This window comes from Actinoplanes sp. NPDC004185 (assembly GCF_053603475.1).
This window is the reverse complement of sequence record NZ_JBSGFR010000053.1, coordinates 1-56,453: the sequence shown is the minus strand read 5'-3', so window position 1 is coordinate 56,453 and position 56,453 is coordinate 1. Positions and strand designations below refer to the sequence as shown.

The following is a 56,453-nucleotide window of genomic DNA, read 5'->3' as shown; positions in this document are numbered from 1 at the left end:
GAGGACCTGGCCGAGATCCGCACGGTCGCGGTGGATCCGGCGTACCGCGGTCTCAAGATCGGCCACCGGCTGGTCGCGGAGCTGCTCGACGTGGCCCGGCAGCTGGGCGTGGCGCGGGTGTTCTGTCTGACCTTCGAGACCCGGTTCTTCGGCTCGTTCGGCTTCACCGAGATCGACGGCGCGCCCGTCCCGCACAGCGTCTACGAGCAGCTGCTGCGCTCGTACGACGAAGGTGTCGCCGAGTTCCTCGACCTGGAACGGGTGAAGCCGAATACCCTCGGTAACACGAGGATGCTCCTCCATCTCTAGGAGAACAGCGTGAGAGTCGCGGCCATCGACTGCGGGACCAACTCCATCCGTCTGCTCATCGCGGACATCGCCGGTGGCCGCCTCACCGACGTGGCCCGGCGGATGGAGATCGTCCGGCTCGGGGAGGGCGTCGACCGCACCGGCCGGCTCGCGCCGGAGGCGATCGAGCGCACCCGCAAGGCCCTGCTCGGGTACGCGACCGAGATCGCCGAGCTGGGGGTGAGCCGGGTCCGGATGTGCGCGACCTCGGCGTCGCGGGACGCGGCGAACGCCGCCGACTTCACCGCGATGGTCCGCGCCACCCTGGGCGTGGACCCCGAGGTGATCAGCGGCGACGAGGAGGCCCGGCTGTCGTTCGCCGGGGCGGTGACCGGGCTGACGGCCGAGCAGCCGTACCTGGTGGTCGACATCGGCGGCGGTTCCACCGAGTTCGTGGTGGGCGGCGACGAGGTCCGGCACGCGCTCTCGATGGACATCGGCTGTGTCCGGATGACCGAGCGGCACCTGCGCAGCGACCCGCCCACCCCGGCGGAGATCGCGGCGGCGGAGCAGGACATCACCAAGGCTGTCGACACCGCCCTGCGGACGGTGTCCGGCCACGGCACGGCGACGATGGTCGGGCTGGCCGGTTCGGTCACCACGGTGGCCGCTCTGGCTCTGCACCTGCCCCGGTACGACGCGGAGCGGATCCACCACGCGCAGGTCCCGTTCGACGACGTGGCGAAGGTGACCCAGGATCTGCTCGGCTCGACGGTGGCCGACCGCCGCGACCTGCCGGTGATGCATCCGGGGCGCGCGGACGTGATCGGTGCCGGGTCCCTGATCCTGCGCGTCATCATGGAGCGGGCCGGCAAGACCTCGGTGATCGCCAGTGAGCACGACATCCTCGACGGCATCGCCTTCTCCCTGGTGGATCCGGCAGCCGAGGAGGAAGCGGTGCCCGCCGCCCACCCGGCGCGCAAGGTCGTCGAGCCCGCCCTCAAGAAGTTCTTCTCGACCCTGCGGTCCGCGACCCACCGCGACTGAGCCGCCCGGCCCCCTTGACCGGCGGTGCGAAAGTGGTCCGGCAGGCCGGTAACGGTGGTCGATTCGTCGGCGACGGTACCGTGCCTTTGACACTACTTCGCAACGCGAAGTAGTGTGCACCGCGTGGATACCACCCAGCTCCTCAAGGGCGTGCTGGACCTGGCCTGCCTCGCCGCCCTGCGCGACGAGGACGGCTACGGCTACGACATCCTGCGCCGGCTCCGGACGGCCGGGCTGACCGAGGTCGGCGACGCGTCCGTCTACGGCACCCTGCGCCGGCTCTTCAACGCCGGCCTGCTCACCACCTACGTCGTGCCCAGCGACGAAGGTCCGCACCGTAAGTACTACGCGCTCAACGCCGCCGGCCGCGCCGAGTTGCAGCGCTCCGGCAAGGTCTGGCACGGTTTCGCATCCACGATGGACGATCTGCTTCGCGAGCGGGAGACGGCGTGATCACCACAGCTCAGGACGAGATCAATCTGTACGTGTTCGCGGTCCGCGCGGCCCTCGGTGACCTGCCCGAGTCCCTGCGCGACGAGTTGCTCGAGGACCTGCCCGAGCACCTCGCCGAGGTGGCGGCCGACGGCGAGGGTTCGCTGACCGACCGCCTGGGCAGCCCCGAGGCGTACGCCGCGGATCTGCGGATGAGCGCCGGCTTCGTCGGAGGTTTCCCCGATCCGCCCGGGCGCACCGACCAGTTCAAGGAGATGCGCGACGTGGCCCTGGCCCGGCTGCGCGTGGCCGACGTGCGGCTCGGCCCGCTGTTCGGCGCCGAACGGGCCAGCGACTTCCTGGTGCAGCTGCGCCCGGCGTGGTGGGTGCTGCGCGGCTATCTGGCGGCCATGGTGCTCGCCTGGATGCTCGACGACAGCGGCCAGCCGATCGGTCTGCTCCCGCGCATCGGTGGCAGCGAGGCCGTCGCCCTGCTGCTGCTCGCGGCCGGGATCCTCGGCTCGATCTGGCTCGGCCGCCGCTCGGTGCGGCTGTCCCACTGGCCCCAGCTGGCGCTCTACGCGGGCTCGGTGGTGTTGGTGCTCGTCGCGCTCGGCGGCTTCCTGAGCGCCGACAGCAGCAGCCGCGGCGCCCCTTACGCGGACGTCAACTACGACAACGCGAACCCGTACGGCAACATCGAGGACCTCTTCGTGTACGACGAGCAGGGCCGCCTGGTGAAGAACGCGCGCATCTTCGACCAGAACGGCGCGCCGCTGCGACTGGGTAACGCGTACTGCTACGACGAGTCGGGCAACTACACCGAGGTCCAGACGGTCACGTACCCGTACTGCGCCGAGCGGGACCCGTTCCGGGCGCCGACCGCCACGGCCAGTGCAGCAGCGGGGGAGGCATCGGGTGCACCCGAGGCGAACGGGCCGGGCCCGGTGCCCCCGATGGAGGCCGGCTCCGGGGTCAGCCCTTCGGTCAGCCCCTCACCCAGCCCTTCGGCCACTTCGCCGAGCGTCTCGCCGTCGCCGAGGTAAAGGCCTGGTAACGGGGTCGCGGCGGCGCGGTCCGGGTCGCTACCTTGTGCTCCGACCGGCCGACCCCCTCGGCCGGATCCCGAGAGGAATCATCGTGAGCAACCCGGTCGCGCCGCCGCCTTCCGCCGGTGACGGCTTCCCGCCGCCCGCCAACCAGGGCTTCGGTAACGCCCCCGCGCAGGGCCAGCCCTACGGTGCGCCGCCGGCGCCGGGTCAGCCTTACAGTGCGCCGCCGGCGCCGGGTCAGCCTTACGGTGCGCCGCCGGCGCCGGGTCAGCCCTACGGTGCCCCGCCGGCCGGTGGCCAGCCCGGCCCCGGTCAGCCCGGGCCCGGCCAGCCCTACGGGGACCCGGCCCAGCAGGGCTTCGGTGGTCCGGCTGCCTTCCCGCCGGAGCCCAAGAAGAAGAGCGCGTTCGGCCGGATCGCGCTGCGCATCGTCGGCGCCATCGTCGTGTTCGTCATCATCGCCGTGGCCCGCGAAGCCTTCTTCGGCGACAAGGCCAAGGACGCCGCCGTCGGTGACTGCGTCGCCTCCTCCAAGGACGTGAAGGTCGACGAGGAGACCGAGGCCGACGCCAAGGTCGTCGACTGCAGCTCGGCCGACGCCGCGTTCACCGTGGTCGGCCGGGTCGACGGCGAGAGCAACACCAGCAGCAAGTCCTGCGAGAAGTTCTTCAAGGAGAACGAGGAGTACTTCGTCTACGGCAGCACCGCCGGCAAGGGCTACCTGCTCTGCCTGCGCCCGAAGGCCTGACCCACCCCGGTACGGCGGGAGCCCCACCCCGGCTGCTCCCGTCGTCCCGCGCAGTGCTGTGCTGGAGCCGTGCCCAGCCGTACCCCTGAAGACGTCGCCCAGCACGCGGCCGCCGCGCCCGACCTGCCCGTCCTCGACGCCGGCGTCGCCGATTGCTTCGCCTGCCCGCGCCTGGTCGCCTGGCGCGAGGAGTCCGCCCGGGTCAAACGGGCCTCGTTCCGTGACCAGACCTACTGGGGCCGCCCGATCCCGGGGTTCGGGCCCGGTGACGCGAGCATCGCCATCCTCGGTCTCGCCCCGGCCGCCCACGGTGGCAACCGCACCGGCCGCATCTTCACCGGTGACCGTTCCGGTGATGTCCTCTTCGCCGCCCTGCACCGGGCCGGCCTGGCCAACCAGCCGACCAGCGTCGCGGCCGACGACGGCCTGGCGGTGCGGCACACCCGGATCTTCGCCGCCGTCCGCTGCGCCCCGCCGGACAACAAGCCGCTCCCGGTCGAGCGGGACACCTGCGCGCCGTGGCTGCACCGCGAGCTCTCTCTGATCCGGCCCACGCTGCGCGTCGTCATCGCGCTCGGCGCCTTCGCCTGGGCGGCGTGGTGGCCCGCGATGACCGCCGTCTATGGCGTCCGACCGCCGGTCCCGCGTCCCGCCTTCGGCCACGGTGCCCAGGTCAGCCAGCCCGGCGTGCCCGAGCTGCTGGGCTGTTACCACGTCTCCCAGCAGAACACGTTCACCGGCCGGCTCACCCCCGCCATGCTCGACGACGTCCTCGGCCGTGCCAAAGACCTGGCGGGCCTGGCATGATGCGGACTCTGCCGATTTTCCGCCGTGCACGGACGACCTAAGGCCGGGAGTGTTGGATCTCGCCGCACTGCGTCGCTGGTGGCCCCTGGCCGCCGTCCTCGCGCTGCTCTTTCTCGCCTCGCTGGCGGCCACCCGTTCGGCCCCGCAGCTGGACAGGTTCGAGCCCGATGCCGCGCCCAGCATCGAGGCCGCACCGCTGTTGCCGCCCTCGCTGGAAGCCCGCGCCGAGCCCTCGCAGGAGCCGTCGAAGGCCGGCGGTGACCTGCCCGACTGGACCGGCACCGTCGCCCTGGTGATCCTCGGCATCGTCGGCGTCATCGTGATCGGCCTGGTCGTCTGGGCGCTGCTGCGCCAGACGCTGAGCCGCCGTGGCAACCGCAAGGGCCGCCGCGAGCCACGCCGGCCCGAGGCGCGCACCGCCGAGGACCTGGTCGCGGCCCTGGACGCCGGTCTGCAGGAGCTCTCCGACACCGACCGGGACCCCCGCCGGGCCGTGATCGCCTGCTGGGTGCGCCTGGAGCAGGCCGCCGCCGCGGCCGGCACGCCCCGGCACGCCGGGGACAGCCCCACCGACCTGGTCGCCCGGCTGCTGGCCGAGCAGCGCCTCGACGCCGACGTGCTGACCCCGTTCGCCGCGGTCTACCGCCAGGCCCGGTACGCCACCCACACCGTCGACGACCAGATGCGCCAGCAGGCCCGCTCCGCCCTCGAACGGCTCCGGGTCGACCTCGGCGCCGGAGTCAGCTCATGAGCCGCGAGCAGGACGGCGGGCTCGAGGACCTCTTCGGCAGCCGGCCGTCCGAGGTCATGCTCCCGGACCCACCCGAGGACGAGGCCGAGAAGCCCCGGTCCCGGATCGGCTGGGTCGTCCGCAACCTCCTGCTCGTCGCGGTGGCCACCGTCGTCACGGTGGCGGCGCTGCGGTCGCGCGGCATCGATGTCTCCCTGCTGTTGATCGTGGCCGCGTTCGTCGCGCTGCGGCTGCTGATGCTGGCCGTGTCCGAAGTGGCCCCGCCGCCGCTGCCCCGGCCGGCGACCCGCCGTGGCGAGGAAGAGGGCGACTACCGATGGGCCGGCACCGATACCCTGCGGGCGGCGGTACGGCGCTGGGAGCAACGGCTGGAGTGGTCGCAGCACGACTTCGAGAGGTTCTCGCGTAACGTCCTGCCCGTGTTCGCCGAGCTCGCCGACGAACGCCTGCGGCTCAAGCACGGGTTCACCCGGGCGTCGGATCCGCGGCGGGCCCGGGAGCTGCTCGGCGAGCCGCTGTGGGAGTTCCTGGACGAGCCGGGCCGGCGCTCGCCGAAGCCCCGTGAGCTGTCCACGTACGTCGAGGCACTAGAGAAGATCTGAGAAGGGTGGTTCGGTGACGGACGCGAGCGTGGAGGCCCTGCCGCCGTACGAGGTCGGCAGGCTGGCCGGCGCTGTCCTGGACTCGGTCGGCAGCGTGGTGGTCGGCAAGCGCGAGTCCCTCGAGCTGGTGCTGGCCGGCATCCTGGCCGGCGGTCACGTGCTGCTGGAGGACCTGCCCGGGCTGGGCAAGACGCTGACCGCCCGCTGTTTCGCCCAGTCGCTCGGGCTGGACTTCCGCCGCCTGCAGTTCACCCCCGACCTGCTGCCCGCGGACGTCACCGGCTCCTTCCTCTACGACCAGCGCAAGGGTGACTTCGCGTTCCGGGCCGGGCCGGTCTTCACCAACATGCTGCTCGCCGACGAGATCAACCGGACGCCGCCGAAGACCCAGGCCGCCCTGCTGGAGGCCATGCAGGAGAAGCAGGTCTCCGTCGAGGGCGTCACCTACCGGCTGGACCCGCCCTTCCACGTGCTGGCCACGGCCAACCCGATCGAGTACGAGGGCACGTACCCGCTGCCCGAGGCCCAGCTCGACCGGTTCATGCTGCGCGTCTCGTTCGGCTACCCCAGCGAGGACGAGGAGTGGGAGGTGCTGCGCCGCCGCATGTCCCGCCGCCAGGAGGAGTCGCAGCTGGCGCCGGTGGTCGACGCACGCCGGCTGATGGCCATGCAGGCCGCGCTGGAGCAGGTCGTGGTCGAGGACTCGATCGGCCGTTACATCGTCGCGCTGACCTCGGCGACCCGCGAGCACGCCTCGGCGCTGGTCGGCTCGTCGCCGCGAGGCTCGCTGGCGCTGCTCCTGCTGGCCCGGGCCCGGGCGGTCATGGCCGGCCGGGACTTCGTGGTGCCCGAGGACGTCAAGGACGTGGCGGTCCCCGCGCTGGCCCACCGGATCACGCTGCGGCCGGAGATGTGGCTGCGCCGGGTCGACCCGTCCTTCGTGGTCCAGGAGGTGCTGCAGGCGGTGCCGGCGCCGGCCAGCGGTGCCCTGCCGACGTACGCGGGCGGGTACACCGGCCAGTGACAGCCTTGGAGCCGCCGTCGTTGCGGGCCGCCGTACCCCCTCAGGTGCCGGCGGCCGACGAGGGGTGGGCGGCGCCCGTCTGGGTGCCCACCCGGGCGCTGGGCCGCACGGTCCTGCTGACCGGGCTGCTGCTGGTCCTCGGCGTGGCGCTGGGCCGGGTCGATCTGGTGCTGCTGGCGGCGCCGTTCGCCGTCGGGGCGGCGATCGGGCTGCGCCGGATGCCGCGTTCCGCGCCCGAGCTCACGGTGGACGCGGACGAGGAGCACATCGTCGAGGGCGGCAGTGTCGGCGCCGGGCTCACCGTGGCCAACCCCGACGTCATCCCGTACGACCTGGTGGTCGTGCGGACCCGGACCTCGCCGTGGCTGGAGCTGCGGGACGCCGACCGGCCGTTCGCGATCACCGTCGCGACCGACGGCTGGACCGCCGTCGAGCTGCCCGGCGAGGCGACCCGCTGGGGCCGGCACGAGGTCGGTCCGGCCGCGGCCCGCGTGGCCGCCTGCGGTGGCCTGCTGGCCTGCCGCCCGGTCGTGACCCCGGCCCGGCGGGTGCGGGTGTATCCGGAGACCGAGCCGTTCGCGGCCACCGAGGCGATGCCGGCGGCGGCCGGCCTGGTCGGCAACCACCGGTCGCGGCGGCCCGGCGAGGGCGGCGAGCTGGCCGGGGTACGGCCGTTCGCCCCCGGCGACCGTCTGCGCCGCATCGACTGGCGCGTCTCCCTGCGCACGCGCGACCTGCACGTGGCCTCCACGCTGTCCGACCGGGACGCCGAGGTGCTGCTCCTGCTGGACGTCCTCGGCGAGGCCGGCGCGTCCGGCGGCGTGAAGGGCCGGGCGTCCGTGCTCGACACGACGGTCCGCGCGGCCGCCGCCATCGCCGAGCACTACCTGCAGCGCGGCGACCGGGTCTCGCTCATGGAGTACGGCTCCTCGGCCCGGAGGCTGCGCGCCGCCACCGGACGCCGGCAATACCTGACGGTCCTCGAGTGGCTGCTGGACGTCCGGGCCGACACCGGCGACCAGGGCCCGCACGAGCACGTGTTCGGCGCCCACCACGTCTCCTCGGACGCGCTGGTCATGGTGCTGACCCCGCTGGTCGACCCGCGCTCGGCCGACATGCTGGCCGGGCTCAGCCAGTCCGGCCGCTTCACCGTCGCGGTCGACACGCTGCCCGGCGGGGTCACGCCGCCCAACCGCAGCCCGTGGACGCCGATCGCCACCAAGCTGTGGCGGATGGAGCGCGAGAACGTGCTGGGCCGGCTGCGCGAGCACGGCGTACCGGTGGTGACCTGGGCCGGGGCCGGCAGCCTGGACCTGGTGCTGCGGGACGTGTCCCGGCTCGCCTCCGCACCGCGGGGGCGCTGACATGCTCGACGGCATCACCCGGCGGATCGAACGCACCCGGACCACGGTGGCCCGGGCGACGGCGCTGCCGCTGCTGGTCCGCGGCGGGATCGCCCTGGTCTTCGTGCTCGCGCTGATGGTGGCGTGGCCGGCCGCGCTGACCGCGAGCCGCTACGTCGTCCTGCTCGGCCTGGTCGGCGTCTATCCGGCCTTCGCCCCGCGCGGCCGCGGCGTGACCGTCGCCGTGCTGGTCGTGGTGGGCGGCTGGATCCTGGACACCACCTGGTACGACGCCCGGGTCGCGCTGTGGCGGGTGCTGAGCATCGCCGCCCTGACCTATCTCGGGCACACGCTGGCCGCGCTGGCGGCGGTGCTGCCGTACGACGCGATCGTCAACGTGGACGTGGTCGCCGGCTGGCTGGCCCGGGCTCTGCTGGTCGTGCTGATCTCGGCCGTGCTCACCGTGATCACGCTGGGCCTGACCGCGGAGCTGGCCGGGGGCGCGTTCGTGGTCGCGACGCTGGTCGGGCTGGCCGCGGCGGTGGGCATCACGCTGCTGCTGGGCCGGTTGCTGCGCCGCCCGTGACGGCTCTTGCACGGTAAGTTTGCAGCGAAATGAAACCGAAACGTGTGCGTTACGGCACTTGACTAACGGGGTTGTGCTTGGTCACAGAACCGCGCACGGCGGCGCCCCGATGCGGATGATGGAGGGGTGAAACCGCAGCGGATCGTCGTCGTCGGGGCAGGTCACGTGGGGCTGTACGCCGCTCTGCGCCTGTCGAGGAAGCTCAACTCGGTGCAGGCTGAGGTGATCGTCATCGATCCGCAGCCGCACATGACGTACCAGCCGTTCCTGCCGGAGGCCGCAGCCGGCAACATCTCGCCGCGCCACTCGGTCGTGCCGCTGCGCCGCGAGCTCAAGCGCTGCCACATCGTCTCGGGTGAGGTCACCAAGGTCGAGCACGCCCGCAAGACGGTCACCGTGCGGCCGATCGACGGGCCGGTCAAGGAGATCTCGTACGACCACATCATCGTGGCCCCCGGTTCCGTCTCGCGCACCCTGCCGATCCCCGGCCTGCGCGAGCGCGGCATCGGCTTCAAGACCATCGGTGAGGCCATCTACCTGCGCAACCACATCCTGGACCGGCTGGACATCGCGGCCACCACCCCGGACCCGGAGATGCGCAAGGCGTCGCTCAACTTCGTCTTCGTCGGCGGTGGTTACGCCGGCGTGGAGGCGCTCGCCGAGATGGAGGACGTCGTCCGCGACGGCCTGAAGTACTACCCCGAGCTGGAGCAGGACGAGGTCCGCTTCGTCCTGGTCGAGGCGTCGAACCGGATCCTGCCCGAGGTCGGCCCGGAGATGGGCGCGTACGCGGCCCGCCAGCTGCAGAAGCGCGGCATCGACATCCGGCTCGAGACCCGGATGGAGTCGTGCGTCGACGGCGAGGTGCGGCTCTCCGACGGGGAGACCTTCCGGGCCGAGACGATCGTCTGGACCGCCGGCGTCAAGCCGTCGCCGATGCTCGACCACACCGACCTGCCCCGCGGCCCGCGCGGTCACCTCACCTGCAACACGATGCTGCAGGTCGTCGACGGCGACAAGGTGCTCGACGGCGCCTGGTCGGCCGGCGACTGCGCGCAGGTCCCCGACCTGACCAACCCGGGCGCCTGGTGCTCGCCGAGCGCACAGCACGCGGTGCGGCAGGCCTCCCGGCTGGCCGACAACATCCGCGCGGTGATCATCGGCGCCCAGCCCAAGGACTACAAGCACAAGTACGCGGGCAGCGTCGCCAGCCTCGGTCTCTACAAGGGCGTGGCCAAGATCTATGGCGTCAAGCTCAAGGGCTTCCCGGCCTGGATGATGCACCGCACGTACCACATGAGCCGGATCCCGTCGTTCAACCGCAAGGTGCGCGTGCTGGCCGACTGGACGCTGGCCTTCGTGCTCAAGCGGGAGGTCATCTCGCTGGGCCAGTTGCACGCCCCGCGTGAGGAGTTCACCCACGTCACCCCGCCGCTGAGCGACGACCGCAGCGCCGAGCCGGTGGGCGCCGGGTCCCGCTGAGCGTGGTTTGTGCCCGTCCCGGCGTTCTGCGGGGCGGGCCGGACCGGCTACGGTGAGCAGCAACGCATCGGCCCGGGTGGTGGAACGGCAGACACGGCCGCCTTAAAAGCGGCTGCCCAAAAGGCGTGCGGGTTCGAGACCCGCCCCGGGCACGGTTTTCAGCCTGCTCACAGCTTGGCCGGGCGCCATCCAGCTGGTATTGCGCTTACCCTTGAACAGCACGCCCCTACGTGCCTCAACCTCAAGGGAGGCTGGACACAGTGAAGACTTCCAACCCGGTGCTCTCGCGCCTCGGCCAGGCGGCCGAGCGGGAGCGGACCGCCGGGTACAACCCGGCCGGACCGTACGGCCCGGCCGCCGGTCAGCCGGGTTACGGTCAGCCGTACCCCAGCGCACCGGGATATCCGGCTTCGCCGCCGGCTGTGCGACCCATGACGATCGACGACGTCGTCGTCAAGACCGTGACGCTGCTCGGCATCACCGGTGTCTCCGCTGTCGCGGCGTGGAACCTGATCCCGGATTCGCTGCTCGGCGCCGCCTGGATCGGTGCCGCGGTGGTCGGTCTGGTGCTCGGCCTGGTCATCTCGTTCTCCCGGATGGCCAACCCGGCCCTGGTCGTGGCGTACGCGGTCATCGAGGGCGCGTTCGTCGGCCTGGTCAGCAAGTTCTACCAGGAGATCGCGGGCTACCAGGGCATCGTCCTGCAAGCGGTGATCGCCACCTTCGGCGTGTTCTTCCTGATGGCGTTCCTCTACCGGGCCCGGGTCATCCGGGCCACGCCGAAGTTCGTCCGCGGCATGATCGCCGTGATGGCCGGTCTGTTCGCCGTCATGCTGATCAACTTCGTGCTCTCGCTGTTCGACGTCACCACCGGGCTGCGCAGCAACGGTGCCCTGGGCATCGGCTTCAGCATCATCTGCATCGTCGTCGCCTCGCTGAGCTTCATCCTCAGCTTCAACGAGGTCGAGGAGGGCGTGCGGATGGGTCTGCCGCAGCGCTACTCCTGGACCGCGGCGTTCGGCATCCTGGTCAGCCTCATCTGGTTGTACCTGGAGGTTCTGCGCCTGCTGAGCTTCCTGCAGGGCGACGATTAGCCGTCCGCACCCCACCGTCACACCCGGCAGCGCCCGGTCCGCCTCCCCGCGGACCGGGCGCTGCCCTCTTTGCCGATAGGGTCGCCGGGTGGGCGCAGCAGACTTCGAGACCGCCGTACAACGGCTCATCACGCAGGTCGGCCACTGGGAGGCGGCCCGCTGGAACGCCCCGGCGCCCGGCGGCGGCAGCACCCGCGCCGAGGCGGTCCGCACGCTCGTCCAGCGCCTGGCCGACGCCGCCGCCGACGCCGAGCAGCGCCGGCACCGCCCGGTTCCCCGCCTGGCCGACACGGTCCTGCCCGACCAGCTCCGCGTCATGGCCGACGACCTGCTCGCCGCCGACCCGCCGGACGACGTTCTCACCGGCGCCACCGCGGCCGTGACCGAGGTGCGCAGCGCCCTCTGAAATCCGTGCACGGACCTGGCAGGGTGAGGGTGGCCGTTCATGAGCCGCCAGGCGACTGGCCGCCCTCGCCCGGTCTCGGCGGGAGCGACGGTCAGTGCCAGGCAACCAGGCACGACAGGAATCTGCTCTTGCTCGGATCTTGAAAGGCCACATACGAACCGCCGAGCCCGACCGCCCCCTACGGCAGCCGGACCCGGCGGAAAATAAGGGATCGACCTCAGCCGAGGCGTTCGAGCACCATCGCCATGCCCTGGCCGCCGCCGACGCACATCGTCTCCAGGCCGATGCTCTTGTCGTGCCAGTCCAGGGAGTTCAGGAGGGTGCCGGTGATCCGGGCGCCCGTCATGCCGAACGGGTGACCCACCGCGATCGCCCCGCCGTTGACGTTCAGCTTCTCCAGCGGGATGCCGAGCTCGCGGTACGACGGGATGACCTGCGCCGCGAAGGCCTCGTTGATCTCCACCAGGTCGACGTCGTCGATGGTCATCCCGGCCCGCTTGAGCGCCTGCCGGGACGCCTCGACCGGGCCCAGGCCCATGATCTCCGGCGACAGGGCGGTGACGCCGGTCGACACGATCCGAGCCAGCGGCGTGATGCCCAGCTCGCGGGCCTTCGTGTCGCTCATGACGACCACGGCGGCCGCGCCGTCGTTGAGCGGGCAGCAGTTGCCGGCGGTGATCCGGCCGTCGGGGCGGAACACCGGCTTGAGGCCGGCGACGGCCTCCATGGTGACGCCGGGGCGGGGACCGTCGTCGGTCGAGACCACCTTGCCGTCGGGGGTGGTGACCGGGGTGATCTCGCGCTGCCAGAAGCCGTTCGCGATGGCCTTCTCGGCCAGGTTCTGGCTGCGGACCCCGAACTCGTCCATGTCCTGGCGGCTGACGTCGTACGCCTGGGCCAGGTTCTCCGCGGTGTAGCCCATGCCCAGGTAGATGTCGGGCAGGTTGCCGTCCTCGCGCGGGTCGTGCCACACGCCGCCGTTCTTGGCCGTCTCGGTCGTGCGGACCCGGGCCTCGGCGAACTTCGGGTTCTCCCAGCCGCCGCCGACCAGCGCCTGGGCCTCCGGCGGCAGGCCGTCGGAGTTGCCCCGGCCGAAGCGGGACACCGTCTCGACGCCGGCCGACAGGAAGATGTCACCCTCGCCGGCCTTGATGGCGTGGAAGGCCATCCGGGTGGTCTGCAGCGAGGAGGAGCAGTAGCGGGTCACGGTGGCGCCGGGCAGGCCGTCCAGGCCCAGCAGGGTGGCGACCACGCGGGCCATGTTGAAGCCCTGCTCGCCACCGGGCAGGCCGCAGCCCAGGTAGAGGTCCTCGATGAGGGTGCGGTCGAGCTGGGGCACCTTGCTCAGCGCGGCGTCGATGATGGTCGCGGCGAGGTCGTCTGGGCGCAGATCCTTCAGCGAGCCCTTGACGGCGCGGCCGATGGGGGAGCGGGCGGTGGCGACAATGACAGCTTCCGGCATGCAGCCAACGTTAACCCGCCGGTAACTTGACGCGGAAGCATCACTTCGTCACACCAGAATGTCGGTTATTCCTGGATCGAGCGCCGACCGGCCGCCTGGGCCGCGTCGAGCACCGCCGGGTAGAGCGCGTGCGCCCACACCCGGTAGCCGTCCGCCGAGGGATGGAAGCCGTCGTAGCAGAGCGTGCCCGCGTCGGCCCGGAACACCGCGCCGGTCTCCTCGGCGAGGTCGACCACGACACCGCCGGCCTCGGTCACCGCAGCCGCCTGGGCCCGTGCCACGCGGCGGCCCACCCACCCGGTGAGCTGCCGCAACGGCGGGGCGATCGACCGGACGGCGCCCAGATCGGGACAGGTGCCGACGACGACCTGGACGCCGGTCGCGCGCAGCCGCCGGACGGCGTCACCGAGGTGCGCGGCCGACTCCTCCGCGCTGCGCAGACCGGTCGCGTCCTGGGCGCCGATCAGCACCACGGCCACGTCCGGACGGTCACCGAGCAGCGCCCGGGCGACCTGGGTGGCCAGGTCGGTCGAACGGGAACCGGCCACGCCGACGCTGGACAGCAGCACGTGCCGCTGGCCGGTCTCCGGGGTGCCCTCGGCCAGCAGCCGGGCCAGCTGGCCGCCGACGGTCTCGGAGAGCCACTCCACGCCGACCCCGATGGCGGCCGAGTCGCCGAGCAGGACCAGTCGCAGCGCGGGAGCGGCGGACGGGCCCATCGACGTGCGCAGGGCCAGGCCCATGGTGGGCTTCGCGTACCGCCGGGTGCGGGCCGCGATGGCCTCGCCCGCGAGCAGGGCGACGCTGCCGACAGCCCCGGCGAACAACGTGGTCGCCGTCGCTCTGCTGATCCGTCCCGCCAGGCCCGTCATGTCGCCTCCCTGCCGCAGTACAACTCCGTCAGTCGACGGCTGATTGATGATCCGCTGGGGTCCAGCCTACGGCTCCGGCGGCCGACCGGCCGGACACGCCGGGAACGGGACCCGCCCCGAACGACGCCGCCGCGCGGTGCCCGAACCACAGCCGGGGCTCGCCGAACCACGGGTGCCGGCGCAGCTGGGCCCAGCGGCCGGCCGGTCCGCGCTCGCGACCGTCAACCTTGGCCGGGCCGACCTCGGTGCCGGCCGCGCGGGCCGCCTCCTGGGCCGCCTCGGGCAGGCTGCGCACGCCGTCGGTGCCGGTGGCCGGGGCCCGGTCGTCCTCGCCGAGCATCGCCATGAGCGTGGGCATCATGACCGCCGCCGCGCGGGCGTAACCCTCGGCCGACGGGTGGAAGCGGTCCGAACTGAACATCCGCACCGGGTCGGCCTCGAAGGCCGGGCCCAGCAGGTCGCCGATGGACACCGTGCGGCCGCCGGCCTCGACCACGGCGACGGTCTGGGCCGCGGCGAGCTGCCGGCTCCACTTGCGGGCGAGCCAGCGCAGCGGTGGCTTGATCGGCTGGATCGCGCCGATGTCCGGGCAGGTGCCGACGACCACTTTGCAGCCGACCGAACGCAGCCGCCGCACGGCGTCGGCGAGGTGGCGCACGGCCGCGGTGCGGGCCGAGGCGTGCGTGACGTCGTTGGCGCCGACCAGGATGACGGCCACCTCGGGCTCGTACTCCAGCGCGGCGTCCACCTGGTACTGCAGACCGGAGGACATCGAGCCGACCACGGCGAGGCGGTGCAGGCGTACGGGCCGGCGCAGGCGCCGCGAGACGCCGGTGGCGAGCAGGGCTCCGGGGGTCTCCCGGGGACGGTGCACGCCGTACCCGGCCGCGGAGGAGTCACCGAGGATGACCATGCTCAGCGGCTTGCCGGGGAATTTGGGGCCGTACACCCCGTCACCGCGAGGCGGCGGTGCCTCGGCCATCGGGATGATCCGGCGGGCGTCGGCGGCCTGGCGCAGCAGCACGCCCGCCGAGAGGACGGTCAAGCCGGCCGCAGCGCCGGTCACACCGCCCGCGATCTGGCCCGCGAGCCGGAGCCGCTGCCACTCCTCCGCTGTCAAACTGCGCACCTGTCGCACGCTCTCCCTCGCTCTCGCTCGGCGGGAACCTGCCCGTCAGCCGAGGGTGGAGACCCGGCTGCCGGCGATGGTGGGGACTTCGAGGCTAACTCGCCTGTGCGACAACTGTCTGAACCCCGCGCCGAGCGGGCACATATAGCGCGTTGCCGTCATGCTGAGGACAGCGAAAGGGGACGACATGGCCAGAACTCTGCGCCGGACCGCCGCGTTCACGGCGCTCGCGAAGGCGCTGATGGCAGGGGCCCGTGGCGGCCCGTCGATCGGCCAGCGGCTGGCTGCGCTGCCTCGGATGATCAAGGCGACCGCCAAGGGTGAGTACGACGGCGGCCTGCGGGTGGCCCTGATGACCGCCGCCACGCTGTACGTGGTCTCACCGATCGACGCGGTGCCGGAAGCGGCCCTGCTGGTCTTCGGCCTGGCCGACGACGCCGTGATGATCACGTGGCTGGCGGGTTCGGTGCTCAGCGAGACCGAGCGCTTCCTGCAGTGGGAGAAGGAGCGTGCCGCGGTCCTGCCGGGTTCCGTGGTGGGCTGAGCCGTAGGCTGGCCAGATCCAGGTCAGCACCGGAGAAGGGCACAGCGACGTGCGGTACTACGACAATGTCGTCGACATCATCGGGGACACCCCCCTGGTACGGCTGCGCAGCGTCACCGACGGCATAGCGGCGACCGTCCTTGCCAAGGTCGAATACTTCAACCCCGGCGGCTCCGTGAAGGACCGCATCGCCCTGCGCATGGTGGAGGACGCCGAGAAGGCCGGCCTGCTCCGCGAGGGTGGCACCATCGTCGAGCCGACCAGCGGAAACACGGGCGTGGGCCTGGCCCTGGTGGCCCAGCTCCGCGGCTACCGGTGTGTCTTCGTCTGCCCCGACAAGGTCAGCGAGGACAAGCAGAACGTGCTGCGGGCGTACGGGGCCGAGGTGGTGGTCTGCCCGACCGCCGTGGCCCCGGAGGACCCGCGCTCCTACTACAACGTCTCCGACCGGCTGGCCCGGGAGATCCCCGGCGCGTGGAAGCCGGACCAGTACAGCAACCCGGCCAACCCGCGCTCGCACTACGAGGAGACCGGCCCGGAGCTGTGGAAGCAGACCGACGGCCGGATCACCCACTTCGTGGCGGGCGTCGGCACCGGCGGCACGATCACCGGCGTCGGCAAGTACCTCAAGGAGCAGGGCCCGGTGCGCATCATCGGCGCCGACCCGGAAGGCTCGGTCTACTCCGGTGGCAGCGGCCGGCCCTACCTGGTCGAGGGCGTCGGCGAGGACTTCTGGCCCGAGACCTACGACCGGGGCGTCTGCGACGAGATCATCGAGGTCTCCGACTCGGACTCGTTCGAGATGACCCGCCGCCTGGCCCGCGAGGAGGGCCTGCTGGTCGGCGGCAGCTGCGGCATGGCCGTGGTCGCGGCCCTGAACGTGGCCCGCCGGGCGGCCCCGGAGGACGTGATCGTGGTCCTGCTCCCGGACGGCGGCCGCGGCTACCTCTCCAAGATCTTCAACGACACCTGGATGGCCCGCTACGGCTTCCTGACCACGGGCGGCGACGAGGCCACGGTGGCGGCGGCGCTCGGCTCGAAGAGTGGCGAGATGCCGCCGCTGATCCACGTGCACCCGACCGAGACGGTCCGCGACGCGATCGACTACATGCGCGAGTACGGCGTCAGCCAGCTCCCGGTCCTCAAGGCCGAGCCGCCGGTCGTGACGGGCGAGGTGGCCGGATCGATCGCGGAGAAGTCGCTGCTGGACGCGCTGTTCACCGGGCAGGCGCACCTGCACGACACCATCGAGCGGCACATGGCCGACCCGCTGCCGATGATCGGCGGCGGTCAGCCGGTGAGCGAGGCGGTGACCCTGCTCGAGCACGCGGACGCGGCGATGGTCCTGGTCGACGGCAAGCCGGCCGGGGTGCTGACCCGCCAGGATCTGCTGGCGCACCTCTCCTGAGGTTCCCCGATGCCGTCCGGCCCGCACAGGGGTCGGACGGCATCTTCGCGTGGTCACGCCGCAGCGGTTGCCCGGCCCACCGGGAATCGCACACCGGTGAGGTCTTCCGAGACGGCCCAGAGGCGCTGCTGCACGGTCACGTCGTAGGACTCGGGGCTGGAGGTGACCAGCTCCGGGTGGCCGCGCCCCTCGACCAGGCCGTCGGGGCCGTAGTACTGCCCGCCGAGGACGGACGGGTCGGTGGCGGCCCGCAGGGTGGGCAGCGCCCCCGCGGCCGCGGGCTGGCTGATGAGCGGGGCGAGCCAGGTGACCGGTCGGCGCAGGGCCGGCGGCATGTTGCGGACCAGCTCGGTGTTGGAGACGCCGGGGTGGGCGGCCACCGCGGCGCTGGTGCCGTGCGCGGCGAGCCGGCGCTGCAACTCGTAGGTGAACATCAGGTTGGCCAGCTTGGACTGGCCGTAGGCGCCGATCCGGCTGTAGGAACGCTCCCACTGCAGGTCGTCGAAGTGGATGGCGGCACGGATGCGGTGGCCCACGCTGCTGACCGTGACCACCCGCGAGCCGGGCACGGGCAGCAGCAGGTCGAGCAGCAGCCCGGTGAGCGCGAAGTGACCCAGGTGGTTGGTGCCGAACTGGAGCTCGAAACCGTCGCGGGTGGTCTGCCGCGGGGTGTACATCACGCCGGCGTTGTTGATCAGCAGGTCGATCCGCGGCTGGGTGGCACGCAGGCCGGCGGCCGCGGCCCGCACCGATTCCAGCGAGCTCAGATCCAGTTCCTGTACGGAGACGTCACCGTTGATCCGGGCGGCGGCCCGCTTGCCCTTCTCCGTGTCCCGCACGGCCAGCACCACCGACGCCCCGCGCTCGGCGAGCCGCCGGGCGGTCTCGAGGCCCAGCCCGGTGTTGGCTCCGGTGATCACGGCGACCCGGCCGTCCTGGCGCGGGATCTGCTGCTCGGTCCAGTTCATCTCTGCTCCCCAATGTACCGCCGGTAAGTTATGCCTGAATGTTAATGTACCGCCGGTACAGTGTCAAGAGACCGCCGGTACCTAAGCTAGGATCGGCGTCATGACGTTCCAGCGGGCGCGCAGCGACGAGCAGCGTGCGGTCCGGCGCCGGGCGATCATGGAGACGACCTCGGCGATGCTCGACGAGATGCCGGTGGCCCAGGTGACCCTGAACGAGCTGAGCCGGCGGGTCGGCCTGGCCAAGACCGCGGTGCTGCGCTATTTCGAGAGCCGCGAGGCCGTGCTGCTCGACCTGATGGACGACCGGACGGCGACCTGGCTGGCCGAGCTGGAGCCGGAGCTGGCCCGCGGGATCGACCCGGACCGGTCCGCGGTGGAACGGGCGGAGCAGGCGGCCGACGTGCTCAGCCGGTCGCTCGCCGCCCAGACGGTGCTCTGTGATCTTTTCGGCGCGCAGGGCGGGGTGCTCGAGCACAACGTCTCGGTGGAGGTGATCCGCCGGCACAAGCGGGCCTCGCTGGGCAATCTCGCGGTGATGGCCGGCCTGGTCCGGCGGCACCTGCCCGAGATCGGCGACCGGGCCGAGATGTTCTGCCTGAACCTCCTGATCGTGGGGGGTGCGCTGTCCGCCTACACCTCACCGCCGCCGAGCCTTCTGGCCGTCTACGAGTCCGAGCCGGCGCTCGCGGTCCACCACATCGATATGCAAACGGCCCTGCGGCTCGCGGTCATCACCTCGCTGGTGGGCATGCTGCCGCGCCCCTGAGCCCGGAGCGCGGCAGCACCCGTTCAGGTCAGGAGAGCTCGGCGGGGACGGTGACCACGTCCACGAAGGCGTTCTTCCGCAGGACGGTGATGGGCAGGTTCTTCCCGATCGCCGGGCCCAGCATCAGGCGTTGCAGGGCCTGGACCGTCTGCACCGCTTCGCCGCCCGCCGTGATCAGGATGTCGCCGAGGTAGACGCCCGCCGTGCCGGCCGGGCTGCCCGGGACCACCTCGACCACGCGCAGGCCCAGCTTCTGGCCCAGGCGCTCCGCGATCGGCGGGGGCAGCGGCACCGGCACGCCCGCGACGCCGAGCCAGGCGCGGCGGACCCGGCCCGTGGTCACCAGCTCGCCGATGATCTGGCGGGTGGTCTTGTTGATCGGTACGGCCAGGCCGAGGCCGTAGCCCGCGACCGCCGTGTTGACGCCGACCACCGTGCCGGTGGAGTCGGCCAGGGCGCCGCCGGAGTTGCCCGGGTTGAGCGCCGCGTCGGTCTGGATGACGTTGTCGATGATGCGGACCCGGCGGCCGTCGCGGGCCGGCAGGGAGCGGCCCAGTCCCGAGACCACGCCGGCGGTGACCGAGCCGGCCAGGCCCATCGGGTTGCCGACCGCCACGACCAGCTGGCCGATCCGCAGCCGGTCGGCGTCGCCGAGCGGGGCGGCCGGCGCGCCCGGGTTGTGCACGCGGACGACGGCCAGGTCGGACAGCGCGTCGGCGCCGACCACGTCGAACTTGGTCTCGGTGCCCTCGGCGAAGGCGGCGGTGCCGCCGGACGCGCCGGCGACCACGTGGGCATTGGTGAGCAGGAATCCGTCGTCGGTGAAGGTGACCGCCGAGCCCGCGCCGGCCCCGCGCGGGGTACGGACGGACAGCGCCGCGACCGACGGCAGCAGTTGGGCGGCGACGCCGGTCACGACACGGCTGTAGGCATCGAGCGCGCCCGTTTCGACACCCGTGTGTTCGGTATCCATGCAGTCCAGAACACCGGCCCGGCGGCCATCGATGCCGGTACGGCGTCCGCCCACGGCGAAAAGTGCCAGTCACTGATAGTTGCGAAGGTCGCACAGACAGTCCGACCGGATGTCCCTTGCCGGGGGTTGTATGAGTGACGAAGGAGCTGAACGAGCCGGACGGAGGGGTGGGGATGGTCATCGTCGACGAGGCTGTACCGGCCGACATCGTGGACCGCCTGCTCTGGCAGGACGCCCAGCAGATGCTGCGGCGGCACGCCGAGGCCGGCCACGACGGCAACTGTGTCTGGTGCGGCTGGCGCTGGCCCTGCGCGCCGCGCCGGCTCGGCGAACGCGCCGACCTCGCGTCCCGTCGGCCGTGGCGGGAAGCCTGGACCCTGCGGCACGACCTCAACAGCGTGCGCGCGATGCCCGGCATCCGCACCGGGCTGGACGGCAACATGGCCCGGCGCGAGACGCCGAAGATCGACGAACTGAACAGAGGCTATTTCGACTGAACGGCCCCCGGCCAGAACCTCGACGTCACCCGGGACCTTGACCGTCCCCCGGCAAGAACCGACCTGCATCGGCCCGGACGACGTCGATCCGCGGTGATGCCCCCGTGCCCCGCCAGCACGCCGGCGTCCCGCACCCGGACCCGCCCATGAACCGCCGCGACCGGCACGCCTCCGCCGGTCGGCGCCTCCGGCCAGGCGTCAACGCGGTTCGGGCGGGCGCGGTTGGCGGGAGTGCGTGACCACAGGTTCCCCCGCATTCACTCGGTCACGCGCTCCCGCCCGCCCTCCTCCACCCGCCGTCCGTAACGCACCTGGAGGACCGGCTCCCCGCCGACCGCCTCGGTGCGGGTCGTGCCGTCCGGGACCCAGCCGCCGCGCTCGTAGAAGCGCCGGGCCCGCTCGTTCGCCGCGAGGACCCAGAGCACGGCCCGGTCACCCAGCGCGGCCAGCGCCGGCAGGGCGTCGGCCATCAGCGCCCGGCCGACCCCGGTGCCCACGTACGCCGGATCGGCGTGGATCGCGTACAGCTCCGCGACGCCGTCCTCCTCGCTCGGTCCCACGTACGTGAAGCCCGCGAGGACCGGACCGTCGACTGCGACGGTCAGCCGATGGGTGTCCTGCTCCCACTTCCACCGCTCCGCCCACCACTCGCCCAGCACCTCGGGGGAGCCGTGGGCCAGCGCGCCGGGGGAGAGGATGCCCTCGTACGCGGACGCGCGGGAGTGGAAGTGCAGGGCGCCGATCGCCCGCAGGTCGTCGTCAGCGGCGGGACGCAGATGCACGCTCATCGGACGAACCTAGCCGGGGCGGCACCGGCACCCGCAGCAGATCCTCGGCGAGCACGATGTCGCCGTCGAACTCCGCGCGGGCCTCGTCGAGAAAGCGGGTGCTGTCCGCGTACCGCTGGGAGAAGTGGGTGAGCACCAGCGTGCGTACCCCCGACTGCCGGGCCACCGACCCGGCCTGACCCGCGGTCAGGTGGCCGACCTGGGCGGCCATCGCGGCATCTTCGGCGAGGAAGGTCGACTCGATGACCAGCATGTCGGCGCCCTCGGCGAGGTGGAAGACGTTGTCGCACAGGCCGGTGTCCATCACGAAGGCGAAGCGCTGCCCGGGCCGGGGCGCGCTGACCTGCTCCAGCGTCACCCGGCCGAGACGGCCGGTGCGCTGCAGCTCGCCGACGGCCGGCCCGGCGATGCCGTGCGCGGCCAGCAGCGACGGCACCATCCGGTGGCTGTCGGGCTCGGCCAGGCGGTAGCCGTAGGTCTCGATCGAGTGGCGCAACGGCAGCGCGGTGAGCGCGCCGGCCGAGGTCTCGACCCGGAAACCGTCGGCCACCGGTACGGGCTGAAGGTCGGCGACGTCGTAGAAGCTGGTGGCGTGCCGGAGCCGGTCGAAGAATTCCTGGCCGCCGGCCGGGTAGTGCACCTGGACCGGGTGCGGGACCTTGTCGAGCGAGACACGCTGGATGATCCCGGGCAGGCCGAGCGCGTGGTCGCCGTGGAAGTGGGTGATGCAGATGCGCCGCAGCGGGGTCACGGCGAGCCCGGCCATCAGCATCTGGCGCTGGGTGCCCTCACCGGGATCGAAGAGGATGACCTCGTCGTCCCAGCGCAGCAGGTAGCCGTTGTGGTTGCGGTGCCGGGTGGGCACCTGGCTCGCGGTGCCGAGCACGGTCAGCTGGCGCATGATCACCTTCGGACATGAAGCGACCCCCGGGGACTTCCGCGCCGTGGCACGGTCCGGTCGGACAAGGCCGGATCCCCGGGGGCCGGGTGGCTGCCTGGTATTCGCCGCACCGCTGCCACACGGTCTCGACGTTCAAACGAAGCTGTCAAGGACAGCGGCTAGCGGACAGCCACCTCACGAGTCCCGTTGCTATACAACTTCGGACCACCTCCTCTCACGTGTACGGCCACGTTAACCACCTCACGGCCCCGGCGACAACGCTTTTAAGGTCACTACAGTCGCGGGAATACCTGCGGCGACACCTCGGTGCCCTCGACGAACTGCGAGGCGGGCCCGACGATCTGCGGATCAGGGGTGCCGACGATGCTGGTGTCCTTGTTGTCGTAGTCGAAGCGGTTCAGCACGAAGCGGATGGCCTCCAGCCGGGCGCGCTTCTTGTCGTTGCTCTTGACCACGGTCCACGGGGCGTCGGCGGTGTCCGTGTAGAAGAACATCGCCTCCTTGGCCTCGGTGTACTCGCCCCACTTGTCCAGCGACTCGAGGTCCATCTTCGAGAGCTTCCACTGGCGTACCGGGTCGACCTGCCGGATCGCGAAGCGGGTGCGCTGCTCACCCTGCGAGACCGAGAACCAGAACTTGATCAGGTTGATCTTCGAGCGGACCAGCATCCGTTCCAGGTCCGGGGCCTGCCGCATGAACTCCAGGTACTCGGCGCGGGTGCAGAAGCCCATGACCCGTTCGACGCCGGCCCGGTTGTACCAGGACCGGTCGAAGAGCACGATCTCGCCGTTGGCGGGCAGGTGCTTGATGTAGCGCTGGAAGTACCACTGGTTGCTCTCGCGCTCGTTCGGCTTCTCCAGCGCCACCACCGAGGCGCCGCGCGGGTTCAGGTGCTCCATGAAGCGCTTGATCGTGCCGCCCTTGCCGGCGGCGTCGCGGCCCTCGAAGAGGATCACCATCCGCTCGCCGGTGCGCTTGCACCAGTTCTGCAGCTTCAGCAGCTCGATCTGCAGCAGCCGCTTGTCATGGTCGTATTCGGCCCGCGGCATCCGGATGTCGTACGGGTAGTCCTCGCGCCAGGTGTCCACGGGACTGCCGTCGGCGTTGAGCAGCACCGGGTCGTCGTCATCGTCGTCGGCGACCCGGTAACCGCCCAGCTCGGTGATCGGACCCGTGTACGGGTCGGTGGTGAGCTCGTCGTCGAACTGGCGATCCTCGTGGCCGCCGTTGTCGTCCTGCTCCTGCTCGTGGTCCTGGTCCGCCTGCATGACACGGTTCATACCCACCAGGGCCGACCTGACAACTGGCGGACCGTGACGGGAAGGCGGACGGCACGTTAACGGTCAGCCGAGCCAGCTCCGCAACCGCTTCACCCGGGACGCCGCGACGACCGGCGGCAGCTCGTCGCGGGTCTGCACGCCGACCTGCTCCTGGCGCGCCCACAGCACGCCGTACCCGAATCCGTCCGGCGCGGTGCGCGCCACCTCGCGCAGCACCTCCTGCGCGACCACCGAGTCCTGGTGGGCGCCGAGCACGTCCTGGAGCCCGGTCAGAGCCTTCACCAGTCGCTTGCCCGGCTTGCCGGCGCTGGGAGCGAAGATCTCCACCGCGTACCGGGCCCGCTTGTAGGCCTTGCGGGCCTCGTGCAGCTCGGCGTCGACGCCGTCGGCCATCGCATCGTCCAGCAGCCGGTCGGCCTTGAGTAGCGCCTTGCGGGCCCGGCGCAGCGCGCCCGCGTCGTCCGGCTCGGGGTCGTCGACGAGCGCGTCCATGGCGTCGAGCATGGCGAGGTAGCGGTCGCTGTCCAGCGCCTCGGTCAGCACCGCACGACCCCGCTCGACCTGGGCGTCGAGATGAGCGCGGATGCCGTCGGCCACCTCCGGGAAGCCGGCCGTGTCGGCGAGCAGCTTGCCCTCGAGGACCTGGCCGTCGCGCACGTCACCGAGGCAGTCGGCCAGCCACTTGAGCTCGTCGCTGAGCGAAGCGGCCCGCTGCGGATCGAACGAGACCTTGAACGTCTTCAGGGTGCTGCGCAGACGCCGGGTCGCCACCCGCATCTTGTGCACGGCCTCCGGGTCGCCCGCGCGTACCCCCTGGTCCTGCTCCTCGACGGCCTCGCGCTGCTCCCGCGCGTACCGGAGCACGGGGTTGATCTTGCGGCGCCGGCGACGCGGCTCGGCGAGCCGGTCGCCGAGCGCCCGGGCCAGCTTCGACGGCCCTGCGGCCGGGGTGGCGCCGGCCGCCCGCAGCAGGCCCTCGACGGCGTCGAGCACCTCCGGCCCGCCGTCGACCAGCTCGACCTCGAGCTCCTGCCAGTTCTGCTCGGTGCCGCCGGTCTCGGCGCCGACCCGGTCCTGGGCGACCAGCGCGAGGGTACGGCCCTGCTCGTCGCGCAGCGGCGTCTCGACCCGATGGGTACGCAGCCGCGCCACCGGTCCCAGCGGCCGGGTCCGCACGATCGTGCGCACCTTCGCGACCAGCTCGGCGGGCACGTCGTCGCCGTCGGTCAGCGGCAGCCGATGCTCGGTGCGGCTCGACCCGTCGGCCGGCGTCTTGAGATGCCACCCCGCGTCCCCGCCCCCGGTCCGCCGGCGCAGGGTGCGCTTGTGGCGCGCCAGCCGCAGATCGTCGGTGTCGAAGTAGGTCGCGTCCAGCTCGTGCACCTCGGCCTCGCCGAGCTCCCGCACCCCGCCGGCACCGATGAGAGGCGGCAACTCGAAACCGGCGGGGACGTCGTACTTGCGTTCGTTCTCGGTTGCCGTCTCCATCTGACCAATATGCCTGCCGGCCGGCGACTCAGCCATCTCAGCCGGCGACTCAGCTGGCTCACAGCAGGCCGGGGCAGCATGGAAAGCCGGTCTTCAACCTGGAGGTGCCGTGAACGAGCCGGAACGACGCAAGATCTCCCTGGCCGGCCTGGGACTGATCGGGGCGGGTGCGGTGCTCGGGCTCGCCCTGGCCGGTCCGGGAACGAGCCAGGACGAGTCGGCCGCGCAGGGACCGGGGGCGACCGCTCCGGCGGAGCCGCCGAAGCCGCCGCCGGCCGACCGCTGAGCGCCGGTCACTCCCAGCGCATTCGGTGGTGCGGCACAGCGGTTTCCCAGAAATCCGCCGCACACTCGACTCAGGCCCCTGATGGATCCGGCGCTCGTCCCCCGTGCGAGCGCCGGGTCCGTCAGGCCTGCGAGAGCGCCGCTCCGACCGCCGCCCCGGTCGGGGTGGCGCTTTTCTCATACATGGGCTTCCCCGTGGCTGCGGAGGTATTGGGCCCGGGAGTAGTAGGCCGCGGCGGCACCGAAGTACATCGTCGCGAGCGAGACGTGGAAACTGTTGTCGGTCAGCGCGTTCTTGGCGTTGGCGGTCTCGGACCAGCGGATCTCGGCGTCGGAGGCACTGATCCCGCGCCGCGCACAGCGAACGCGATTGAGCTCCTTGCCGATCCGCCACGTCTCGAGCGCGGTCTCGGCCTGCCGCATCATCGCCCGGGCCTTGTCGGCCAGCGACTCGGCCAGCGTCCAGGCGACCCGCTCCTCCTCATTGTGAAACCTGGGCATGGTGAACCTCCCGAGGTCTACCTCCTGAATTGTCTTCTTGTTCAGTGTGTGAGGAGGGGTAGGAGGCTGTCGATCTTTTACACCCGTAGGGAGGACGGCATCAGTGCAGCGTGGGGCGGTAGATGAACTCCTGGACGCGGCCGTCGAGCGTACGGGTCTCCAGCAGCTCGAGGTCGAAATCCTCGGCGCCGGCGAAGATCGGCCCGATTCCGGTCCGGCCGGTGATGACCGGGAAAAGCGTCACCTGTACGCGGTCGACGAGACCGGCGGCCATCAGCGCGCGGTTCAGCGAAAGGCTGCCGTGCGAACGCAGCGGCACGTCGGACTGCTCCTTGAGCCGGGCGACGACATCGACGGCGTCTTCCTGCTCGACGGTCGCGTCGGGCCAGTCGAGGGGTCCGTCGAGGGTGGTCGAGACGACGGTGGCCGGCAGGTTCCGCATGCGGGTGACCCAGGGGTCGCGGACTGTCTCCTCGGTGTTCTCGGCCAGCATGCTGGTGAAGATCCGGTAGGTGTTGGCGCCGAAGACCATGCGCTGGTCGGCGTCGTAGAGGGCGAGACGGCGGTCCAGGAGCTCGGGGCCCTGCTTGCCCCAGTAGCCGGTCCAGTCCCCGCCGGCGGCGCCGAAGCCGTCGAGGCTGGAGAAGACGTCGAAGGTGTAGGTCGCGGTCATGGGACTCTCCTTGCAAGTGATCGGGTGGGTGCTCTCACTTCCGCTACGAACGCCACGGCCGCGATTCGACAAGCTCCGCTGAATCTTTTCTACTGTCGCGATGATTCTCGCCTCGCCGCCCCGGCCTCGGAGCCAGCGGCTGATCATCGGCGCCGCGCTCGCCCTGCTGCTGCTGGCCGGTGGCATCACCGGAGTCACCTACTACTACGACAGCGTGCCGCTGGTGGAGAACGAGGTCCCGTATCCGGTGGCGCACCTGTCTCCTGCGGTGGCCAACGCTTTCGTCGCCGCTGTCGACCCCGATTTCTACGACTCCGGCGACTCGCTGATCACCCGGCGGTACGCGCAGATCGCGTCCGGTCCCGGTGAGCAGTCCGGGCTGCGAATCCGGGTCATCGCCGACAAGGCCGAGGCCGGCTACACCAAGACCGAGATACTGGACCGCTACCTCAACCGGGCCGATTACGGCCGTGGTGCGGTGGGCCTGGACGCCGCCGCGCGGACGTACTTCCGGAAGCCGGCCCCGCAGCTGTCCGTGGCCGAGGCCGCGGTGCTCGCGGTGCAGCTGGACCCTGACCGGCCTGCGCCGAAGGCCGGCTGGGAGCAGGTGCTGGACACCATGGTGGAGCGCGGCTGGTTGAGCCCGGCCGAACGGAACGGGCTCACCTTCCCGGGCTGAGATACGTGCTCGTCGCCAGGAAATGCCTGCGTCGGGATGTCGCATTCAGCAATGATCGGGCGATGGGCAGATCGAAGGCACGGGCAAGAGCCTTGGTGGCTTTCCGGCTCGATCGGGCACTGCGCGAGCGCCGGCTGGTACGACTGCGGCGCCGGATCGACCGGGCGGACAAGCTCGAGGGGTACGTCGTGATGCTCGCGGACTCGTGGCTGTTGATGGCCGTCGTGGATGACGGCATCCGGCTCAACGGCTTCGCGGCGCTGCGATCCGCCGATGTCGTCGCCGTCAAGCCGCGTCCGACCGATGGATTCGTCGGCAAGGCGCTCGCACTGCAGGGCACCTGGCCACCCGTCGCGCCGACAAACGTGGATCTGACTGGTATCCGAAAGCTCATCGTGTCGGTTGCCGAGCACTTCTCGCTGGTCACTCTGCACCTGGAGAAATCCATCCCGGACGCGTGTTTCATCGGCCGTCTCGCCGCTGTTCGCAAGCGCACCGTCGGCATCCGGGAGGTGAGCCCGCAGGCAACGTGGGATCGGGAACCCACGAAGTGGCCACTACGGAAGATCACCAGGATCGACTTCGGCGGCGCGTACGAGAACGCCTTGTACGCCGTGGCCGGCGATCCGCCGCAATGCCATGAGCTGCACAGGTCTTCGGGCGTGTCTGATGCCGAGCGAACCGTGGCGGACCCAAGGGTGGGTGGGTCGACGGCCGACGGGATGGCAGGCAGATGAATCGAGGTGCCCTCAGGCGAGAGGACACCTCGATGCGAACAACTAAGCGGTCTTAGCCACACCGATCGGGCAGGTCATCCCGTTCGGGCCGTGGTTGCAGTAGCCGCCCGGGTTCTTCGCGTCCGACAGATACTGCTGGTGGTAGTACCGTCCGCTAGGTGACTATTGATGCGGTGCCGGTCATCTCGTACGCGCGGATCAGCAGCGATGGCGAGCGTGACGAACATGGTGTCAGCAACCAGCACAAGGTCAACCGACGGACCGCCCAGCGCCTGGGGTGGCTGGTCGTAGCCGAGCTGACCGACAACGACCGGTCGGCGAGTAAGGCGGGCGTCATCCGTGAGGCCTTCGAGGAGATGCTCAAGGCCGTCGCTGTTGGCCGCCTGGCCGACGGTACGCAGACGCGCGGCGTCGTGGTGCTCAACGAGGACCGGCTGGCCCGGAGAGCCGGTGACTACGAGCGGTTCGTGGAAGCCCTGACCGCCGACGATGGCCGAGTGTTTGCCGACGAGCGCGGCCCCAAGGACCTGTACGCCGAGGATGTCGAAGGGCTCGGGTTGGTGGGTGTGGCGTTCTCCAAGATCGAGTCCCGGAAGGCGCGCCGGCGGCTACGGCGGTTCCACCGGGACCGTGCCGAGAGCGGCCAGCCTGCTGGAGGAACGCGACCGTTTGGATGGGCTGCTGACCGTCGCAGCCTGGATCCCGTCGAAGCGCCGCTTGTGGCCAAGGCTGCGAAGGAGTTCGCCGCCGGTAGGTCGCTCAACTCCATCGTGCGGGAGTGGGTCGCTGCGGACGTGCGGACATCCCTCGGGAACCAGTGGACCTCGCGCTCGCTGAAGGTCACGTTGGCCAACCCGCGCCTGTGCGGGTGGCGGCTGCTGCACGGCGAGATCGTGACTGATGACAGCGGGCAGCCCGTCCAGGGCGCATGGGAGCCGATCATCGACCCGGCTACCTGGCAAGCCGTCAGCGCCATCATGGGCAACCGCAAGGGGAGGAGCGTGAACCCGGACGGCTCAACGGGCAACGTGCTCGCGGCCGACTTCTCTGAGCATCGCTATCTGCTCAGCGGCATCCTCCGGTGCGGCAAGCCGAAGCCGGATGGGACGCTCTGCAATTGCCCACTGCGCGCGCGGCGGTGGCACCGGAATCCGAATGTCTACCACTACCTCTGCCAGCCGAAGGCGCAAGGCGGATGTTCGGGAATCGGCCGGCAGGGAGCCAAAGTCGACGAGTACGTCTCCGAGATGGTGCTCGCGAAGCTTGAGGAGCGCGAGATGCGTTCGGCGGGTGGCGATGGTGGCCAGACATGGGCCGGGGCTGATGAGCTGAAGAACAGTCAAGAGCAGCTTGACGAATTGGGCCGCGTCTGGCGTGCAGGCGGGATATCGAACGAGTTCTTCTTCTCCAATGTGCGTCAGGTGGAAGAGAAGATCGCCCGGCTGCGCGCTGAGCAAGGCCGGTACGCCGTACAGATCGAGCGTCGGAAGCTCGACGTGGAAGACCTACGCCGCCGCTGGTACACGCCGGAGGGCGATGGCGGCCTGGACGTCATGCGCAAGCGGGCGTACATCCACGAGGCCCTGCACGCCATCATCGTGCACCCGAACGGGCGGGGGCGATCTGCCTTCAACCCTGACCTGCTGGAACCTATCTGGCGCGAGGACTGACCTAGCCGTTGTACCTGTTACGTAGCGCGAGATTTGTGACCTGCGCCACGATGATCGATATTTGTCATTGGTTGTCACTAGACCTCAGTGGACGCCAGCGGACGTCAATGGACGCCAGCGGTGTCCTACGGTCAAAGCGAGACGTTGTTACTGCGAGTTGTATTCCGGGCTAGCGGTGAACAAATCGCGTTGAAGCCATGATTCACAGCGTTACTCTCGATCGCAGAGCCGCGAGCATCGCCTCATCTGAATACGGAAGCAACGCGCCCTCTGCCTTGACTAGCTAACCTGTATCGGCCGCTTAAGCGACGAGAGGACCGCCGCCGTGGGACACCCGGACCCACGGCCCATATGGCGGTAGGCAGACGCATCAGGCCAATCACTTTCTCGATTCCAAGAATCACACTTCCGTAGCATCCGTCGCCATCATTTCCGCACTGTTTGCTGGTGTGGCGATGTCGCGCGCTCTTTTCCTGGAATCGAGGAAGGAGCCGCCACAAGTTGGCAACGGTCAGCGCGAGGGAGTGGGGACGCCGGCAAGCCGCCGCGTCACCCGTGTGGTCAGACGAGAAGTGGCAGCGCATCGGCGCGATCCTCGGCGTGGACCTCACGCAGCCGCGGACCAGCGCGGAGGACGAACGGCCAACCGATGAGCGCGATGGTCCGGCCCTGGGCAGGGCCGCATGAGCGGGCTCGAAGATCTCCCCGAGGACATCCGGGCGATGGCGACCCGCATGTCGATGCCGGACTTCGCGGAGTGGCAGAAGCAGGTCCGGTCAACGGGCGCGTGCGCGAACCCGACCCGGATGCGGGGGCATCGCACTGTCATCGATGCTGCGACGGGCGAGGTGTTGGATCACTACAGCACCGATGACGAGCCGATGGGATATCGGCTGGTTCGTTGCGGGAACCGGCGGGCAGCCGTGTGCCCGTCATGTTCGCAACTCCACCGTGATGACACGTACCAGGTCGCCAGCGCTGGTCTGGCGGGTGGCAAGGGGATTCCGGAGACGGTTGCCGAGCATCCGGCCATCTTCGCCACCCTTACCGCGCCATCCTTCGGAGCTGTTCATGCGAAGCACAAGAACGCGGGCCGGGACGGCAAGCCGCTGCGATGCCGGGTCCGCCGCGACGCTGAGACGTGCCCGCACGGCGTCGTCATGTCGTGCAAAGACCGCCATGGCGAGGGCGATCCCCGAGCTGGCGACGCTCTCTGCCGGGAGTGTTACGACTACGCCGGTGCGGTGCTGTTCAACGCATACGCCGGTGAGCTGTGGAAGCGGTTGACGATCTACCTGCGGCGCGAGGTCGCAGCCACGGTTGGGCTGAGCCGGAGTGCCTTGAGCAAGGTGGCCAAGGTGTCGTTCTTCAAGGTTGCCGAGTACCAAGCCCGGGGGGTCATCCACTTCCATAGCGTGATTCGGGTCGACGGGCCGGATGGTCCCGAGACGTCGCCTCCGGTATGGGCGACCATCGACCTGTTGGAAGAGTGCTTACGTCGAGCGGTTGCAGCCGTCTCCATCGACGTGCCTGAGCCGGCCAACCCGAACCGGGCGGTTCGAGCGATGCGCTTCGGCACCCAGGTCGATACACAGGCCATCGCGGAGGTCGTTGGCGGCATCACCAGTCGCAACGTCGCCCGCTACATCGCTAAGTACGTGACCAAGGGCGGCGAGATCACCGGCCTGCCACCGCGACGGATCAAGAGCTTGGACACCTTGGACCATCTGCACCTGCCTGCACACACGGAGCGCATGGTGCGTGCCTGCTTCGTTCTAGATGCCGTGCCCGCGTATGGAGACGTGCCGTTCCGCCGCTGGGCACACATGCTCGGCTACAGAGGCCATGCCGCGACCAAGAGTCGCAGCTACTCGGTCACCTACGGCGAGCTGCGCAATGAGCGAAAGGCTCACCAAGAGGCCGAGCGTCGGCAGGCAGAGGGACTGCCCGCATACGATGAACGAGAGGTCTTGGTTAACGCCAAGTGGCGGTTCTCTGGTGCAGGGCTCGCGCGCGGTGAGCAGAAGATCGTTGACGGCATCCGTGCCGGGCAACAGCTCATGCGCCGTATCGGACCAGATTGATCGTCAGTCCGTGGTTACGAGTTTCAATACAGGGTCAAGGCGGCCCGCTTCGCAGGCCGCTCGCGCCGCCCAGCAGGGCCGGGCCGGAGGCCCGCCGCTCGGGGACCCCGCGCCCGGCCGCTTCGCTGGGCGCACCCCGGCGGTTCCAGCCCGGCGGCAGGCGCGACACACAAAGAAGCCCCGGGCCGCCGAAGTAGCCGGCAGTTCCGGGGGCTCTTTGATTCCGCGGTCAGACGCGATGCCTCCGGCGGGGACTCTGACCTCTGGGATGAGGGGCACCATCCCGACAACCTTCGTCCAGGCGAAGCCGAGCAGACAGGGCCTGCCTGGTCAAGGTCGGTCAGACGTAGGGTGCTCCACCTTGCCCAGGCAGGCCCTGTCCGCACCACGATGTGTGGACGAAGGCCGACGGGATGGCGTTGGGCTATCAAGTCTCGCGGGTAGTGGAAGGCGGCTGAGCTGCGCGATAGCTAAACGTCCGTACTTAGCTCTGAGACAGGCTCGGCTGTCAATAGCTTGTACGTTCGTCTTTCTTTGCCGGTAGCAAGCTTCCAAGTGATGGTGGTCTCGACTTCCGCCACAACGCGCCGCCCAAGAAGGGGCCCTAAAGTCACGCCTACATCCGGCTCGACGCCCATCTTGATTTGCGTAATGTCGTCATCAAGGGTGACGCGAATTTTGTCCGCTCCATCGCTCACTGTCCGCAGACGTCCAAGTATGGTCTCTTGAATCGACCGTGTCTTGTTACGCTCTACGGCATAGCGGATTGCAGCCGCTCCTCGTCGACCGAGGACAGCCTGCGCGCGCCGGCCCCCGGTGGACCTCAGCCCCAGGTCTACGTCAATCCCGTTGTTGATGGCCTGCTCCGCGAGGGCATCTAGCTTAGATGCCACCTGCACGCCGAATCTTTGCATCTGTTCGACTAGTTGGCTTGGATCGTCGGGATCGTCTTCCTGAGCCGTTTCTAAGACCCTCAGGAGGGAACGCAGCGCCTCGTCGACAAAGCCATCTGAAGCGGTCTGAACCAAGCCGTCTTGAGCGAGGGGCGGTGGAGCGGACCCTTCCAGAAAGAAGACGACCGAGCCCGCCCCGATATTCGAATTCATCTTGAGCTCGGTCAATTTCTTAATGCCTATCGGTTTCCCGTCGGGTCCGGCGCTCGGCCTCGCGTCAGTAAGGCGGCGCATTGCGCTACCGACAGCCGTGACGGCACCTTGAAAGGAGTCAAGGAGCTGCATCGCGGTATGCACCGCGATGGTATGGCCATGTACCCCGTCCCCGAAGAGCCTCACGCGGACTTCTGGACGTTGTGGTGGAAGTTCGCCATGCTCGATGGCCCAGCGGGCTTCACCTGTTAGGCGAGCGAAATCTACAGACTGCTCGGCCGGTTCAGGTGCGGTCTCCAAGATGCGGCTTCGCACCAAGGACAGATCGATGGCCTCAGGGGGAGCAGCTTCGCCGAAGTCAGACGTAGTCACTGATACTTACCTCCAGGTAGCCGCGGCAAGGATGAGCGTCCTGCGACACCGACGGGCTTCCCTTGGGAGAGAACCTCCGCCTGCTCCACCAATCGTCCCAATAGCCCCTATCTGACACATATTCGTCATATTCGACGAGGTGTCCACGTTTGTCCAGGTAGGGAGCCCAGGGGATAATGTATGAGTCAACCAAAAGGCCATGGGCGGCCACAACCCTACCCGTGGCGGGATCTATCACACGACGAGCGAAAGCCTCGACTATCTGACGCTCCGTTACTGATCGAGAAAGGCGATCCTGCTCATTAATGACGAATACGACATCGATGTCTCTAGGATTGACCTTGTCTGACGTAAAGGACCCGCTGATCCAGGCGGCATGCACCCGTACGGCGCTTGTAAGTAACGCCAAGGCGTTCGTCCAGTGGTGTTGCCAAAGGGGAGCTCGACTAATAGAAGCCGCGTAGGCCGGGTCAGAGACGAAGGCGGCTTCCGCTTCGGCCGGAGTGCACTGATACCGTCCAGAAGGTAGAAAACCGTTCACTAAAGCTGGGATCGGCACAAAACCCCTCTCACGGCTCGTTGAGGCTCGGCAATCTACCGCGCCTTAGCGTAACGTGACCTCAGTATCACCGCTCGCTGCGGAGCGGGGGCGCCACCCGCTGTGGGTCATCCCCCTGTGGTACATCCCCCTGTGGTACCCGGCGTGGACGAGAGGCCGGGCATGAGTGGTGGTCGCAGCCCGTTCAGTGCCTGACTGAACGGCGACCATGTGACGACCGTGGCTCTTCCGATGGTGCCGCCCCTGGATCAATGGATCGCTTAGCTACGCGCACCAGCTCAAGGACTCCAAGCTGACCGTCGAGGCGTGACTGACTGAGCTCGTTGCGTCCGTACGGCAGGGAAGTAGCAACGAACCCACCGCAAACGTCCGAGTCAGGGGGTGTCCAGGTGCTGGCCTGCGAATCAGCCTGCATCCAGCAGCGTCGCCGCTGATCCGTAGGTTCAGGTTTCCCGACGGTCAAGGGTTCTGACGGACGGAATCTTGACGCTTCACGGAGAGTCATATGATCGATACTCTTCGTTCTCATGGCGACACGGAGCAAATCAAAGTCCAAGCTCTGGCGGTTCTGGGGTTACGGCGTGCTCGCCGTACTGCTCCTCTCGCTCGGCAGCAACGCTTTCGGTCCAGTCCTCTACGCGGTGCTGGTCGGGCTTCTGATCTTCTTCGTCCTCTTCCAAGCGCCGGTCTACTGCGGTGCGATCAACCGGAGACGCGGCGCCGATGTGGAGTTTTGTCGGAACAACTCTGCCGGCCTCCTGCTGGGCTGCCACCTCCGGCAGCACAAGTGGTCGAAGTTTGGGCAGGAGTGGTGGTCTCTTGGCTGGCGGCAGAAGACGAAGGGCATTTGGACGGGTGCTGCGGCAAAGTTGGCCACCGTCAGCGGTGTCGTCGGCACGGTGACTGGGATCATCGGCGTCATCAAGTAGGGGCGGTAACGCAGCCCCTATGAAGTTCTCAAGGTCCATGTCGGCGGGCCGATGTAGGCAGCAGCGAACGGATGCAACGTGCCCGCTACGTGCCCGATGTGGCGGGCAACGGGTAGGGGTGGCGGTCAACGGCGGTCAACCACGAATGTCGTTGAGCTGGGAAGACAGCAGGTAGGTGACTCGCAACCTCCAGTTGATCTAGGATTCCTAAACTGCGTTTCCGCATGTACTGCGGGGTGGGTTGCAGACCGCTCGGGTGGTGTGCGGCAGAGTGGACAGACGAAAGCCCGGAGCATCACGGTTGCTCCGGGCTTTCACCTCGACCACGGGTCGGATCTTCCGGCCTCGCTGTCAGCGTCTCCCAAGCGCCAACCGAGGAGACCTATGGCCAACCTCCCACAGCTAGCGTTGGGTAGTCAAGGGCTAGTCATTGGTGCTCTACTCGGAAGTGCCAACCGAGGAGATCACCTGTGCCACCGCGTTACCGATACGAAGAGATCGCTGACGACCTCCAGCAGCGCATCAAAGCTGGCGAGTTCCCGCCCGGCTCTCGTCTGCCCAGCCGCCGCGAGCTGATCGCCCACTACGAGGTAACCGAGCCCGTGATCGACCGCGCCATGCAGATCCTCCGTATCAAGGAGATCACCGAAACGCTGCCCGGCGTCGGTGTCTTCGTTCGCGACGATCCCAGCGCATAGTCCCGGTCTGCTGAGCCGGTCGCGCCCGGCCTGCTGGCGGCGCAAGCGCCGGCATCGGCCGACGCGCCGGCTACATCGAGCATTGACGAGACCGGCTGACAACCGCGCGAGTGCAAACAAAGATCTCGGACCTCTGGGATGAGGTATGCCATCCCGCCGTCCGTCGCCCCGGGCGAAGCCGAGCAGACCGCCGCCGGGCCGCCATCCTTCGTAGTTATCTACCGCCGGGCGAGCCGTGGCGGCCCCAGCGGCGGCCCGCTCCCCGGTGGGTGGGTCGACGGCCGACGGGATGGCAAGCAGATGAACCGAGGTGCCCTCAGCTGAGCGAGGACACCCCGATGCGAACAACTAAGCGGTCTTAGCAACACCGATCGGGCAGGTCATCCCATTCGGCCCGTGGTTGCAGTACCCGTTCGGGTTTTTGTCACTTGAAAGGTACTGCTGGTGGTAATCCTCGGCGTAGTAGTAAACCCCCAGTGGAGCGATCTCAGTAGTGATCTGCCCCCTTCCAGCCGCACTCACCACCGGCTGGAACGCCTCCACCGAAGCCATCGCCACCACAGCCTGCTCAGCCGTGGTCGTGTAGACAGCCGACCGGTACTGCGTCCCCACATCGTTCCCCTGGCGCATGCCCTGCGTAGGGTCGTGGTTCTCCCAGAACGCCTTCAGCAGCTGCTCATAGCTGATCTTCGCCGGGTCGTAGACCACCTGCACGACCTCGGCATGCCCGGTACGCCCCGAGCACGTCTCCTCATACGTCGGGTTCAGGGTCGTCCCACCCGCATAACCGACCGAGGTCGAGTACACCCCGGGCAGCCGCCAGAAGATGCGCTCGGCTCCCCAGAAGCAGCCCATGCCGAACACGGCCGTCTCGAATCCGTCCGGCCAGGGGCCCTTCAGCGGGGTTCCGAGCACCGTGTGCTTCTCAGCCACCGGCATCTCGGCATCGCGGCCGGACGTGACACCAGGCAGGTCGAGCTTCTTGTACCGCAGGAACACGGTCACTCCTCTCATCCGCCCTCTACAACGCCGTGTCGAGCGCGTTCCTTACCCGGTCCGCATACGACTGCGCCTCGTCGTCGGAGGCGTACTTGGTCCGCGGCCAGAAGAAGCCGCGGAGCCCGTCGCCCTTCGTCCGAGGTACGACGTGTGTGTGCAGATGGGGCACGGACTGTGACACCACGTTGTTGATCGCCACGAACGTGCCCTGGGCGCCGAGGGCCGACGGCACCGCCGCAGCCACCCGCTGCACGAGGGCGAAGTAGCCCGGCAACAACGAGGCCGGCAGCTCCGTCAGCTGGGAGACGTGCGGGCGCGGCACCACCAGGACGTGGCCCTTGAAGACCGGCCGGATGTCGAGGAAACCGACCCCGTCCTCGGTGTCCACCACCCGGAACGCGGGAACCGTACCCGCCACGATCGAACAGAACAGGCAGTCGGGCATCAGCGCAGACTAGCCTTGCCGTTCATGACGGGTAACACGTACGGCTTCGACACTCTGGCCATCCACGCCGGGCAGGACCCGGATCCGCGCACCGGGGCGGTGGTGCCGCCTATCTATCAGACGAGCACCTACGCGCAGGATGCCGTCGGCGCCCCGCGGCTGGGTTACGAGTACAGCCGCTCGGGCAACCCGACCCGCGACGCCCTGCAGGAGTGCCTCGCCGCGATCGAGGGCGGCCGGCGTGGTCTCGCCTTCGCCAGCGGGCTCGCCGCCGAGGACACCCTGCTGCGCACGGTCTGCCGTCCCGGCGACCACGTGGTGATCCCGGACGACGCGTACGGCGGCACCTACCGGCTCTTCGCCAAGGTCGCGGAGAACTGGGGCCTGGACTGGACCGCCGTGCCGCTCAACGATCTCGACGCGGTCCGCGCGGCGTTCCGGCCCGGGCACACCCGGCTCATCTGGGCCGAGACGCCGACCAATCCGCTGCTGAACATCGCCGACGTCACCGCCCTCGGCGCGCTGGCCCACGAGTACGACGCGATGCTCGCCGTCGACAACACGTTCGCCTCTCCTTACCTGCAGCAACCGCTGGCGCTCGGGGCCGACGTCGTCATCCACTCGACGACCAAGTATCTCGGCGGGCACTCCGACGTCGTGGGTGGCGCTCTGGTCACCGCCGGTGACGAGCTCGGTGAGCAGCTCGCTTTCCACCAGAACGCCATGGGTGCGGTCAACGGGCCGTTCGACGCCTGGCTGACGCTGCGGGGCATCAAGACCCTCGGCGTACGCATGGACCGGCACTGTGACAATGCCGAGCGCATCGTCTCCTACCTGCAGGACCACGAGGCCGTCGGCCAGGTGCTCTACCCGGGGCTGGAGTCGCATCCCGGACACGAGACCGCCGCCAAGCAGATGTCGCGCTTCGGCGGCATGGTGTCGTTCCGTGCGGCCGGCGGCCCTGAGCAGGCGATCACCATCTGCAACCGGACCAAACTGTTCGTCCTGGCCGAGTCGCTGGGCGGCGTCGAGTCGCTGATCGAGCACCCGGGACAGATGACACACCTGTCCGCCGCGGGCTCACCGCTTGAAGTCCCCGCCGATCTCGTGCGACTGTCTGTCGGCATCGAAACCGTTGACGATCTGCTCGCGGATCTGGAGCAGGCGCTCGGCTAGGGCTTAGACAGACGGAGACGGGCCATGGAGAACCTGGCGACCACGTGGGTGGGTGCCACGGCGAAGCAGATCTCGCGTGCGGTGCGGCGCGGCGACACGACAGCCACCCAGGTCGTGGCCGATCACCTGGAGCAGATCGCGATCTCCGATCCGGCGATCGCGGCGTTCCGCGTGGTCCGGGCCGGTGAGGCGATCGCCGAGGCCGAGAAGGTCGACGACCAGGAGGACCTGGCCAACCTGCCGCTGGCCGGCGTGCCGGTCGCGGTGAAGGAGAACACGCCCGTCGCCGGCCTGCCGACCTGGCACGGCTCGGCGGCGGCGCGGTCTGCTGTGGCCGAGGACGACCACGAGGTGGTCCGGCGGCTGCGCGGGGCCGGCGCGGTGGTGGTCGGCGTGACCCGGATGCCCGAGATGGGGCTGTGGGGCACGACCGACGGCGCCGAGGAGCCGACCCGCAACCCGTGGGCGCTGGAGCGTACCCCGGGGGGTTCGTCGGGCGGCTCGGCCGCGGCCGTCGCCGCCGGCCTGGTGCCCATCGCCCAGGGCAACGACGGTCTCGGCTCGGTGCGCATCCCGGCCGCCTGCTGCGGCCTGGTCGGGCTCAAGCCCGGCCGCGACGTCATCCCCTGCGACCTGGGGATCGACGGCTGGTTCGGGCTCACCGAGAACGGCGTTCTGGCGACCACGGTCGCGGACGCCACGCTGGGCTTCAGCGTCATGGCGGGCCGCGCCCCGGCCAAGCTGGTCCAGCCGGACAAGCTGCGGGTCGGCGTCTCGCTGCGCTCCCCGGTCGCCGGGGTACGCCCGGACGAGCCCAACCGCGAGGCAGTGGCGACGGCGTCCAAGCTGCTCGTCGGAGTGGGCCACGACACGGTCACGGCCGACCCGCCGTATTCGACCGCGGTCGGCCTGGCCGGGCTGCTGACCTGGTTCGCCTGCGCCTACCGGGAGGCCGACGCCGCCGGGCTCGACGTCCGGGCCCTGCAGCCGCGCACCCGCCGGCACGTCGCGCTCGGCAAGTTCGTGTGGCGGCGCGGCTGGGTCAAGCAGCAGCAGCGGGACGCGTGGCGGGAGAAGAGCATCCAGTTCTTCGCCGACAGCGGCATCGACGTGCTGCTCACGCCCGCCCTGGCGACGGCGCCGCCGCCCGCCGACGGGCACGCCGCCGGCAGCTGGCGGCGCAACATGCAGGTCAACATGGCGTACGCGCCGTACGCCGCGCCGTGGAACATCGCCGGGCTGCCCGCAATCGTGGTGCCGGTCGGCCTGCGCCCGGACGGCCTGCCGATCGCCGTACAGCTCGTCGGACCGCCCGACTCGGAGCTGCTGCTGCTGGCCATCGCCGGGCAGCTCGAGGTGGCCAACCCCTGGCCTCGTCACGCCTTCGTCTGAGCCGGGTGGCACGATTCGACTCATGACCGATCTGCTGGAGCTCGCCGACATCGAGGCCGCCCGAGCCCTGCTCACCGGGGTCGTCAAGACCACCCCGCTGGAGCACTCGATGCCGCTCACCCGCTCGCTGGGCGTGCCGACGTGGCTCAAGTGCGAGAACCAGCAGCGTGCGGGGTCGTACAAGGTGCGGGGGGCGTACACCCGGATCTCCCGGCTCTCCGACGCCGAGCGCGCCCGCGGCGTGGTCGCCGCGAGCGCGGGCAACCACGCCCAGGGCGTCGCCCTGGCGGCCAGCCTGCTGGGCGCGCGGTCCACGGTCTTCATGCCGGAGGGCGCGCCGCTGCCCAAGGTCTCGGCGACCAAGGGGTACGGCGCCACGATCGAGTACGCCGGCACGACAGTCGACGACGCGCTCGCGGCGGCCCGCGAGTTCGCCGACGCGACCGGGGCGATCCTCATCCACCCGTTCGACCACCGCGACATCATCGCCGGGCAGGGCACCGTCGGCCTGGAGATCCTCGAGCAGTGCCCGGACGTGGGCACCATCGTCACCGCGGTCGGCGGCGGCGGCCTGATCTCGGGCGTCGCGGTGGCGGCCAAGGCCCTGCGCCCGGACATCCGGATCATCGGCGTGCAGGCGATCGGCGCGGCGGCCTACCCGCCCTCCCTGGCCGCGGGGGAGCCGCTGACCCTCGACCGCTCGACCACCATCGCCGACGGCATCGCGGTGATGCGCCCGGGCGTGCTGAACTTCGCCCACGTCAGCAAGCTGGTCGACGACGTGGTGACGGTGACCGACGAGGACCTGTCGGCGGCCCTGCTGGTGCTGCTGGAACGCCACAAGATGGTGGTCGAGCCGGCCGGCGGCGCCTCGGTGGCCGCCCTGCTCACCGGCAAGGTCGACCTGAAGCCGCCGATCGTGGCCATCCTGTCCGGCGGCAACATCGACCCGATGCTGCTGCTGCGGGTGATCGAGCACGGGCTGGTGTCGGCGGGCCGCTTCCTGCGCCTGGCCGTACGCACCGGCGACCAGCCCGGTGAGCTGGCCCGGCTGCTGGCCGAGATCGCCGAGCAGCGGGCCAACATCGTGGACGTGGCCCACTCGCGGCAGAACCCGCGGCTGAGCTTCGGCGAGGTCGAAGTGCAGCTCTCGGTCGAGACCCGGGGCCCGGACCACTCGGCCGCCCTGATCGGCGCGCTGCGCAGCCAGGGCTACCCGCTGACCCTGCTGTCCGGAACGCCCTGATTTCCGGGACTCCACGCGACCGCGGAGTCCGGCATGATCACCTCTCGTGAATTGCCCCCGGTGCTCCACCGCCACCGTGACCGCCCGCACCGCCGCGCCCTGGTGCCCGTCGTGCGAGTGGAACCTCGACCTGTTCGAGCCGGATCGCCGCCGGCCCGAGCTCGGCTGGAAGTGGGCGGACCGGGCCACCCACCGGGTCGCCTGGCGGCTGACCGCCGGGCAGTTCACCCAGCTGGCCGGTGAGCCGCTGCGGCGGCGCCGCTCCTCCGCGGCGCGGGCGGTGACCTTGACAGTCGCGGTGCTCCTGCTGCTCTTCGTCGCACTGCTCGCCGGCTTCGGCGTGTGGCTGATCCTGTACGACTTCCCGCAGCTCACGATCCTGCCCGGGGTCGTGCTGCTGGTCCTGGCCGGGGCCCTGCGCCCCCGCTTCGGCAGCCTGGACGACGAGGCGCATTTCCTGGACCGCGCCGAAGCGCCGGAACTGTGGTCCCTGGTGGACCGGGTTGCCGCGCACACCGGTGCCCCGGTGCCGCATCTCGTCGGGCTGAACCACTCGCTGGGGGCGTACACCACCACAGTCGGGCTGCGCCGGCGGCGGGTGCTCTGTCTCGGTGCGGCGCTCTGGTCCACGCTGGATCCGCCGGAACGGGTCGCGCTCATCGGCCATGAGCTGGGCCACTTCGTCAACGGGGACCTGCGGCGGGGCCCGTTCGAGCACGTCGCGCTGACCACGCTGGGACGGCTGGCGTTGCTGACCCGCCCGGACGGCGCGGGCCGGAACGGCCTTCTCGACATGATCATCACAGCCGTGCAGTGGGCGCTGACGTACCTCATCACGGGCGTGCAGCTGCTGGTCGTCTGGATCGGCCAGCGCGACGCCCAGCGTGCGGAATACCTTGCCGATGAGATCGCGGCGCGGGCGGCCGGGAGTGCTGCCGCGGTGCGCCTGCTGGACGTGCTGCTGCTGCACGATGCGCTGGACACGGTGATCCGGCGGGAGGCCCGCGCCCAGCGCTCCGGTGCGGCGTGGCAGGAGCGGCCGTCGTCGCACGGGCGAACCTGGCTTCCGCCGTACCGGTGCTGCGGCAGCTCAGCGTGCGTGACGAGACGTCGCTCTTCGCGTCGCATCCGCCGACCGGCCTGCGGGCCCGGATGCTGGAACGCCGGCCGCGGCAGGCGGCCGGCGTGGTGCTGACGGAGCAGCAGGCGGAGCGGATCGATCACGAGACCGCCGGACCCGTCGAGCGGGTCCGGCGGGATCTCGCGTCGGCCGGCTAGCCGCCGAAGGGGGCGAACTCCACCACGGTCACCTTGATGTCCGCGCCGCTGGGGGCGGTGTAGGTCACGGTGTCGCCGGGGCCCGCGCCGAGGATCGCCTTGCCGAGCGCCGACTCGGGGCTGTACACCGTGTAGTCGGTGGTCGCGGCGATCTCACGCGAGCCGAGCAGGAACGTCTCGGTGTCGCTCTTGTCGTCGTCGAAGTAGATCGTGACGACCGTGCCCGGTGCCACCTTGTCGGCGCTGGGCGCGTCGCCGACCTCCGCCTTGCGCAGGAACTCCTTCAAGTAGAGGATCCGGCCCTCCTGCTTGCCCTGCTCCTCGCGTGCGGCGTGGTAGCCGCCGTTCTCGCGGAGGTCGCCCTCCTCGCGGCGGGCGTTGATCTCGGCGGCGACGGCCGGCCGGGCTGCGATCAACTCGTCGAGCTCGGCCTGCAGCCGGTCGTAAGCGTCCTGGGAGAGCCAGGTCTTCGACGCCTCTGAACTGGTCACAGACTCTTCTCCTTGAACGTACGGGTGGAACGAACAGGCGTACGGAGCGAATCACCAAGCTTACCAGCGGTGCGCACGGCACCCGGTGGGTCAGCTCGCGGCCGCGCACCGCACGACGTCGCCGACGGCGGCCTTGGCTGTCGTCGGGACGACCTCGCTGGCGTCGATCGTGGTGGCGGATCCCGCGGCCGAGACGGTCACCGTGCGACGGCCGACTTCCGCGCCACCGTAGTCGCGGGCCCGCAGGCCGCACGTGGCGGAGCCCCCGGCCGGCACCCGGACCTTGAAGCGGATCGTCATCTGCGTGTCGGTGACGTCCGACCAGCCGACGATCTGCGCGTCGTAGTCCGGGTCGCCGTACTGCCCGTAGAGCCGGACCACCAGGAACACGGCGGCGATCCCGACCAGGAGCGCGAGCAGGGCGGGCACCAGCAACCGGCGGCGTCCGTCGCGGCGCCGCCCGTAGCGGCCCGGCGGGAATACCGGAGCTGTGGCGCGCGTCTCGCTCACCAGGGGGACCTCTCCTGCGGAATTTGTCGGTGCCATCGGCCAGAATGGCCCTGTCCATCTTCGCAGCCGGCACCGGGGTCCTGACGACAAGGCCCGGTCGAGGGAGAAATCAGTGGCTGAGCAGTTGCGTCTCATGGCGGTGCACGCGCACCCCGACGACGAGTCCAGCAAGGGCGCGGCCACGATGGCCCGCTACGTCGCCGAGGGCGTCGAGGTGCTGGTCGCGACGTGTACGGGTGGCGAGCGCGGCAGCGTGCTCAATCCGAAGATGGACCGTCCGGAGGTCATCGCCGACATCGCGAACATCCGGCGGGCCGAGATGGACAAGGCCCGGGCCATCCTCGGTGTCGACCAGGCCTGGCTCGGCTTCGTCGACTCCGGGCTGCCCGAGGGTGACCCGCTGCCGCCGCTGCCCGAGGGCTGTTTCGGGCTGGTCGACCCGGCCGAGGGCGCGATCCCGCTGATCAAGCTGATCCGCGAGTTCAAGCCGCACGTCATGACCACCTATGACGAGAACGGCGGCTACCCGCACCCCGACCACATCATGTGCCACAAGATCTCGGTGCTGGCCTTCGACGCGGCCGGTGACCCGGAGCAGCACCCCGAGCTGGGCGAGCCGTGGCAGCCGCTGAAGCTCTACTACAACTCCGGCTGGACCCGGGCCCGCATGCTCGCCCTGCACGAGGGCATGCTCGCGGCCGGGCTCGAGTCGCCGTACAAGGAGTGGCTCGAGCGCGCCGAGGAGCGGCCGGACCGGGGCGACAAGATCACCACCCGGATCGAGTGCGGCGAGTACTTTGAGGTCCGCGACGAGGCGCTGCGGGCGCACGCCACCCAGGTCGACCCGGACGGCTTCTGGTTCCACGTGCCGATGGAGCTCCAGCAGAAGGTGTGGCCGACCGAGGACTTCGAGCTGGTCCGCTCGCTGGTCGACAGCCCGCTGCCGGAGTCCGACCTCTTCGCCGGCATCCGCGAGCGGGTCGAGGCCCGCTGAGGCGTACCGTGAATGCCATGGACTTCGTGGTGGCGGTCAACAACTTCGGTGATACCCGATCGGGCGGCCTGGCCGGTCCGATGGGTCTGTTCATCATCGTGCTGATGGCTGTGAGCACAGTCCTGCTGATCCGCAACATGAACAAGCGGTTGCGTCGGCTTCCCGACAGTTTCCCGGATCCGGCGGCCACCGCGCGGGCCGCGGAGATCGCGCGGCTCGATGCGGACCTCCAGCGTCCCGGGGCCACCCCGCGTGGCCCCGGCGCTGGGGCGGACCCCGCCGACGCCCCCACCTCGTCCATGGATGCCGAGGTCAAGGGCGTGGACCGCGGCGACGGCCCGGCGGCCGGCGAGCGGCGCGGCGAGAACGCTTAGTTACGTCGGACTGAATTCCACTTTGTCAAGACCCGCGGGTTGCTCTCCGGTGTGTTCTGTCTCTGGCGGAACATTGACAGAGCCCATCCGTCAACCCCTGTTGCGTTCTGCCGGATTGGCTTAGCCTTCCGCCGGGGGGCTTTGACGTCCCTCCACCCTGTGCGGAAAGGGGGCTGACGATGACCATCTTCCAGCCCTCGCTTCCTCCACTGCAGATGCACGTGCATCCGCCAGTGCCGCTGGTCAGCAGGGGGGTGGCATGACTTCCCAGCCCGTCCTCGCGACCGACGCCCGGCGCGATCGAGCCCCCGGCAAGAGCGGTCCGCCGTCGCGACCCAAAGCCGGTCGGGTCCTTACCTGGATCGTCGTCGTCACGGCCTCGCTCGTCGCCGTGGCCGGCATGATCGTTCCGCTGCGCGGGCCGGAAATCGTGTCGCTTTCACCGGCCGGCGCGATCGGCATCGCCGTCCTGCTGGTGGCGGCCGCGCAACTCGCCCGGCTGCGTTTCCGGGTCGGCCGCGGCACGGTGAGCATCTCCTGGGGCGAGACAGCCTTCATCGTCGGCTTCGCGCTGGCGCCGCCCGGCTGGCTGCCCGCCGCCACCCTGCTCGGGGCCGTCGGCGCCTGGGTCGTCATCACCTGGCTCAACGATCAGCGCGTCGTCGCCGACCTGGTGCACCTGGCCGCCTCGCTGAGCCTCGGTGCCGCGGCGGCGACCACCATCGCCTACGCCATCGCCGGCCCCGCCGCACCGCTGGGCAGCACGCGCACGCAGGTCGGGCTCATCGCGGGCGCGTTCACCTATCTGGTCGTCACGATGGGTCTCGCGGTGCTGACCCTCTCCCTGCACCGGGACGCCCCGCCGGCCCAGATCGCCGTCCGCGCCCTGCACGCCAAGCTGCCCATGTTCGTCGGCAACGTGCTGGTCGGCCTGCTCTCCCTCTTCGCGCTGGTCAACGGGCCGATCTGGCTGCTCGCGGTGCCGCCGTCGCTGTGGCTGCTGCAACGCACCTACCGCTACCACCTGCGCGCCGAGGAGGAACGCCGGATCTGGGAGGCGTTCGCCCGCGCCACCCGCACCCTGGGCGGCTCCTCGGAGCTCGCCGTCGCGGCGGCCGGCCTGCGCGGGGCGCTGGACGTCTTCGGCGCCCTCCGCGTGGAGATCGAGGTCCTGCAGCGCACCGGCAGCCCCCGGCGGTACGCGGCCGACGGCGCCTCGCACGACCCGACCCCGGGTGCCCTGCCCGGTCCGGTGATCACGCGCACCATGACGGTCGGTGGCGCCGAGGTCGGCGAGCTGACTGTGTGGTTGTCCGAGCCGACCCTGCCCGTCGCCCGGGACGAGCTCGCCGTCTCCGCGTACGGGGATGCCCTGGCCGGCGCGTTGCACGACGCGGCGGCGCACGAGAGGCTGGCTCAGCTGGAAGAGAAGGTGGCCCACGACGGTGTGCACGACCCGTTGACCGGGCTGGCGAACAGATCCGCGCTGCTCAGCGAGGGCGACGCGCTGCTGCACTCGTTCGACCGGGACCGGCCGGTCGCGCTGCTGCTGCTCGACCTCAACGACTTCCGCGAGGTCAACGGCACCCTCGGGCACCGCGCCGGCGACGCCATGCTGTGCACGGTGGCCGAACGCCTCACCGACCTGGCCCGCGAGCAGGAGCTGGTGGCCCGCCTCGGCGACGACGAGTTCGCCGTGCTGCTGCCCACCATCGCCACCCTCACCGACTCGGCCACGCCGCTGCACGAGACGCCGAACCCGCTGCCCCGGGCCGTGCGCCGGGCCCGCGAGCTGGTCGACCAGCTCGGCCTGCCGATGGAGATCGGCGGCGTCCGGCTGGTCACCGAGATCGCGGTCGGGGTGGCCGTGTCCAGCGCCGGCTCCACCGACCTGGCCGAGCTGATCCGGCGGGCCGGCATCGCCCTCGACCAGGCCAAGGAGCTGCACGTCGGGGTGGCGGCGTACGACAGCGCGCGCGACGCCAGCAGCACCGACCACCTGGCCCTGCCGGCCGAGCTCTACGACGCGCTCACCGCCGACGACCAGCTCGTGCTCGTCCTGCAGCCCGAGGTCGACCTGCAGACCGGCGCGCCGACCGGCGTCGAGGCGCTGATCCGCTGGAAGCACCCCCGGCGCGGCATGCTCAACCCGAACGACTTCATCGACACCATCGAGCACGGCGAGCTGCTCGCCCCGTTCACCCGCTACGTCCTCGACCACGCGCTGGCCGCCGCCGCGGACTGGTCCGGCCACGGCCTCGACCTGCCCGTCTCGGTCAACGTGTCGGCGCGCAGCCTGCTCGACGCCACCCTGCCGGCCCAGGTCGCCGACGCGCTGCGCCGGCACCGGCTGGGTGCGGGCCGGCTGGTCCTGGAGATCACCGAGTCGGTGGCGGTCAGCGACCAGGAGGTCGTGGACGAGGTCATCGCCGCCCTGCGCGACATGGGCGTGCAGATCTCGGTCGACGACTTCGGCACCGGCTTCTCGTCGCTGTCGTTCGTCACCCGGGTCGCCGTGGACGAGCTGAAGGTCGACCGGTCGTTCGTCACCGACATGACCGACTCCGCCGCGGCCGCCGCCGTGGTCCGGGGAGCGGTGGAGCTGGGCGCCAGGCTGGGCGCGCGGGTCGTGGCCGAGGGCGTCGAGACCGCCGACCAGCGCGCCGCCCTGCTGGCGCTCGGTTGCACCTCGGCGCAGGGCTACCACTTCAGCCGCCCCCTGCCCGCCGACAAGATCGTCGCGGCGCTCAACCAGCTGGCCCAGGCGGCGCCCCCCAAGGTCATTGCGCTGCGCGCGGACGGCGCCTCCTGAGGTTTAGCCGGCCCCGCTCGGGCTAGGTTGGCTGCATGGCCAACCGTCTTGCCGGCGCGACCTCGCCCTACCTGCTCCAGCACCAGGACAACCCCGTCGACTGGTGGCCCTGGTCAGACGAGGCCTTCGCCGAGGCCCGCCGCCGCGACGTGCCGGTGCTGATCTCGGTGGGCTACGCCGCCTGCCACTGGTGTCACGTGATGGCCCACGAGTCCTTCGAGGACGAGCAGGTCGCGCGGCTGGTCAACGACGGCTTCGTGGCGATCAAGGTGGACCGCGAGGAGCGGCCCGACGTGGACGCCGTCTACATGACCGCCACCCAGGCCATGACCGGGCAGGGCGGCTGGCCGATGACGGTCTTCGCCACCCCGGCCGGCGAGCCGTTCTTCTGCGGCACGTACTTCCCCAAGGGCAACTTCACCCGCCTGCTCGACTCGGTCACCACCGCCTGGCGCGACCAGCGCGACGCGGTGATCACCCAGGGATCGGCGGTGGTCGAGGCGATCGGCGGCGCCCAGCTGACCGGCGGCGAGACCGCGCCGATCTCGGCGGAACTGCTGGACACGGCGGCGGAGCTGCTGGCCAAGGACCACGACCGCTCGTACGGCGGGTTCGGCGGCGCCCCCAAGTTCCCGCCGCACATGAACCTGCAGTTCCTGCTCCGCCACCACCAGCGCACCGGCTCGCCCGGCGACCTGGAGATCGTCCGGCACACCGCCGAGCAGATGGCCCGGGGTGGCATCTACGACCAGCTGGCCGGCGGCTTCGCCCGCTACGCGGTGGACAACACGTGGACCGTGCCGCACTTCGAGAAGATGCTGTACGACAACGCCCTGCTGCTGCGTGTCTACACCCAGCTGTGGCGGCTCACCGGCGACCAGTTCGCCCGGCGCGTCGCCGACGAGACGGCCGCGTTCCTGCTGCGCGACCTCGGCACCCCGGCCGGCGGGCTGGCGTCGGCCCTGGACGCGGACACGGACGGGACCGAAGGCCTGACGTACGCGTGGACGCCGGCGCAGCTGACCGAGGCGCTGGGCGACGAGGACGGTGCCTGGGCGGCGGACCTGTTCCGGGTGACGACGAAGGGGACCTTCGAGCACGGCAGCAGCGTGCTGGTGCTGGCCCGCGACATCGAGGCCGCGGTGCCTGAGCTTGTGGAGCGGTGGCACGACGTACGGGCGCGCCTGCTCACGGCCCGCAACCGGCGCCCGCAGCCGGCCCGCGACGACAAGGTCGTGGCCTCCTGGAACGGCCTGGCCGTGACCGCCCTGGCCGAGTATGCGCAGCTCACCGGCACGGACGGCACGCCGGCGGTCGAACTCGCGACGGTGCTGGCGGAACGGCACATCGTGGACGGCCGGCTGCGCCGCGTCTCCCGTGACGGCGTGGTGGGCGAACCGGCCGGTGTGCTGGAGGACTACGGCTGCGTGGCCGAAGCGTTCTGCGCGATCCACCAGCTGACCGGCGACGGGGAGTGGCTCAACCGGGCCCGCGCGCTGCTCGACGTGGCTCTCGAGCACTTCCCGAGCGGGCAGGGCGGCTTCTACGACACGGCCGACGACGCGGAACGGCTGGTGACGCGGCCGGCGGACCCGACCGACAATGCGACGCCGTCGGGGCTGGCTGCCGTTTGTGCCGCGCTGGTGGCGTACGCGGCGCTGAGCGGTGAGACCCGGTACCGGGAGGCCGCGGACGCGGCGCTGGCCACGGTGGGGCCGCTGATCGGTGGGCATCCGCGGTTCGCCGGCTATTCCGCGACGGTGGCCGAGGCGGTGCTGGCCGGCCCGTACGAGATCGCGATCGTGACCACCGACCCGGCGGGGGATCCGCTGGTGGCGGCGGCCCACCGGCATGCCCCGCCGGGGACGGTCGTGGTGGCCGGCGAGCCGGACCGTCCGGGGGTGCCGCTGCTGGCCGACCGGCCGCTGATCGACGGCAGGCCGACGGCGTACGTCTGCCGTGGGTTCGTCTGCGACCGCCCGGTGACAACCGTCGAGGACCTCGTGGCCCGCCTGTCCGCCTGAGTTCGGGCCGCTTGGCGGGGCTGCGCCGGGCATCGTTAGGCTGGCGGCGAGATGGATACCCGAACCGGTCTGCCCGTAGTCGGCATGGTGGGCGGTGGCCAGCTGGCCCGGATGACCCACCAGGCCGCGATCGCCCTCGGCCAGTCGTTGCGCGTGCTCTCCGAGTCGCCCGACGACAGTGCCGCCCTCGTCGCCGCTGATGTGCGGATCGGCACGCATACCGATCTGGCCGCGCTGCGGGAGTTCGCCAAGGGATGTGACGCGGTCACCTTCGACCACGAGCACGTGCCCAACGAGCACATCGCCGCGCTCGCGGCCGAGGGCGTCAAGATCTACCCCGGCGCTGACGCGATCCGGTACGCGCAGGACAAGCGGCAGATGCGGGAACGGCTGTCCGCACTGGGCGCACCGGTGCCACGCTGGCGCCCGGTCACCTCGGTCGAGGACATCACCGCCTTCGCCGACAGCACCTCCGAGCCGGCGTCCCCCGGCGTGGGCTGGCCGGTCGTGGCCAAGGCCGTACGGGGTGGCTACGACGGTCGTGGCGTCTGGATGCTGGACGACGCGGCGGCCGCCGCCGAGCTGGTCGCCACGGGCACCGAGCTGCTCGTCGAGGAGCGGGTGCCGCTGCGCCGGGAGCTGGCCGCGCTGGTCGCCCGGTCGCCGTTCGGGCAGGTCGCGGCGTACCCGGTCGTCGAGACCGTGCAGCGGGACGGCATCTGCGTCGAGGTGCTCGCGCCCGCGCCGGACCTCTCCGAGGCGCTGGCCGTCGAGGCCCAGCAGCTGGCCATCGACCTGGCCAACGCCCTCGGCGTGGTCGGTCTGCTGGCCGTCGAGCTGTTCGAGACCGAGTCCGGCATCGTCGTCAACGAGCTGGCCATGCGGCCGCACAACTCCGGCCACTGGACCATCGAAGGCGCGCGGACGTCGCAGTTCGAGCAGCACCTGCGGGCCGTGCTCGACTACCCGATGGGCGAGACCTCCCTGGCCGCGCCGGCCGTCGTGATGGCCAACGTGCTCGGCGGCGAACCGGGCGGCATGTCCATCGACGAGCGCCTGCACCACCTGTTCGCCGCCGACCCGGGCGCCCGCGTGCACCTGTACGGCAAGCAGGTCCGCCCCGGCCGCAAGATCGGGCACGTCACCGTGCTGGGCGACGACATGACCGCGGTACGCGCCCGGGCCGTGCGCGCCGCCCGCTGGCTCCAGGAAGGCAAGGAATGACACCGGTCGTCGGCGTGATCATGGGCAGCGACTCGGACTGGTCGACGATGGAGGCGGCGGCGCTGGCCCTCGCCGAGTTCGAGGTCCCGTTCGAGGTCGGCGTCGTGTCGGCCCACCGCACAGTGCGGAAGATGGTCGACTACGCGACCTCGGCGGCGGACCGCGGCCTCAAGGTCATCATCACCGGCGCGGGCGGGGCGGCCCACCTGCCCGGCATGGTGGCGTCGATGACCCCGCTGCCCGTCATCGGCGTACCGGTGCCGCTGAAGTATCTGGACGGCATGGACTCGCTGCTGTCGATCGTCCAGATGCCGGCCGGCGTGCCGGTGGCGACGGTCTCGATCGGCGGCGCCCGGAACGCGGGTCTGCTGGCGGTCCGGATCCTGGCGGCGTCGGACCCGGTGCTGCTCAAGCGCATGCAGGCTTTCCAGACCAGCCTGGAGCAGGTCGTCGCGGAGAAGGACGAGGCGCTCCGCGCCCGCCTGCTCGGCTGAGGCCGGTCAACCGCCGATCTTGTGGTCGGCCGGTGCCGTCCGGAGCAGCCAGGCAAGCGACATCCCTGCGGCCCCATAGCCGCTACAGGGTCGAGCGAGACGGCGGCAGGAGAGGTGCCTCCGTCGCGCGTCACCGCATGCGGACCAGGGCGCCGCGGAGGCGTTCCTGGGTGCGGCGGCGGTTTTCGTTCGTGGCGCCCAGGAAGAGCAGGATCACACCCACCGGGACCAGGACCAGCCACGGCCCCACCAGCGTCGTGGCGAAGTGGATCGCCGCGATCGCCGTCGCGGCCGCGCCCACCACCACCGGCGCCTGCTGTTGCAGGCGGGAGCCGACGATCAGGGTGGCCACCGCGCCCAGCAGGAGCAGCAGTTCGCGGAGGTCGCCCGCGTCCGTGGCGACCACGATGCCGATCGTCGGGACGAAGGCCGCCAGCAGCGCCGGGCCGTACGCCGCCCAGCTGCTCAGGTCCGGGCGCTGGCGGGCCTCCAGCACTCCCACCAGCAGCGCCAGCGCGGCGAACGGCAGCGTGTACGCCTCCGGGAGGGCCACGTCCGCGATCGCGATGAACAGCCAGATGCCGATGATCTCGAAGCCGACCGCCAGCCAGAACAGGTTGCGGCGCTGGTTCGGGGTGCGGCCCGGGCGGGTCGCCGTCAGACCGAGCACCGCGCCCCACGCCGCCATCAGAGCCGCCAGGTGCGCCGGGGAGTCGAAGGCGAGCGCGCCCGCGAGCAGCGCTGACGCGTAGCCGCTCCACTCGACCGTGGTTGCCTCGCGGCGGTACTCGGGCAGACCCAGGCGGGGCAGCAGGGCCTCCAGCACCAGCAGCACCGCGCCCACCGCCAGCACGCCGAACGCCGCCCACGGCGGGGTCAGCCCGGCCACCAGGGCGACCGTCAGCACGAACATCTGGCCCATCACCGCGGCGAACAGCCAGCCCAGGATGCGGGCGTGCTGGCTGCGGCCGCCGATCGCGCCGATCAGGCCGACGATGATCGCCATGCCCAGGGTGAACAGGGTCATCTGGCGTTGGGCGAGGCTGCCGGCCAGGCCGGCCCCGCCGGCCAGCAGGCCGATGACGAAGACGATGTTGCGGGTGGAGCGCAGCAGCGCGGCCCGGGTGGCGATCGGCGGCGGGGTCAGCGCCAGGCCCAGCATGGAGATGGTGAAGACGATCAGGGCGGCCGTCGTCGACGCGGGCCAGCGGACATCCAGCGCGATCGGGGCGATCAGCAGGGTGATGGCCAGGCCGGGCAGGATCACCGGTACGGCCTCGGCCGGCTTGCCGCCGAAGCCCAGCGCGGCGAGCGCCGCCGCGATCGTCAGCAGCACGGTGGCGAGCACGCTGGTACCGTCGACATTGCCGGAGACCGGGTCGGACAGGGCCGCGACGGGCCCGTCCCAGATGGCGCCGAGCTGCTGCAGCGGGTCGATCAGGGAGGCGCGCAGCGCCGGGGCGATGGAGAAGAGCGCCAGGATCGTCGGCAGCGCCGCGACGACCACCGCGCCGGTCGCCGGGTCGACGAGCCAGCGACCCTTCAAGCCGCTCGGCCGGATCGTGGTCCAGCGGGGACGCACATAGCCGCCTTCGCCCCAGTGGCGGTTCGGGGCGACGGTGAGGCCCGGCGCCGGGATGGCCCCGCGCAGCAGCTCCGCGACGACGCCGAGCAGCGCGGCCGCGGCTGCGTACAAAGCCGTGGGGTAGTCGCTGGGGACCGAGGCGAGGGCGGTGACCGTGGCCCCGCCGACCAGGCCGACCGTGGCCCAGGGCAGATATTGCGGGATCCAGCGGCCGGCCATCGCCAGCAGGGCCAGCGCGAGGCTGGAGCCGGCCAGCGCGGCGGTCAGCACGACCTGGGCGGTGTTGCCGTTCTCCGCGGCCACCGCGGCGAGCACACCGGGCGCGGCGAGCAGCGCGGCCGCGGTGCCGGCCCCGCCGATCTGGGCCCGGTGCCGGGGCATGCCGGTGTCGTCCAGGGCGAGGTTGAGCACCTGGTCGCCGTCGTCCGTCCCGGCCCACTCGCGCTGCGCGCGCGGCGTCACGTCGGCCCGCGACATCCAGGCGACCAGGATGCCGGTCAGCATGATCAGACCCAGGGCGATCGCGGTGGACCAGGGCCGCACCAGGCCCGCCCCGGCCGCGTGCAACGCGACCACGGCGGCGACGCCGGCCCGGTCGATCGCGGCGCGCGGGTCGGTCGCGGCGACGGCGGCGATCCCGTACGCCAGAGTGACGGCCCCGCCGATCAGCAGCGGCGACCACCACGGCAGTCCGAACGCGGCCGGCGCCCCGATCGTGGCCAGCGCGACGCAGACCGAGCTCACGTCGTATTTGGCCGGGCGGGGGAGCGCGGCGGACGCGGCCACGGCGGCGATCAGCAACGCGACCGGAGCCTGCCAGGCGCCCTGCGGCGGGATGGTCGAGTAGGCGGTGACGTCGGAATTCCAGATCGGGCCCGGCGCCGCGATGATGCGCAGGCCACTGGCGAGGGCCTGCCAGCCGGCGATCGCCACCACGGCCAGGCCGGCGACCGCGACGCCGCGGACCGGGCCGCGGCGCCAGTCCTCGGGCAGGGCGCGGACGCCGAACGCCACGATGAGCACCACGAAAGCGGCGACCACGAGCGGGGCCTGCGGGAACGCCAGCGCGGCGACCCGGGCGAGAGCGCCGCAGATGGCCACGGTGGCCGCGGCGGCGGCGATGTCCGGTCCGTCGATCATCCGGTCGGCGCGGCGGCCGTTGTCCAGCGACTTGGCGAAGAACAGCAGGAGCGCGGCGGCCAGCAGCAGCGCGCCCACCCAGATGTCGGGGGCGGTGGCCCCGGGCGACAGCAGCGCGGCGAGGGCCATGGCGACCGCGCCCGCCCCGGCGCCGACGGTCAGCGGCAGGCTGATCTCGCGGCGGGCGACCTGGAAGACGGCGGCGTAGGTCAGCGTGCCGGCCACGGCGAGGAAACCCATCGCCAGCGCGGGCACGGTGACGCTCTCGGTGGGCGGCGGACCGCCACCGGGGTCCCGGGTGGCCAGCACGGCGGTCACCACGGCACCCGGGATGGCCAGGGCGGCCGCTCCCGAGGCCCAGTCACCGACGAGCCACGCGTACAGGCGTACCGGGATCTGGCGGGCCGCGACCGCGACCATCACGCCCGCGCCGGCCAGTGCGGTCAGCACCGCGGCGGTGAGCCACGACGCGCTCAGCGCGGCGGCCGCGCCGAACAGTCCCACGACCCCGGCCGCCGCGATGTGCGCGATGGCGACCCGGCGGGTCGGCGCGAGCAGACCGGCCGCGCCGAGCCCGATGGCCGCCAGCACCAGCGGCCAAGGGGCCTCCGACCAGGGCAGGCTCAGGGAGGCGGGCACAGCCAGGGCGGTCAGCGCGACGCCCGCCACCGCGCCTTCGTGGCGGTATTCGGTCGGCAGGGCGAGCGCCGCGGCGATGGTCAGCAGCAGGGCGCTGAACGCGAGCAGCCAGCCGGACTGGCCCGCCGCGTCGGCCAGCCGGCTCGCGTAGGCGGCGGTGTCGGCGTTCCAGATCGGGCGGGCGGCCTGCACCGGCGCGATCGCCGCGCGCAACGCGTCCACGGCTACGAACAGGCCGATGAGCGTCAGGGCGGCGGCCGAGGCGTACTGCGGGCCGCGCCGGACCTCGTCGGGCACCATCCGGACGACGGCGCCGGTGATCGCCACGGCAGCCGCGGCGACGGCCAGGGTCCAGGCCGGGGACGCCACGGCGGCGATGCGGGCGCAGGCGGCGATCACCGCGAGGGCGAGCACGCCGCCGGCGATGTTGCGGGCCAGGAGCTTGCCGACGAGCTGGGCGGCGGCCGACACCGTCACCGCGGCCAGGATCAGGATCAGCCCGGAACGGACCGCGTCGGGCACGGCGTCCGCGCCGAGCAGGGCGGCGCCGGCGTACAGCAGGGCTCCCGCCGCCGCGACGCAGAGCAGACCGAAGGTCAGGCCGCGCAGCCAGCCCGCCGAGGGCGGGGTGGCGGGCGGCGCGAGCGGGACGGACCCCGCGGGCGGGGCGCCGGCCGGACGCGGGCCGGGGAAGATCCGGGTCGGCAGCCACTTCCAGCGGCGCCGGCCGGTCAGCCCGTCGATGATCAGGTCGGGCTCCTCGGGCAGCGACTCCGGGCGCACCGGGGCGCCGGCCTCGTAGGAAGCCGGATCGGCCGGGTCGGCGTCGCGCCCGGCGAAGTCCGCCGCGCCGATGTCGCGGGCGTCGGCCTCGGCCAGGCTCTCCCGGTCGGCGGCGACCGGGCGGCCGATCGGCCAGCGCGGCAGCAGCCGGCCCTCACGGATCACCGTGGTGAGCAGCAGCAGGTCGACCAGCGCGACGGCGCTGAGCGCCATCGCCCAGCCGGCCGGGCTCTCGATCACCGGATAGGCCAGCAGTGGTGGCACCGGCTGCACCGCCACGACGGTCGCGTAGCGCGGTGCCGCGAGCCGGGTCATCCCCGCGTACACGAAGGAGGCGACCGCGGTGATGAGCAGCGTCACCCCGAGGAAGACCGGGGCCGGGACCGCGGTGCCGCCGAACGCACTGTTGCCGTGCAGCGCGAACAGGGTCATCGGCAGCAGCACCAGGCCGACGGCCGCCAGGGTCTCGGCGGTGGAGGTGAGGCCACGGCGGGAGACGCCCGGGGCGACGCCCAGCGCGATGACGGTGAAGATGGCCAGGATGATGGCGCGGCCGACCGCGTTGGTGGCCGCACCCGCGAAGACGATGGCGGCGATGCCGAGCACGAGTGCGCTGAGCGCGAGCAGGATGTTCTGCACCGACTGCGAGGAGGTCTCGGGCGCGTGGCCGTGCGGCGGCTCCGGCTCGGGCGGCAGCGGGGCGACCCGGCGGCGGCGCGGCGGCGGGGGTGGCGCCGGCGTCTCGGTCGGCGGCGGGTCGTCGACCAGCGTGGTCACGCCGTCGGTGGCCGCGCCGGGCGACCCCGTGTACGGAGTGCCGGGCTCGGCCCAGGACGGCGGCCCGTCGGTCGGCGGCCGGCGGCGCACCTTGCGAGCGGGCTTCGCGGCGCGCTTCTTCTGCTGGTTGGCGTGGGCGAGGATGTCGCGCTGGAACTGCGCCGCCTGGATCTTGCTGGCGATCTGCGTGCGTTCCTTGGCGGCGGCCATGTCACGAATCTTGAGATCCGCGATCGAGGCCTCGATGCGGGCGAGCTCCTCGTCGTAGCCGTCCGGCTCCTTAGCCTGCGCCACCGGCACCTCCTCGACCCGTCCACCGAAGCAACCGACACCTCATTAGAACAGTCTCAGGCAGGTCGAGATCAATGGAAACGGCCGCGAACCCGACAGGTTCGCGGCCGTCAGCCGATTTCGGTCCCTGTCAGAGGGCCGGTGCGGGCCTTCCCATGCCCCGGTACGCCCAGCCCGCGCGGGCCCAGAGCGCCGCGTCCAGGCAGTTCCGGCCGTCGATGACCCGCTTGCCGGCGACCAGCTCGCCGAGCACGTGCGGGTCGGCGTTGCGGAACTCGGCCCACTCCGTGAGAACGCACACCAGCTCGGCGCCGGTGACCGCGTCGGCCATCGAGCTCTCGTAGGTGAGGACCGGCTGGGCCAGGCGCGCGTTCTCCATGCCCTGCGGGTCGTAGACGCGGACGTCAGCGCCCGCCTTGGCCAGCGCGGCCGCGACGGCCAGCGACGGCGCGTCGCGGACGTCGTCGGAGTTGGGCTTGAAGGCGGCGCCGAGCACGGCGATCCGGGTGCCGGACAGGTCCGGTCCGGCCGGGCCGGAACGGCGGTCGAGCAGCTCGGCGGCGAGCTGGAGCACCTTGCTGCGGCGGCGTTGGTTGATCAGGTCGACCTCGTGCAGGAAGCGCAGGGCCTCGCCGGCGCCGAGCTCCTGGGCCCGGGCCTGGAACGCGCGGATGTCCTTGGGCAGGCAGCCGCCGCCGAAGCCGACGCCGGCCTGCAGGAAGCGGTTGCCGATGCGCGGGTCGTAGCC

53 protein-coding genes, 1 tRNA gene and 2 pseudogenes (1 of these 56 running past the window's edge) are annotated in these 56,453 nt (G+C 71.0%); 36 read left to right on the top strand and 20 right to left on the bottom strand.

Annotated features, from left to right (window positions below; genetic code table 11):
* The 15 genes and pseudogenes from ACWEOZ_RS37280 to ACWEOZ_RS37210 form a co-directional block, all read left to right on the top strand.
* Positions 1–309, top strand: partial view of an amino-acid N-acetyltransferase gene (locus tag ACWEOZ_RS37280; protein WP_451915376.1) — the 3' portion only. It extends 195 nt beyond the left edge of the window; only the last 309 of its 504 coding nucleotides appear in the window; the start codon falls outside the window, past its left edge; the stop codon is at positions 307–309.
* A gap of 9 nt (positions 310–318) precedes the next feature.
* Positions 319–1,218 (top strand): annotated as a pseudogene (locus ACWEOZ_RS37275) (Ppx/GppA phosphatase family protein); the annotation flags it as partial.
* A gap of 240 nt (positions 1,219–1,458) precedes the next feature.
* Positions 1,459–1,788 carry a PadR family transcriptional regulator gene (locus ACWEOZ_RS37270; RefSeq protein WP_451915375.1) on the top strand — a complete coding sequence of 110 codons (330 nt, stop codon included), beginning with the start codon at positions 1,459–1,461 and terminating at the stop codon, positions 1,786–1,788.
* Positions 1,785–2,813 (top strand): HAAS signaling domain-containing protein, encoded by a 1,029-nt coding sequence (locus ACWEOZ_RS37265; RefSeq protein ID WP_451915374.1) that lies wholly within the window; start codon positions 1,785–1,787, stop codon positions 2,811–2,813. The genes ACWEOZ_RS37270 and ACWEOZ_RS37265 overlap by 4 nt, the downstream gene beginning before the upstream one ends.
* Before the next feature lie 94 nt (positions 2,814–2,907).
* On the top strand, positions 2,908–3,567 hold the full coding sequence (locus tag ACWEOZ_RS37260) for an LppU/SCO3897 family protein (RefSeq protein ID WP_451915373.1): 660 nt from the start codon (positions 2,908–2,910) through the stop codon (positions 3,565–3,567).
* Between the two features lie 69 nt (positions 3,568–3,636).
* On the top strand, positions 3,637–4,374 hold the full coding sequence (locus ACWEOZ_RS37255; RefSeq protein WP_451915372.1) for a uracil-DNA glycosylase: 738 nt from the start codon (positions 3,637–3,639) through the stop codon (positions 4,372–4,374).
* A gap of 52 nt (positions 4,375–4,426) precedes the next feature.
* A complete protein-coding gene (locus ACWEOZ_RS37250; RefSeq protein ID WP_451915371.1) occupies positions 4,427–5,125 on the top strand; it encodes a DUF4129 domain-containing protein in 699 nt (232 codons plus the stop codon).
* Positions 5,122–5,727, top strand: coding sequence for a hypothetical protein (locus tag ACWEOZ_RS37245; protein ID WP_451915370.1), 606 nt, complete (start codon positions 5,122–5,124; stop codon positions 5,725–5,727). Before ACWEOZ_RS37250 ends, ACWEOZ_RS37245 begins: the two co-directional genes overlap by 4 nt.
* 13 nt (positions 5,728–5,740) lie before the next feature.
* Complete coding sequence (locus ACWEOZ_RS37240) at positions 5,741–6,751, top strand: AAA family ATPase (RefSeq protein WP_451915369.1); 1,011 nt, start codon at positions 5,741–5,743, stop codon at positions 6,749–6,751.
* Between the two features lie 20 nt (positions 6,752–6,771).
* On the top strand, positions 6,772–8,115 hold the full coding sequence (locus ACWEOZ_RS37235) for a DUF58 domain-containing protein (protein WP_451915380.1): 1,344 nt from the start codon (positions 6,772–6,774) through the stop codon (positions 8,113–8,115).
* Position 8,116: 1 nt separating this feature from the next.
* A complete protein-coding gene (locus ACWEOZ_RS37230) occupies positions 8,117–8,680 on the top strand; it encodes a hypothetical protein (protein WP_451915368.1) in 564 nt (187 codons plus the stop codon).
* A 126-nt stretch (positions 8,681–8,806) separates the two neighbouring features.
* Positions 8,807–10,162: an NAD(P)/FAD-dependent oxidoreductase gene (locus ACWEOZ_RS37225; protein WP_451915367.1), complete on the top strand. Its 1,356-nt coding sequence runs from the start codon at positions 8,807–8,809 to the stop codon at positions 10,160–10,162.
* A 70-nt stretch (positions 10,163–10,232) separates the two neighbouring features.
* Positions 10,233–10,314: transfer RNA gene (locus ACWEOZ_RS37220), tRNA-Leu, on the top strand.
* Positions 10,315–10,422: 108 nt separating this feature from the next.
* Positions 10,423–11,256, top strand: coding sequence for a Bax inhibitor-1/YccA family protein (locus ACWEOZ_RS37215; RefSeq protein WP_451915366.1), 834 nt, complete (start codon positions 10,423–10,425; stop codon positions 11,254–11,256).
* Between the two features lie 88 nt (positions 11,257–11,344).
* Positions 11,345–11,662, top strand: a complete 318-nt coding sequence (locus ACWEOZ_RS37210) for a hypothetical protein (protein WP_451915365.1) — start codon at positions 11,345–11,347, stop codon at positions 11,660–11,662.
* A gap of 217 nt (positions 11,663–11,879) precedes the next feature.
* Here ACWEOZ_RS37210 and ACWEOZ_RS37205 read toward each other — a convergent pair whose 3' ends face one another.
* The 3 genes from ACWEOZ_RS37205 to ACWEOZ_RS37195 form a co-directional block, all read right to left on the bottom strand.
* The gene (locus ACWEOZ_RS37205) at positions 11,880–13,124 is read right to left on the bottom strand and encodes an acetyl-CoA C-acetyltransferase (protein ID WP_451915364.1); all 1,245 of its coding nucleotides are present in this window, start codon (positions 13,122–13,124) and stop codon (positions 11,880–11,882) included.
* 65 nt (positions 13,125–13,189) lie between these two features.
* Entirely contained in the window at positions 13,190–13,996 is an 807-nt protein-coding gene (locus tag ACWEOZ_RS37200; RefSeq protein WP_451915363.1) for an SGNH/GDSL hydrolase family protein, read from the bottom strand.
* Between the two features lie 28 nt (positions 13,997–14,024).
* Complete coding sequence (locus ACWEOZ_RS37195; protein ID WP_451915362.1) at positions 14,025–15,125, bottom strand: SGNH/GDSL hydrolase family protein; 1,101 nt, start codon at positions 15,123–15,125, stop codon at positions 14,025–14,027.
* A gap of 187 nt (positions 15,126–15,312) precedes the next feature.
* Here ACWEOZ_RS37195 and ACWEOZ_RS37190 point away from each other — a divergent pair, with 187 nt between their 5' ends.
* Both ACWEOZ_RS37190 and ACWEOZ_RS37185 read left to right on the top strand, forming a co-directional pair.
* Positions 15,313–15,669, top strand: coding sequence for a YkvA family protein (locus ACWEOZ_RS37190; protein WP_451915361.1), 357 nt, complete (start codon positions 15,313–15,315; stop codon positions 15,667–15,669).
* A 49-nt stretch (positions 15,670–15,718) separates the two neighbouring features.
* Complete coding sequence (locus ACWEOZ_RS37185) at positions 15,719–17,077, top strand: cystathionine beta-synthase (RefSeq protein ID WP_451915360.1); 1,359 nt, start codon at positions 15,719–15,721, stop codon at positions 17,075–17,077.
* 53 nt (positions 17,078–17,130) lie between these two features.
* On the opposite strand, the gene ACWEOZ_RS37180 is transcribed toward ACWEOZ_RS37185, so the two are convergent.
* Positions 17,131–18,045 carry an SDR family NAD(P)-dependent oxidoreductase gene (locus ACWEOZ_RS37180; RefSeq protein ID WP_451915359.1) on the bottom strand — a complete coding sequence of 305 codons (915 nt, stop codon included), beginning with the start codon at positions 18,043–18,045 and terminating at the stop codon, positions 17,131–17,133.
* A gap of 100 nt (positions 18,046–18,145) precedes the next feature.
* Between ACWEOZ_RS37180 and ACWEOZ_RS37175 the strand changes: the two genes are divergently transcribed.
* Positions 18,146–18,811 (top strand): TetR family transcriptional regulator, encoded by a 666-nt coding sequence (locus ACWEOZ_RS37175; RefSeq protein ID WP_451915358.1) that lies wholly within the window; start codon positions 18,146–18,148, stop codon positions 18,809–18,811.
* A 28-nt stretch (positions 18,812–18,839) separates the two neighbouring features.
* On the opposite strand, the gene ACWEOZ_RS37170 is transcribed toward ACWEOZ_RS37175, so the two are convergent.
* The gene (locus ACWEOZ_RS37170) at positions 18,840–19,784 is read right to left on the bottom strand and encodes a S1C family serine protease (protein WP_451915357.1); all 945 of its coding nucleotides are present in this window, start codon (positions 19,782–19,784) and stop codon (positions 18,840–18,842) included.
* A gap of 134 nt (positions 19,785–19,918) precedes the next feature.
* Between ACWEOZ_RS37170 and ACWEOZ_RS37165 the strand changes: the two genes are divergently transcribed.
* Positions 19,919–20,281 carry a hypothetical protein gene (locus ACWEOZ_RS37165; protein WP_451915356.1) on the top strand — a complete coding sequence of 121 codons (363 nt, stop codon included), beginning with the start codon at positions 19,919–19,921 and terminating at the stop codon, positions 20,279–20,281.
* A gap of 257 nt (positions 20,282–20,538) precedes the next feature.
* On the opposite strand, the gene ACWEOZ_RS37160 is transcribed toward ACWEOZ_RS37165, so the two are convergent.
* From ACWEOZ_RS37160 to ACWEOZ_RS37145, 4 genes are all read right to left on the bottom strand, one after another.
* On the bottom strand, positions 20,539–21,069 hold the full coding sequence (locus ACWEOZ_RS37160; RefSeq protein WP_451915355.1) for an N-acetyltransferase family protein: 531 nt from the start codon (positions 21,067–21,069) through the stop codon (positions 20,539–20,541).
* Positions 21,041–21,970 (bottom strand): ribonuclease Z, encoded by a 930-nt coding sequence (locus ACWEOZ_RS37155; protein WP_451915354.1) that lies wholly within the window; start codon positions 21,968–21,970, stop codon positions 21,041–21,043. Before ACWEOZ_RS37155 ends, ACWEOZ_RS37160 begins: the two co-directional genes overlap by 29 nt.
* A gap of 272 nt (positions 21,971–22,242) precedes the next feature.
* Complete coding sequence (gene ppk2, locus ACWEOZ_RS37150) at positions 22,243–23,238, bottom strand: polyphosphate kinase 2 (RefSeq protein ID WP_451915353.1); 996 nt, start codon at positions 23,236–23,238, stop codon at positions 22,243–22,245.
* 75 nt (positions 23,239–23,313) lie between these two features.
* A complete protein-coding gene (locus tag ACWEOZ_RS37145; protein WP_451915352.1) occupies positions 23,314–24,738 on the bottom strand; it encodes a CYTH and CHAD domain-containing protein in 1,425 nt (474 codons plus the stop codon).
* A gap of 109 nt (positions 24,739–24,847) precedes the next feature.
* On the opposite strand from ACWEOZ_RS37145, the gene ACWEOZ_RS37140 reads away from it, so the two are divergent.
* A complete protein-coding gene (locus ACWEOZ_RS37140; protein WP_451915351.1) occupies positions 24,848–25,024 on the top strand; it encodes a hypothetical protein in 177 nt (58 codons plus the stop codon).
* Between the two features lie 176 nt (positions 25,025–25,200).
* Here ACWEOZ_RS37140 and ACWEOZ_RS37135 read toward each other — a convergent pair whose 3' ends face one another.
* Entirely contained in the window at positions 25,201–25,524 is a 324-nt protein-coding gene (locus ACWEOZ_RS37135; RefSeq protein ID WP_360555883.1) for a hypothetical protein, read from the bottom strand.
* Between the two features lie 100 nt (positions 25,525–25,624).
* Entirely contained in the window at positions 25,625–26,197 is a 573-nt protein-coding gene (locus ACWEOZ_RS37130; protein WP_451915350.1) for a dihydrofolate reductase family protein, read from the bottom strand.
* Between the two features lie 100 nt (positions 26,198–26,297).
* Here ACWEOZ_RS37130 and ACWEOZ_RS37125 point away from each other — a divergent pair, with 100 nt between their 5' ends.
* Both ACWEOZ_RS37125 and ACWEOZ_RS37120 read left to right on the top strand, forming a co-directional pair.
* Entirely contained in the window at positions 26,298–26,876 is a 579-nt protein-coding gene (locus ACWEOZ_RS37125; protein WP_451915349.1) for a transglycosylase domain-containing protein, read from the top strand.
* A gap of 95 nt (positions 26,877–26,971) precedes the next feature.
* Positions 26,972–27,613 carry a hypothetical protein gene (locus ACWEOZ_RS37120; protein ID WP_451915348.1) on the top strand — a complete coding sequence of 214 codons (642 nt, stop codon included), beginning with the start codon at positions 26,972–26,974 and terminating at the stop codon, positions 27,611–27,613.
* Between the two features lie 42 nt (positions 27,614–27,655).
* Here the strand turns inward: ACWEOZ_RS37120 and ACWEOZ_RS37115 are convergent.
* A pseudogene (locus ACWEOZ_RS37115) lies at positions 27,656–27,757 on the bottom strand (peptide-methionine (S)-S-oxide reductase MsrA); the annotation flags it as partial.
* Between the two features lie 14 nt (positions 27,758–27,771).
* Here ACWEOZ_RS37115 and ACWEOZ_RS37110 point away from each other — a divergent pair.
* Entirely contained in the window at positions 27,772–29,283 is a 1,512-nt protein-coding gene (locus ACWEOZ_RS37110) for a recombinase family protein (RefSeq protein ID WP_451915347.1), read from the top strand.
* A 683-nt stretch (positions 29,284–29,966) separates the two neighbouring features.
* The gene (locus tag ACWEOZ_RS37105; protein ID WP_451915346.1) at positions 29,967–31,367 is read left to right on the top strand and encodes a replication initiator; all 1,401 of its coding nucleotides are present in this window, start codon (positions 29,967–29,969) and stop codon (positions 31,365–31,367) included.
* 470 nt (positions 31,368–31,837) lie between these two features.
* Here ACWEOZ_RS37105 and ACWEOZ_RS37100 read toward each other — a convergent pair whose 3' ends face one another.
* Both ACWEOZ_RS37100 and ACWEOZ_RS37095 read right to left on the bottom strand, forming a co-directional pair.
* Positions 31,838–32,845: a hypothetical protein gene (locus ACWEOZ_RS37100; protein WP_451915345.1), complete on the bottom strand. Its 1,008-nt coding sequence runs from the start codon at positions 32,843–32,845 to the stop codon at positions 31,838–31,840.
* Positions 32,832–33,386: a DUF6932 family protein gene (locus ACWEOZ_RS37095; RefSeq protein ID WP_451915379.1), complete on the bottom strand. Its 555-nt coding sequence runs from the start codon at positions 33,384–33,386 to the stop codon at positions 32,832–32,834. Before ACWEOZ_RS37095 ends, ACWEOZ_RS37100 begins: the two co-directional genes overlap by 14 nt.
* 545 nt (positions 33,387–33,931) lie before the next feature.
* Here ACWEOZ_RS37095 and ACWEOZ_RS37090 point away from each other — a divergent pair.
* Together ACWEOZ_RS37090 and ACWEOZ_RS37085 are read left to right on the top strand one after the other, a co-directional pair.
* Positions 33,932–34,333: a hypothetical protein gene (locus tag ACWEOZ_RS37090; RefSeq protein WP_451915344.1), complete on the top strand. Its 402-nt coding sequence runs from the start codon at positions 33,932–33,934 to the stop codon at positions 34,331–34,333.
* Between the two features lie 470 nt (positions 34,334–34,803).
* Positions 34,804–35,031 (top strand): winged helix-turn-helix domain-containing protein, encoded by a 228-nt coding sequence (locus ACWEOZ_RS37085; RefSeq protein ID WP_451915343.1) that lies wholly within the window; start codon positions 34,804–34,806, stop codon positions 35,029–35,031.
* A gap of 348 nt (positions 35,032–35,379) precedes the next feature.
* Here the strand turns inward: ACWEOZ_RS37085 and msrA are convergent, their stop codons facing one another.
* Positions 35,380–36,030, bottom strand: a complete 651-nt coding sequence (msrA, locus tag ACWEOZ_RS37080) for a peptide-methionine (S)-S-oxide reductase MsrA (protein WP_451915342.1) — start codon at positions 36,028–36,030, stop codon at positions 35,380–35,382.
* Positions 36,031–36,052: 22 nt separating this feature from the next.
* Complete coding sequence (locus ACWEOZ_RS37075) at positions 36,053–36,475, bottom strand: HIT family protein (protein ID WP_451915341.1); 423 nt, start codon at positions 36,473–36,475, stop codon at positions 36,053–36,055.
* A gap of 24 nt (positions 36,476–36,499) precedes the next feature.
* Between ACWEOZ_RS37075 and ACWEOZ_RS37070 the strand changes: the two genes are divergently transcribed.
* From ACWEOZ_RS37070 to ACWEOZ_RS37055, 4 genes are read left to right on the top strand one after another with little or no spacing between them, the layout of a single operon-like run.
* Positions 36,500–37,651: a cystathionine gamma-synthase gene (locus tag ACWEOZ_RS37070; protein WP_451915340.1), complete on the top strand. Its 1,152-nt coding sequence runs from the start codon at positions 36,500–36,502 to the stop codon at positions 37,649–37,651.
* A 24-nt stretch (positions 37,652–37,675) separates the two neighbouring features.
* Positions 37,676–39,043, top strand: a complete 1,368-nt coding sequence (locus tag ACWEOZ_RS37065; protein ID WP_451915339.1) for an amidase — start codon at positions 37,676–37,678, stop codon at positions 39,041–39,043.
* Between the two features lie 22 nt (positions 39,044–39,065).
* Positions 39,066–40,289 (top strand): threonine ammonia-lyase, encoded by a 1,224-nt coding sequence (ilvA, locus tag ACWEOZ_RS37060; RefSeq protein WP_451915338.1) that lies wholly within the window; start codon positions 39,066–39,068, stop codon positions 40,287–40,289.
* Positions 40,290–40,335: 46 nt separating this feature from the next.
* Positions 40,336–41,484, top strand: coding sequence for a M48 family metallopeptidase (locus ACWEOZ_RS37055; RefSeq protein ID WP_451915337.1), 1,149 nt, complete (start codon positions 40,336–40,338; stop codon positions 41,482–41,484).
* Between the two features lie 79 nt (positions 41,485–41,563).
* Here the strand turns inward: ACWEOZ_RS37055 and greA are convergent, their stop codons facing one another.
* Positions 41,564–42,058 (bottom strand): transcription elongation factor GreA, encoded by a 495-nt coding sequence (gene greA, locus ACWEOZ_RS37050; RefSeq protein WP_360823098.1) that lies wholly within the window; start codon positions 42,056–42,058, stop codon positions 41,564–41,566.
* 90 nt (positions 42,059–42,148) lie between these two features.
* On the bottom strand, positions 42,149–42,568 hold the full coding sequence (locus tag ACWEOZ_RS37045) for a DUF4307 domain-containing protein (protein WP_451915336.1): 420 nt from the start codon (positions 42,566–42,568) through the stop codon (positions 42,149–42,151).
* Positions 42,569–42,680: 112 nt separating this feature from the next.
* On the opposite strand from ACWEOZ_RS37045, the gene mca reads away from it, so the two are divergent.
* From mca to purE, 6 genes are all read left to right on the top strand, one after another.
* Complete coding sequence (gene mca / locus ACWEOZ_RS37040; protein ID WP_451915335.1) at positions 42,681–43,562, top strand: mycothiol conjugate amidase Mca; 882 nt, start codon at positions 42,681–42,683, stop codon at positions 43,560–43,562.
* Between the two features lie 17 nt (positions 43,563–43,579).
* A complete protein-coding gene (locus ACWEOZ_RS37035) occupies positions 43,580–43,936 on the top strand; it encodes a hypothetical protein (RefSeq protein ID WP_451915334.1) in 357 nt (118 codons plus the stop codon).
* Between the two features lie 259 nt (positions 43,937–44,195).
* A complete protein-coding gene (locus ACWEOZ_RS37030) occupies positions 44,196–46,748 on the top strand; it encodes an EAL domain-containing protein (protein WP_451915333.1) in 2,553 nt (850 codons plus the stop codon).
* Positions 46,749–46,783: 35 nt separating this feature from the next.
* Positions 46,784–48,772, top strand: a complete 1,989-nt coding sequence (locus ACWEOZ_RS37025) for a thioredoxin domain-containing protein (RefSeq protein ID WP_451915332.1) — start codon at positions 46,784–46,786, stop codon at positions 48,770–48,772.
* 51 nt (positions 48,773–48,823) lie between these two features.
* A complete protein-coding gene (locus ACWEOZ_RS37020; protein ID WP_451915331.1) occupies positions 48,824–49,996 on the top strand; it encodes a 5-(carboxyamino)imidazole ribonucleotide synthase in 1,173 nt (390 codons plus the stop codon).
* Complete coding sequence (purE, locus tag ACWEOZ_RS37015) at positions 49,993–50,490, top strand: 5-(carboxyamino)imidazole ribonucleotide mutase (RefSeq protein WP_451915330.1); 498 nt, start codon at positions 49,993–49,995, stop codon at positions 50,488–50,490. Before ACWEOZ_RS37020 ends, purE begins: the two co-directional genes overlap by 4 nt.
* Before the next feature lie 130 nt (positions 50,491–50,620).
* On the opposite strand, the gene ACWEOZ_RS37010 is transcribed toward purE, so the two are convergent.
* On the bottom strand, positions 50,621–55,708 hold the full coding sequence (locus ACWEOZ_RS37010) for an SCO7613 C-terminal domain-containing membrane protein (RefSeq protein WP_451915329.1): 5,088 nt from the start codon (positions 55,706–55,708) through the stop codon (positions 50,621–50,623).
* Positions 55,709–55,835: 127 nt separating this feature from the next.
* A partial coding sequence (locus tag ACWEOZ_RS37005) for a UDP binding domain-containing protein (RefSeq protein WP_451915328.1) occupies positions 55,836–56,453 on the bottom strand: 618 nt, incomplete at its 5' end.

Excerpts from the sequence above, each read along its gene's own strand:
- ACWEOZ_RS37065 (WP_451915339.1), top strand. The coding sequence starts at position 37,676 with ATGGAGAACCTGGCGACCACGTGGGTGGGTGCCACGGCGAAGCAGATC.
- ACWEOZ_RS37025 (WP_451915332.1), top strand. The coding sequence starts at position 46,784 with ATGGCCAACCGTCTTGCCGGCGCGACCTCGCCCTACCTGCTCCAGCAC.
- ACWEOZ_RS37170 (WP_451915357.1), bottom strand. The coding sequence starts at position 19,784 with ATGGATACCGAACACACGGGTGTCGAAACGGGCGCGCTCGATGCCTAC.
- ACWEOZ_RS37180 (WP_451915359.1), bottom strand. The coding sequence starts at position 18,045 with ATGAACTGGACCGAGCAGCAGATCCCGCGCCAGGACGGCCGGGTCGCC.
- ACWEOZ_RS37105 (WP_451915346.1), top strand. The coding sequence starts at position 29,967 with ATGAGCGGGCTCGAAGATCTCCCCGAGGACATCCGGGCGATGGCGACC.
- ppk2 (WP_451915353.1), bottom strand. The coding sequence starts at position 23,238 with ATGCAGGCGGACCAGGACCACGAGCAGGAGCAGGACGACAACGGCGGC.
- ACWEOZ_RS37205 (WP_451915364.1), bottom strand. The coding sequence starts at position 13,124 with ATGCCGGAAGCTGTCATTGTCGCCACCGCCCGCTCCCCCATCGGCCGC.
- ACWEOZ_RS37160 (WP_451915355.1), bottom strand. The coding sequence starts at position 21,069 with ATGAGCGTGCATCTGCGTCCCGCCGCTGACGACGACCTGCGGGCGATC.
- ACWEOZ_RS37035 (WP_451915334.1), top strand. The coding sequence starts at position 43,580 with ATGGACTTCGTGGTGGCGGTCAACAACTTCGGTGATACCCGATCGGGC.
- ACWEOZ_RS37075 (WP_451915341.1), bottom strand. The coding sequence starts at position 36,475 with ATGCCCGACTGCCTGTTCTGTTCGATCGTGGCGGGTACGGTTCCCGCG.
- ACWEOZ_RS37190 (WP_451915361.1), top strand. The coding sequence starts at position 15,313 with ATGGCCAGAACTCTGCGCCGGACCGCCGCGTTCACGGCGCTCGCGAAG.
- ACWEOZ_RS37175 (WP_451915358.1), top strand. The coding sequence starts at position 18,146 with ATGACGTTCCAGCGGGCGCGCAGCGACGAGCAGCGTGCGGTCCGGCGC.
- ACWEOZ_RS37200 (WP_451915363.1), bottom strand. The coding sequence starts at position 13,996 with ATGACGGGCCTGGCGGGACGGATCAGCAGAGCGACGGCGACCACGTTG.
- ACWEOZ_RS37125 (WP_451915349.1), top strand. The coding sequence starts at position 26,298 with ATGATTCTCGCCTCGCCGCCCCGGCCTCGGAGCCAGCGGCTGATCATC.
- ACWEOZ_RS37020 (WP_451915331.1), top strand. The coding sequence starts at position 48,824 with ATGGATACCCGAACCGGTCTGCCCGTAGTCGGCATGGTGGGCGGTGGC.
- ACWEOZ_RS37155 (WP_451915354.1), bottom strand. The coding sequence starts at position 21,970 with ATGCGCCAGCTGACCGTGCTCGGCACCGCGAGCCAGGTGCCCACCCGG.
- ACWEOZ_RS37145 (WP_451915352.1), bottom strand. The coding sequence starts at position 24,738 with ATGGAGACGGCAACCGAGAACGAACGCAAGTACGACGTCCCCGCCGGT.
- ACWEOZ_RS37130 (WP_451915350.1), bottom strand. The coding sequence starts at position 26,197 with ATGACCGCGACCTACACCTTCGACGTCTTCTCCAGCCTCGACGGCTTC.
- ilvA (WP_451915338.1), top strand. The coding sequence starts at position 39,066 with ATGACCGATCTGCTGGAGCTCGCCGACATCGAGGCCGCCCGAGCCCTG.
- ACWEOZ_RS37230 (WP_451915368.1), top strand. The coding sequence starts at position 8,117 with ATGCTCGACGGCATCACCCGGCGGATCGAACGCACCCGGACCACGGTG.
- purE (WP_451915330.1), top strand. The coding sequence starts at position 49,993 with ATGACACCGGTCGTCGGCGTGATCATGGGCAGCGACTCGGACTGGTCG.
- ACWEOZ_RS37245 (WP_451915370.1), top strand. The coding sequence starts at position 5,122 with ATGAGCCGCGAGCAGGACGGCGGGCTCGAGGACCTCTTCGGCAGCCGG.
- ACWEOZ_RS37030 (WP_451915333.1), top strand. The coding sequence starts at position 44,196 with ATGACTTCCCAGCCCGTCCTCGCGACCGACGCCCGGCGCGATCGAGCC.
- ACWEOZ_RS37090 (WP_451915344.1), top strand. The coding sequence starts at position 33,932 with ATGGCGACACGGAGCAAATCAAAGTCCAAGCTCTGGCGGTTCTGGGGT.
- ACWEOZ_RS37135 (WP_360555883.1), bottom strand. The coding sequence starts at position 25,524 with ATGCCCAGGTTTCACAATGAGGAGGAGCGGGTCGCCTGGACGCTGGCC.
- ACWEOZ_RS37070 (WP_451915340.1), top strand. The coding sequence starts at position 36,500 with ATGACGGGTAACACGTACGGCTTCGACACTCTGGCCATCCACGCCGGG.